The sequence below is a fragment of the Phytohabitans sp. LZ39 genome (assembly GCF_059359075.1).
The window spans coordinates 115,343-169,917 of sequence record NZ_JCADBM010000005.1; the positions used below are offsets into that span (position 1 = coordinate 115,343).

The 54,575-nt window shown below is 69.5% G+C and carries 56 protein-coding genes and 8 tRNA genes (2 of these 64 running past the window's edge); 24 read left to right on the plus strand and 40 right to left on the minus strand.

What is annotated here, in order from left to right; translation table 11 throughout:
- The 3 genes from AC5L36_RS11925 to AC5L36_RS11935 form a co-directional block, all read right to left on the minus strand.
- A protein-coding gene (locus AC5L36_RS11925; protein WP_441215520.1) for an RNA polymerase sigma factor crosses the window boundary here: on the minus strand, positions 1-222 show its 5' portion. The gene continues 93 nt to the left of window position 1, outside the view; 222 of the gene's 315 nt are visible here — the first part of the coding sequence; the start codon lies at positions 220-222; its stop codon lies off the left edge, out of view.
- A gap of 713 nt (positions 223-935) precedes the next feature.
- The gene (locus AC5L36_RS11930; protein WP_441215522.1) at positions 936-1,505 is read right to left on the minus strand and encodes a dihydrofolate reductase family protein; all 570 of its coding nucleotides are present in this window, start codon (positions 1,503-1,505) and stop codon (positions 936-938) included.
- A 17-nt stretch (positions 1,506-1,522) separates the two neighbouring features.
- A complete protein-coding gene (locus AC5L36_RS11935) occupies positions 1,523-2,587 on the minus strand; it encodes a serine/threonine-protein kinase (RefSeq protein ID WP_441215523.1) in 1,065 nt (354 codons plus the stop codon).
- 618 nt (positions 2,588-3,205) lie between these two features.
- Here AC5L36_RS11935 and AC5L36_RS11940 point away from each other — a divergent pair.
- Both AC5L36_RS11940 and AC5L36_RS11945 read left to right on the plus strand, forming a co-directional pair.
- A complete protein-coding gene (locus AC5L36_RS11940) occupies positions 3,206-3,328 on the plus strand; it encodes a hypothetical protein (protein ID WP_441215524.1) in 123 nt (40 codons plus the stop codon).
- A complete protein-coding gene (locus AC5L36_RS11945; protein ID WP_441215525.1) occupies positions 3,325-4,953 on the plus strand; it encodes an MFS transporter in 1,629 nt (542 codons plus the stop codon). The genes AC5L36_RS11940 and AC5L36_RS11945 overlap by 4 nt, the downstream gene beginning before the upstream one ends.
- An 87-nt stretch (positions 4,954-5,040) precedes the next feature.
- Here the strand turns inward: AC5L36_RS11945 and AC5L36_RS11950 are convergent, their stop codons facing one another.
- Positions 5,041-5,913 (minus strand): SigB/SigF/SigG family RNA polymerase sigma factor, encoded by an 873-nt coding sequence (locus AC5L36_RS11950; RefSeq protein WP_441215855.1) that lies wholly within the window; start codon positions 5,911-5,913, stop codon positions 5,041-5,043.
- Positions 5,914-6,357: 444 nt separating this feature from the next.
- Here AC5L36_RS11950 and AC5L36_RS11955 point away from each other — a divergent pair, with 444 nt between their 5' ends.
- Both AC5L36_RS11955 and AC5L36_RS11960 read left to right on the plus strand, forming a co-directional pair.
- Entirely contained in the window at positions 6,358-7,080 is a 723-nt protein-coding gene (locus AC5L36_RS11955; RefSeq protein ID WP_441215526.1) for an ANTAR domain-containing protein, read from the plus strand.
- 92 nt (positions 7,081-7,172) lie between these two features.
- Positions 7,173-7,901, plus strand: coding sequence for a GAF and ANTAR domain-containing protein (locus tag AC5L36_RS11960; RefSeq protein ID WP_441215856.1), 729 nt, complete (start codon positions 7,173-7,175; stop codon positions 7,899-7,901).
- 129 nt (positions 7,902-8,030) lie between these two features.
- Here the strand turns inward: AC5L36_RS11960 and AC5L36_RS11965 are convergent, their stop codons facing one another.
- Genes AC5L36_RS11965 through AC5L36_RS11975 form a run of 3 tightly spaced genes read right to left on the minus strand, consistent with a single transcriptional unit; the run spans position 8,031 to position 11,360 of the window.
- The gene (locus AC5L36_RS11965; RefSeq protein WP_441215527.1) at positions 8,031-8,873 is read right to left on the minus strand and encodes a transglutaminase family protein; all 843 of its coding nucleotides are present in this window, start codon (positions 8,871-8,873) and stop codon (positions 8,031-8,033) included.
- A complete protein-coding gene (locus tag AC5L36_RS11970) occupies positions 8,870-9,814 on the minus strand; it encodes an alpha-E domain-containing protein (protein ID WP_441215528.1) in 945 nt (314 codons plus the stop codon). Before AC5L36_RS11970 ends, AC5L36_RS11965 begins: the two co-directional genes overlap by 4 nt.
- Positions 9,815-9,824: 10 nt before the next feature.
- On the minus strand, positions 9,825-11,360 hold the full coding sequence (locus AC5L36_RS11975; RefSeq protein WP_441215529.1) for a circularly permuted type 2 ATP-grasp protein: 1,536 nt from the start codon (positions 11,358-11,360) through the stop codon (positions 9,825-9,827).
- A gap of 77 nt (positions 11,361-11,437) precedes the next feature.
- Here AC5L36_RS11975 and AC5L36_RS11980 point away from each other — a divergent pair, with 77 nt between their 5' ends.
- Positions 11,438-12,256, plus strand: a complete 819-nt coding sequence (locus tag AC5L36_RS11980; RefSeq protein ID WP_441215530.1) for a transglutaminase-like domain-containing protein — start codon at positions 11,438-11,440, stop codon at positions 12,254-12,256.
- The gene (locus AC5L36_RS11985) at positions 12,253-13,134 is read left to right on the plus strand and encodes a transglutaminase family protein (RefSeq protein WP_441215531.1); all 882 of its coding nucleotides are present in this window, start codon (positions 12,253-12,255) and stop codon (positions 13,132-13,134) included. The genes AC5L36_RS11980 and AC5L36_RS11985 overlap by 4 nt, the downstream gene beginning before the upstream one ends.
- A gap of 114 nt (positions 13,135-13,248) precedes the next feature.
- Here AC5L36_RS11985 and AC5L36_RS11990 read toward each other — a convergent pair whose 3' ends face one another.
- Positions 13,249-13,992, minus strand: a complete 744-nt coding sequence (locus tag AC5L36_RS11990; RefSeq protein WP_441215532.1) for an SDR family NAD(P)-dependent oxidoreductase — start codon at positions 13,990-13,992, stop codon at positions 13,249-13,251.
- A 275-nt stretch (positions 13,993-14,267) separates the two neighbouring features.
- Between AC5L36_RS11990 and AC5L36_RS11995 the strand changes: the two genes are divergently transcribed.
- Together AC5L36_RS11995 and AC5L36_RS12000 are read left to right on the plus strand one after the other, a co-directional pair.
- Positions 14,268-15,140 carry a mechanosensitive ion channel family protein gene (locus AC5L36_RS11995; RefSeq protein ID WP_441215533.1) on the plus strand — a complete coding sequence of 291 codons (873 nt, stop codon included), beginning with the start codon at positions 14,268-14,270 and terminating at the stop codon, positions 15,138-15,140.
- Positions 15,140-15,442: an Rv3103c transmembrane domain-containing protein gene (locus tag AC5L36_RS12000; RefSeq protein WP_494908014.1), complete on the plus strand. Its 303-nt coding sequence runs from the start codon at positions 15,140-15,142 to the stop codon at positions 15,440-15,442. The genes AC5L36_RS11995 and AC5L36_RS12000 overlap by 1 nt, the downstream gene beginning before the upstream one ends.
- Positions 15,443-15,452: 10 nt before the next feature.
- Here the strand turns inward: AC5L36_RS12000 and AC5L36_RS12005 are convergent, their stop codons facing one another.
- Positions 15,453-15,746, minus strand: a complete 294-nt coding sequence (locus AC5L36_RS12005) for a hypothetical protein (protein ID WP_441215534.1) — start codon at positions 15,744-15,746, stop codon at positions 15,453-15,455.
- Between the two features lie 126 nt (positions 15,747-15,872).
- Here AC5L36_RS12005 and AC5L36_RS12010 point away from each other — a divergent pair, with 126 nt between their 5' ends.
- A complete protein-coding gene (locus AC5L36_RS12010) occupies positions 15,873-16,520 on the plus strand; it encodes a hypothetical protein (protein WP_441215535.1) in 648 nt (215 codons plus the stop codon).
- Positions 16,517-17,233, plus strand: coding sequence for a hypothetical protein (locus AC5L36_RS12015; RefSeq protein ID WP_441215536.1), 717 nt, complete (start codon positions 16,517-16,519; stop codon positions 17,231-17,233). The genes AC5L36_RS12010 and AC5L36_RS12015 overlap by 4 nt, the downstream gene beginning before the upstream one ends.
- Before the next feature lie 172 nt (positions 17,234-17,405).
- Here AC5L36_RS12015 and AC5L36_RS12020 read toward each other — a convergent pair whose 3' ends face one another.
- From AC5L36_RS12020 to AC5L36_RS12085, 14 genes are all read right to left on the minus strand, one after another.
- Positions 17,406-17,642, minus strand: a complete 237-nt coding sequence (locus tag AC5L36_RS12020; protein ID WP_441215537.1) for a hypothetical protein — start codon at positions 17,640-17,642, stop codon at positions 17,406-17,408.
- An 856-nt stretch (positions 17,643-18,498) separates the two neighbouring features.
- Positions 18,499-19,167, minus strand: coding sequence for a BON domain-containing protein (locus AC5L36_RS12025; protein WP_441215538.1), 669 nt, complete (start codon positions 19,165-19,167; stop codon positions 18,499-18,501).
- Between the two features lie 166 nt (positions 19,168-19,333).
- A tRNA-Thr gene (locus tag AC5L36_RS12030) sits at positions 19,334-19,406 on the minus strand.
- Between the two features lies 1 nt (position 19,407).
- Positions 19,408-19,482 (minus strand) — tRNA-Thr (locus AC5L36_RS12035).
- Positions 19,483-19,490: 8 nt separating this feature from the next.
- Positions 19,491-19,561 (minus strand) — tRNA-Gln (locus AC5L36_RS12040).
- A gap of 158 nt (positions 19,562-19,719) precedes the next feature.
- A tRNA-Gly gene (locus AC5L36_RS12045) sits at positions 19,720-19,795 on the minus strand.
- A gap of 26 nt (positions 19,796-19,821) precedes the next feature.
- Positions 19,822-19,904 (minus strand) — tRNA-Leu (locus AC5L36_RS12050).
- Between the two features lie 6 nt (positions 19,905-19,910).
- Positions 19,911-19,981, minus strand: a tRNA-Glu gene (locus tag AC5L36_RS12055).
- 5 nt (positions 19,982-19,986) lie between these two features.
- A tRNA-Gly gene (locus AC5L36_RS12060) sits at positions 19,987-20,058 on the minus strand.
- A 1-nt stretch (position 20,059) separates the two neighbouring features.
- Positions 20,060-20,131: transfer RNA gene (locus AC5L36_RS12065), tRNA-Glu, on the minus strand.
- Between the two features lie 398 nt (positions 20,132-20,529).
- Positions 20,530-21,657 (minus strand): epoxide hydrolase family protein, encoded by a 1,128-nt coding sequence (locus AC5L36_RS12070; RefSeq protein WP_441215539.1) that lies wholly within the window; start codon positions 21,655-21,657, stop codon positions 20,530-20,532.
- Positions 21,658-22,264: 607 nt separating this feature from the next.
- A complete protein-coding gene (locus tag AC5L36_RS12075; RefSeq protein WP_441215540.1) occupies positions 22,265-22,819 on the minus strand; it encodes a GNAT family N-acetyltransferase in 555 nt (184 codons plus the stop codon).
- Between the two features lie 196 nt (positions 22,820-23,015).
- Positions 23,016-23,774 (minus strand): hypothetical protein, encoded by a 759-nt coding sequence (locus AC5L36_RS12080; RefSeq protein ID WP_441215541.1) that lies wholly within the window; start codon positions 23,772-23,774, stop codon positions 23,016-23,018.
- Complete coding sequence (locus tag AC5L36_RS12085; RefSeq protein WP_441215857.1) at positions 23,771-24,118, minus strand: PadR family transcriptional regulator; 348 nt, start codon at positions 24,116-24,118, stop codon at positions 23,771-23,773. The genes AC5L36_RS12080 and AC5L36_RS12085 overlap by 4 nt, the downstream gene beginning before the upstream one ends.
- Positions 24,119-24,179: 61 nt before the next feature.
- Here AC5L36_RS12085 and AC5L36_RS12090 point away from each other — a divergent pair, with 61 nt between their 5' ends.
- The 3 genes from AC5L36_RS12090 to AC5L36_RS12100 are packed head-to-tail and all read left to right on the plus strand — an operon-like array spanning position 24,180 to position 26,615.
- Complete coding sequence (locus AC5L36_RS12090) at positions 24,180-25,010, plus strand: ABC transporter ATP-binding protein (RefSeq protein ID WP_441215542.1); 831 nt, start codon at positions 24,180-24,182, stop codon at positions 25,008-25,010.
- A 9-nt stretch (positions 25,011-25,019) separates the two neighbouring features.
- Complete coding sequence (locus AC5L36_RS12095) at positions 25,020-25,781, plus strand: ABC transporter permease (RefSeq protein WP_441215543.1); 762 nt, start codon at positions 25,020-25,022, stop codon at positions 25,779-25,781.
- A gap of 45 nt (positions 25,782-25,826) precedes the next feature.
- On the plus strand, positions 25,827-26,615 hold the full coding sequence (locus AC5L36_RS12100) for a helix-turn-helix domain-containing protein (RefSeq protein ID WP_441215544.1): 789 nt from the start codon (positions 25,827-25,829) through the stop codon (positions 26,613-26,615).
- Positions 26,616-26,630: 15 nt separating this feature from the next.
- Here AC5L36_RS12100 and AC5L36_RS12105 read toward each other — a convergent pair whose 3' ends face one another.
- From AC5L36_RS12105 to AC5L36_RS12120, 4 genes are all read right to left on the minus strand, one after another.
- Entirely contained in the window at positions 26,631-26,951 is a 321-nt protein-coding gene (locus AC5L36_RS12105; protein WP_441215545.1) for an integrase core domain-containing protein, read from the minus strand.
- On the minus strand, positions 26,948-27,535 hold the full coding sequence (locus AC5L36_RS12110; RefSeq protein WP_441215546.1) for a DUF305 domain-containing protein: 588 nt from the start codon (positions 27,533-27,535) through the stop codon (positions 26,948-26,950). The genes AC5L36_RS12105 and AC5L36_RS12110 overlap by 4 nt, the downstream gene beginning before the upstream one ends.
- Before the next feature lie 65 nt (positions 27,536-27,600).
- On the minus strand, positions 27,601-28,851 hold the full coding sequence (locus AC5L36_RS12115) for a copper amine oxidase (RefSeq protein ID WP_441215547.1): 1,251 nt from the start codon (positions 28,849-28,851) through the stop codon (positions 27,601-27,603).
- A 7-nt stretch (positions 28,852-28,858) separates the two neighbouring features.
- Entirely contained in the window at positions 28,859-29,644 is a 786-nt protein-coding gene (locus AC5L36_RS12120) for a hypothetical protein (RefSeq protein WP_441215548.1), read from the minus strand.
- A 186-nt stretch (positions 29,645-29,830) separates the two neighbouring features.
- Here AC5L36_RS12120 and AC5L36_RS12125 point away from each other — a divergent pair, with 186 nt between their 5' ends.
- The 3 genes from AC5L36_RS12125 to AC5L36_RS12135 all read left to right on the plus strand — a co-directional run bounded on the left by AC5L36_RS12125 (position 29,831) and on the right by AC5L36_RS12135 (position 32,920).
- Positions 29,831-31,282: an APC family permease gene (locus AC5L36_RS12125; RefSeq protein WP_441215549.1), complete on the plus strand. Its 1,452-nt coding sequence runs from the start codon at positions 29,831-29,833 to the stop codon at positions 31,280-31,282.
- 7 nt (positions 31,283-31,289) lie between these two features.
- Entirely contained in the window at positions 31,290-32,045 is a 756-nt protein-coding gene (locus AC5L36_RS12130; RefSeq protein WP_441215550.1) for an IclR family transcriptional regulator, read from the plus strand.
- A 497-nt stretch (positions 32,046-32,542) separates the two neighbouring features.
- Positions 32,543-32,920, plus strand: a complete 378-nt coding sequence (locus tag AC5L36_RS12135) for a hypothetical protein (protein ID WP_441215551.1) — start codon at positions 32,543-32,545, stop codon at positions 32,918-32,920.
- 187 nt (positions 32,921-33,107) lie between these two features.
- Here the strand turns inward: AC5L36_RS12135 and AC5L36_RS12140 are convergent, their stop codons facing one another.
- The 5 genes from AC5L36_RS12140 to AC5L36_RS12160 form a co-directional block, all read right to left on the minus strand.
- A complete protein-coding gene (locus AC5L36_RS12140) occupies positions 33,108-36,152 on the minus strand; it encodes an AfsR/SARP family transcriptional regulator (RefSeq protein ID WP_441215552.1) in 3,045 nt (1,014 codons plus the stop codon).
- 1,036 nt (positions 36,153-37,188) lie between these two features.
- Entirely contained in the window at positions 37,189-37,653 is a 465-nt protein-coding gene (locus AC5L36_RS12145; protein WP_441215553.1) for a hypothetical protein, read from the minus strand.
- 120 nt (positions 37,654-37,773) lie between these two features.
- The gene (locus AC5L36_RS12150; protein ID WP_441215554.1) at positions 37,774-38,343 is read right to left on the minus strand and encodes a hypothetical protein; all 570 of its coding nucleotides are present in this window, start codon (positions 38,341-38,343) and stop codon (positions 37,774-37,776) included.
- A gap of 12 nt (positions 38,344-38,355) precedes the next feature.
- Positions 38,356-38,946 (minus strand): hypothetical protein, encoded by a 591-nt coding sequence (locus AC5L36_RS12155; RefSeq protein WP_441215555.1) that lies wholly within the window; start codon positions 38,944-38,946, stop codon positions 38,356-38,358.
- A 16-nt stretch (positions 38,947-38,962) separates the two neighbouring features.
- Positions 38,963-39,553, minus strand: coding sequence for a hypothetical protein (locus tag AC5L36_RS12160; protein ID WP_441215556.1), 591 nt, complete (start codon positions 39,551-39,553; stop codon positions 38,963-38,965).
- Positions 39,554-39,802: 249 nt separating this feature from the next.
- Here AC5L36_RS12160 and AC5L36_RS12165 point away from each other — a divergent pair, with 249 nt between their 5' ends.
- The 4 genes from AC5L36_RS12165 to AC5L36_RS12180 all read left to right on the plus strand — a co-directional run bounded on the left by AC5L36_RS12165 (position 39,803) and on the right by AC5L36_RS12180 (position 43,011).
- Positions 39,803-40,261: a hypothetical protein gene (locus tag AC5L36_RS12165; RefSeq protein WP_441215557.1), complete on the plus strand. Its 459-nt coding sequence runs from the start codon at positions 39,803-39,805 to the stop codon at positions 40,259-40,261.
- Positions 40,262-40,706: 445 nt separating this feature from the next.
- Positions 40,707-41,153 carry a cellulose binding domain-containing protein gene (locus AC5L36_RS12170; protein WP_441215558.1) on the plus strand — a complete coding sequence of 149 codons (447 nt, stop codon included), beginning with the start codon at positions 40,707-40,709 and terminating at the stop codon, positions 41,151-41,153.
- Between the two features lie 800 nt (positions 41,154-41,953).
- Positions 41,954-42,679 carry an alpha/beta fold hydrolase gene (locus tag AC5L36_RS12175; protein WP_441215559.1) on the plus strand — a complete coding sequence of 242 codons (726 nt, stop codon included), beginning with the start codon at positions 41,954-41,956 and terminating at the stop codon, positions 42,677-42,679.
- A gap of 44 nt (positions 42,680-42,723) precedes the next feature.
- Positions 42,724-43,011 carry a DUF3592 domain-containing protein gene (locus AC5L36_RS12180; RefSeq protein WP_441215560.1) on the plus strand — a complete coding sequence of 96 codons (288 nt, stop codon included), beginning with the start codon at positions 42,724-42,726 and terminating at the stop codon, positions 43,009-43,011.
- Between the two features lie 159 nt (positions 43,012-43,170).
- Here AC5L36_RS12180 and AC5L36_RS12185 read toward each other — a convergent pair whose 3' ends face one another.
- From AC5L36_RS12185 to AC5L36_RS12200, 4 genes are all read right to left on the minus strand, one after another.
- Complete coding sequence (locus AC5L36_RS12185; RefSeq protein ID WP_441215561.1) at positions 43,171-43,908, minus strand: SDR family oxidoreductase; 738 nt, start codon at positions 43,906-43,908, stop codon at positions 43,171-43,173.
- Between the two features lie 121 nt (positions 43,909-44,029).
- Positions 44,030-44,896: a helix-turn-helix domain-containing protein gene (locus AC5L36_RS12190; RefSeq protein ID WP_441215562.1), complete on the minus strand. Its 867-nt coding sequence runs from the start codon at positions 44,894-44,896 to the stop codon at positions 44,030-44,032.
- A gap of 43 nt (positions 44,897-44,939) precedes the next feature.
- On the minus strand, positions 44,940-45,704 hold the full coding sequence (locus AC5L36_RS12195; protein ID WP_441215563.1) for a TetR/AcrR family transcriptional regulator: 765 nt from the start codon (positions 45,702-45,704) through the stop codon (positions 44,940-44,942).
- 19 nt (positions 45,705-45,723) lie between these two features.
- Complete coding sequence (locus AC5L36_RS12200) at positions 45,724-46,821, minus strand: PQQ-dependent sugar dehydrogenase (RefSeq protein ID WP_441215564.1); 1,098 nt, start codon at positions 46,819-46,821, stop codon at positions 45,724-45,726.
- Positions 46,822-47,380: 559 nt separating this feature from the next.
- Here AC5L36_RS12200 and AC5L36_RS12205 point away from each other — a divergent pair.
- Genes AC5L36_RS12205 through AC5L36_RS12215 form a run of 3 tightly spaced genes read left to right on the plus strand, consistent with a single transcriptional unit; the run spans position 47,381 to position 51,014 of the window.
- The gene (locus tag AC5L36_RS12205; RefSeq protein ID WP_441215858.1) at positions 47,381-47,863 is read left to right on the plus strand and encodes a (2Fe-2S)-binding protein; all 483 of its coding nucleotides are present in this window, start codon (positions 47,381-47,383) and stop codon (positions 47,861-47,863) included.
- Positions 47,860-48,840, plus strand: a complete 981-nt coding sequence (locus AC5L36_RS12210; protein WP_441215565.1) for an FAD binding domain-containing protein — start codon at positions 47,860-47,862, stop codon at positions 48,838-48,840. Before AC5L36_RS12205 ends, AC5L36_RS12210 begins: the two co-directional genes overlap by 4 nt.
- The gene (locus AC5L36_RS12215) at positions 48,837-51,014 is read left to right on the plus strand and encodes a xanthine dehydrogenase family protein molybdopterin-binding subunit (RefSeq protein ID WP_441215566.1); all 2,178 of its coding nucleotides are present in this window, start codon (positions 48,837-48,839) and stop codon (positions 51,012-51,014) included. Before AC5L36_RS12210 ends, AC5L36_RS12215 begins: the two co-directional genes overlap by 4 nt.
- 84 nt (positions 51,015-51,098) lie before the next feature.
- Here the strand turns inward: AC5L36_RS12215 and AC5L36_RS12220 are convergent, their stop codons facing one another.
- The 4 genes from AC5L36_RS12220 to AC5L36_RS12235 form a co-directional block, all read right to left on the minus strand.
- Positions 51,099-51,326: an FAD binding domain-containing protein gene (locus AC5L36_RS12220; RefSeq protein ID WP_441215567.1), complete on the minus strand. Its 228-nt coding sequence runs from the start codon at positions 51,324-51,326 to the stop codon at positions 51,099-51,101.
- A 602-nt stretch (positions 51,327-51,928) separates the two neighbouring features.
- A complete protein-coding gene (locus tag AC5L36_RS12225) occupies positions 51,929-52,354 on the minus strand; it encodes an Atu4866 domain-containing protein (protein WP_441215568.1) in 426 nt (141 codons plus the stop codon).
- Between the two features lie 225 nt (positions 52,355-52,579).
- Positions 52,580-53,593, minus strand: coding sequence for a CU044_5270 family protein (locus AC5L36_RS12230; RefSeq protein WP_441215569.1), 1,014 nt, complete (start codon positions 53,591-53,593; stop codon positions 52,580-52,582).
- Between the two features lie 16 nt (positions 53,594-53,609).
- On the minus strand, positions 53,610-54,200 hold the full coding sequence (locus AC5L36_RS12235) for an RNA polymerase sigma factor (RefSeq protein WP_441215570.1): 591 nt from the start codon (positions 54,198-54,200) through the stop codon (positions 53,610-53,612).
- A gap of 280 nt (positions 54,201-54,480) precedes the next feature.
- Here AC5L36_RS12235 and AC5L36_RS12240 point away from each other — a divergent pair, with 280 nt between their 5' ends.
- Positions 54,481-54,575 carry the 5' end (the start) of a PadR family transcriptional regulator gene (locus tag AC5L36_RS12240; protein ID WP_441215571.1) on the plus strand. It continues 229 nt past the right edge of the window, so only the first 95 of its 324 coding nucleotides appear in the window; its start codon is at positions 54,481-54,483; the stop codon falls past the right edge of the window.

Sequence of the window (54,575 nt, forward strand, 5' to 3'; positions counted from 1 at the left end):
GTCGGTGCCGCGAAGCCGATCGGTCGCACGTCGGGCGGTGATCGTCGCGATCCAGGCGCGGCTATCGATGCCTGCCTCGTCGACATGGTGTCTGGCCATGTGCCACACCTCGACGAACGTCGACCGCGTCACGGCTCGGGCGTCGCGCGGACGCGGCAACGCCCGGATGGCGTCGCGCCAGACCCGCCGAGCGAGAAGGGCGTAGAGGCGTCGAAACGCCACCTGGTCCCCGGAAGCGATCCGATCGACAAGCCCGTGTAGACGGTCGCCGGCCTCCGGTGTGGTGATGGCATGTGTCGGTGTTACAGCCTTGAGCATGTCCGCTCCCCGGGTGCGTCTGGATGGGTGTAGACGCGCCGCCGGGGACCGGGGCGGCAACCAACCGGCGGACAATTGACCAGCAAGGGTGCCTACCGACGTATCGTCCGCAGTTCACGAATGACGGTACGCGGACGCGGGCAGGCGTTAGGCCTTTCGGCGATAAGTACCTCTGTCGTGAGCAACAGCGCGGCTGCTCGACGCCCCGACCCCCTCAGCAGGCGTAGAGTTCGGATTGTCGCTCGTGTCCCCGGTGGCGTGACAGTCCGCCATTAGCGGACGCATCGAGCGGGCTGAGATTCTGGTGACCGGGCCACCAGCAGGAAGTGGTCTGCTATGCCTGATGTGAAGCCCATCCCCGACAATTACTCCCAGGTCGTGCCTTACCTATGCGTCGACGGCGCCAGCGCGGCGATCGATTTCTACCGCACCGTGTTTGGAGCGACCGAGCGCAGTCATCGATCAGTTCTACGGTGATCGCACCGGCCAGTTCGAGGATCCGTTCGGGCACCGGTGGAGTGTCGCGACCCGCATCGAGGATCTTTCTCCGCAGGAAATGGCCGAACGCGCCAGCGCCGCGACAAGCGCCTAAACGCCGCCTGGGCTCGACCGATGCGCTAATTCAGAATCCGGTACCGCAGGTGAGTGGCGTGGCGGGACTCGATCACCTCGGCCCGCTCCAGTTGGATCGGGCCGCCGAGGTGCTCGAACAGCTGGGTACCACTGCTAAGGATCACCGGGGCGACGTGCAGGAACAGCTCGTCGACCAGCCCGGCCGCGAGCGCCTGCTGGATGATGCTGGCGCCGCCCATGATGTGCACCACCTTGTCCCCAGCGGCCACCCTCGCCTGCTCGATGGCGTGCCTGATGCCCTCGGTGACAAACGTGAACGTCGTCTCGCCCTTCACGACCACGTCGTGCGGGCGGTGGGTGACCACGAACACCGGCATCCGGTAGAACCCGTCCTCCGCGGCCCAGCCTCCGGTCTCGTCGTACACCTTCCGGCTGGTAATGATCGACCCGGCGATCTGGCGCTCCTCGCCGAAGGCGAAGTCCATAGCCCGGCTCTCCTCAACCCAGGCCTGTATGACCTCGCCGCCCTCGCCCAGCCCGGGATACCGGTCGAGGTTCGGGCCGGTGACGTAGCCGTCCAGCGACATCGAAATGTTCGCCTCCACTGTGGCCATGCCAGCTCTCCTTCAGGTCAACGGTCGATGGCCCCTTGCAGGCCGAGCTCGCCGTGGCCGTTGACGGTGTAGACGAAGGCCGTCGATCGCACCTGTGTGGGCCAACCGGACCGTCGTCGCGGGCGTCGCGACGTTCGGGGACGCGGGTTGTGGTGTAGGGGCTTGTGCGCGCCGTGGTCGGGCACCGGCTGTGGTTGTCCGTCAGCGTGTGTTCCGCAGATGGTGGCCAGTTCAGCCGCGCTGGGCCGGTGGCGGGGGTCGCGCGTCAGCGTCCGCCGGACCAGGTCGTTCAGGTGCGGGGGTAGGCCGTGCAGGTCTGGTTGCGCGGACTGGAGGCGCAGGATCCATTCCTGTTCGCTGCGGCTGGCGAATGGGTGGACGCCGGCGGCGAGGTGCGCGAGGAGGCATCCCCAGGCGAAGACGTCGACCGCCGGTGTGGCTGGTGCGGTGCGTAGCTGTTCGGGTGCGGCCCAGCCGCGGCTGCATTGCACGATCCCGTCATCGCCGCACCGCTGGCCGATGTGCCGGGCGATACCGAAGTCGATGATACGGACGTCGTGGTCGCGGACGAGCAGGTTGGATGGCTTCACATCGCAGTGCACGACGCCGCGGGCATGGACCGCGGCGAGCGTTCGGGCCAGCGCCGCGCCGAGGCTCCATAGCAGGCTGGCCGGTGTTGGCTTGCCCACCAATGTGGAGCCGCACCGGTAGCCCGGTAGGTGGGCGGTCACCAGGTACGCGCCGGCCGTCGACGTACCGTGGCCGAACACGGGTGCGGTGCAGTGCGGGTCCACAGTGGACGCTAGCCGGTATTCGCGCTGGCATGCCTCCGCGGCCCCGCTGGCGGGGCGTAGGAGTTTGACCACGACAGGCTCGCCGGCCGGTGCCCAGGCGTAGAACACGTCCGCCATCCCGCCGGACCCCAGACGTGCGATCAACCGGTGGCCGTCGACACTGACCGGGTCGGTGACGCGAAGCGGCCAGCTGCCGGCGGGAGGGCGCTGCCGGGGCAGATCGGTGGTCGGTTCGGCGGGATGGGGTTCGGTCATCGTGATCGAGGGTGGCTCGACGAGAACGGTCATGCTGATCGACGCTCGTTACGGGGACACGCCGCGGGTGAGCCGGCCGGGACGGCGCCTCTGCTGAAAGCGCCGGGAGTCGCTGATCAAATGACCGCGGGGTCCGGGCGGTGGACAGATGCCAGCGCGAACGCCGGCTGGAGCGTCGGCGTGTGAAGCCGACCGTGCGATCAACACTACGCCGCTATGGGCGGGGCGGCACGACTCAGCGTCCGCCGACGCCCCGGTGTCGGCGCGGTCGCGCCTTCGTTCGGTGCCGGATTGGTTTGGTAGCCGGGTGGGTGGACGGATGTTCCCTACGGCCGTCTCGCCTCGGCGCGCGCTTGTCGGCCGCCGGTGTTAGCGTCAACGCGAGCGCGGCCAATTCTTTGCTGGCCCGCCGTCTGGACACACGGACGGGCGAAACGGCAACGGTCGACCCCAAGACCCCGGGCGACGCATCACCGACACGAGCCCACCGCGCAGGATTACGGCACGCGCTGCTGCTGCTCGTCGCCGCCGGGCTGGCCTGCTTCGGCGTCTACTGCCTGTCGGCCGTCCTGGCCGCGCATGGTCCGGCACGCTGTCGATGTTTCATGACCTCGGCTAGGCGCCCGACAACAGGCTCGGAAAGGCCCAGGCGTGACGACGCGATGGAAGATTCTCGTTACCGGCGCCACCGGCAAGGTCGGCTGCCAGCTCGTACAGGGCCGAGCGGACCCGGCAAGCATGCAGGTGCTCGACCACGCCGAAGCGTTCCGATGAGCCGGCCTGACCTGACCAGTCCAGCCGCGGCGTCCACGCACCGGGCCGGGCGTCGCGAGTGGGTCGGACTGGGGCTGCTGGCCCTGCCCGCCGTGCTGGTCTCCATGGACATGACGGTGCTGCATCTGGCCGTACCGAGCCTCAGCGCCGATCTACGGCCAACCAGCACCGAGCTGCTGTGGATCGTGGACATCTACGGCTTCATGATCGCCGGATTCCTGATCACGATGGGCACGCTGGGCGATCGGATCGGGCGCCGCAAGCTGCTGCTGGTCGGCGCGGCCGCGTTCGGCGTCGCTTCCGTGCTCGCGGCGTTCTCCACCACGGCCGGGATGCTGATCGCAGCGCGGATGCTGCTCGGGGTCGCCGGGGCGACGCTCGCACCGTCCACTCTGGCGTTGATCCGCAACATGTTCCTGGATCCGCAGCAGCGTACGGCGGCGATCTCGATGTGGTTCATGAGCTTCCTGGCCGGTGCCGCGGTTGGCCCGCTGGTCGGCGGCGCACTGCTCGAATACTTCTGGTGGGGTTCGGCGTTCCTTATCGGGGTCCCGGTGATGGCGCTGCTGCTCGCGGCCGGACCTTTCCTGCTGCCCGAGTACCGCGACCCGACGGCTGGCCGGCTGGACCTGGCCAGTGCGGCCATGTCGCTGGCCGCGGTCCTTGCCGTGATCTACGGGCTCAAGCAGGTCGCCGCGGACGGCCTCGCGCTGCCGCCCATCCTGGTGATCGCCGCCGGTGTCGCCACCGCAGTGGTCTTCGTACGACGGCAGCGCGCGCTGTCCGACCCACTGCTCGACCTGACGCTCTTCGGCGAGCGCACATTCAGTGTCTCGCTGGGTGTCCTCACCCTCGCCGCGGCCGTAATGGGAGGAGTGGGTTACCTCACCGCCCAGTATCTCCAGCTGGTGCTCGGGCTGTCACCACTGCAAGCGGGTCTGTGGATGCTGCCTCCGTTCGGAGCGGGGATCGTCCTCATGATGGTGGCTCCGCTGCTCGTGCGCCGGGTTCGTCCAGGGCTCGTCATCGGCGCCGGCCTGGCCCTGGCCGCGGCCGGCTTCGTGGTCGTGAGCCAGGTCGGTGACAACGCCGGCCTCCCGTTCGTCGTCACCGGGACGGCGATGGTCTTCGCCGGTTTGATGCCAGTGGCCGCGTTGGGTATGGACGTCGTCATCAACGCCGTCGCGCCGCGGCGGACCGGAGCCGCCTCGGCCATCTCCGAAACCACCCAGGAACTCGGCTTCGCACTCGGCATCGCGCTACTGGGAAGCCTCGGCACAGCCGTCTACCGCCGCCGGATGACCGACGCGCTCCCACCGGACAGCCCCGCTCAGGCAGCCGACGCCGCCCGGGACACCCTCGGCGGTGCCACCGGCGTAGCCGACCAGCTTCCGGCAGGACTGCTCGTCACCGCCGGGCAGGCGTACACCGACGGACTCCAGGCAGCCGCCGCGGCCAGCGCGGTCGCGTTGGCGGCTGCCGCCGTCGTAGCCGCGACCCTTCTCCGGCGGACACCAACGAGATCCCGTCAGGAGCCGCTGACCGCGACTCCTGACGGCGACGCAAGCCACGGCCCCACCTCCACGGGCGCAGATCCGCACGGCTCGCGCAGTGGACCGGCGTAATTGCGCCGTGAGCGGGCGGGGAGTGGGCCCAGGCCGGGGAGGCAGCTAACCCACGACGCCCGGTGACCGCCTGTCACCCGGCCTACCTCAGGCAGGCATTGCGGTCCGCAGCTGGGCGAGGGTTCGTTTCAGTAGGCGCGAGACGTGCATTTGGGAGAGGCCGATCTCGTCGGCGATCTGGGTTTGGGTCATGTGGTCGTAGAACCGCATGACCAGGATGCGCTGTTGCCGGGCCGGTAGCGCCGCGACGAGCGGTCGCAGTGTGAGGTAGTCGTCCACGTGGGCGTAGCCGGGGTCGGTGCCGCCGATCAGGTCGATGCGGTCGGCGTCGATTCCCTTCGCGGGTGGCGCGTTCAGGGACGTCAGGCGGTAGACGTGCCAGGCGCCGACAGCGGCCCGCAGCTGATCGACGCTCACGTCCAGGTGGTCGGCGAGTTCGGTGGGGGTTGGCGTGCGGCGGTGCTCGTGACTGAGTCGGCCGGTGGCGGCGGGCACGTCTTGCGCCAGTTCCTGGATGGGACGTGGCACCCGGATGGCCCAGGCGGTGTCGCGGAAGTGGCGTTTGAGGGCGCCGAGGATGGTGGGGACGGCGTAGGCGGCGAACGGGACGTCCCGGCCGGGGTCGTAGCTGTCCACGGATTTGATCAGGGCGAGGGCGGCGACCTGGGCCAGGTCGTCGACGAGTTCACCGCGTCCGGCATAGCGGCGGGCCAGCCGGTTGGCCAGCGGCAGATTCTGCTCGATGGCTCGGGCGCGGAGTCTGCCACGTCCGGGATGCCCGGCCGGCAGACAGTCACGCTGGTGCAGCAACCGTTCGGTGCTCACCTGCGCATCGTCCGGTTCGCCGCGGCGACCGGAGGCGGTGGTGGTGCGCTGGCCGGGATGGCGGGTGGCCGGCGTCGCTGGTTCGAGGATGGCGGCAGCCGGGATGGTCAGGGCTGGTTCGGCAAGGGTGGTCATGGTGGTCAACGCCCTATGGGTCACGCCGCGGGTGTGCCGGCAGGGCCGGCGTCTCTGCTGAAGCGCCGGTAGTCGCTGGTCGTTGACCGCGGGGTCCAGGCGGTGAGAAGACTGCCAGCACGAAGGCTGACTGCGCGTCGACGGATGAAACGCCGATCCTGCGGTTCAGCGTACGCCGTTGTGGCGGTGACACCAGCGCCTGGCGGGCCGGACATTCGCCAGCGTCAAAGGCAGGGGTCGCGACCGACACGCGGCACCCGAGCGGACGGCGGGTGCCGGGCGTAGGCTGGCGGTGACAAGCCGCCCAAGGGGAGCCAGTCGCGTTCGACCCGGTCCTTGTCCTACGTCACCTGCTCGTCGCGGCCCCTCACGAACCGTTCTGGTATCGGAGGCGCCCTCATGGAACCACCTTCGGTTGGCGCGGTGTCCGGTTCGGGTGGCGCGATGAACACCGATCGCAGGCTGCGGCTGTGGACCCAAGTCGTCGGACACGCCCAGGATGCGCCGGTCGGGGTCGAGCACGTGTGCGCCGCGGTGACGTTGGCTACCGGCGTGGACGGCGCCGCGGTCACCGCGGTACTCGGCTCGGGTCTACGCGAAACGGTGTACGCCAGCGATCAGGTCGCCTCGGAGCTCGAGGAGCTGACCGTGACCCTTGGTGAGGGTCCGGGTGTGGACGCGTCCGCCGACGGTCCGGCGCTCGCCGCCGACCTGACGAGCTTCGAATGCCTGGCGCGCTGGCCGGCGTTCGCACCGGCCGCGGGGAACGCCGGAGCAGCCGCGATGTTCGCGTTCCCGTTGCGGGTCGGTGCGATCCGGATCGGTGTCATGGACCTCTACCGCGCCCAGCCCGGCGGCCTGGACGGCGAACGGCTCGCCGACGCGCTGCTACTGGCCGACACCGCCTGCGCGCTGCTACTCGACGCGGCGCAGCCGGACCGCCCCCACCTCAACGGGCGCCGGCCCGAGCCGGCCGGCCTTGCCCATCCCGAGGTCCATCAGGCCACCGGCATGATCATCGTGCAGCTGGGGGTGACCGCGGCAGTGGCCCTGATCCGGCTGCGTGCCTACGCGTACGCTCACGATCGGCGGCTGCGCGATGTCGCCGGTGATGTCGTGGCCCGACGCCTACGATTCGATCCGGACGGGGACTTCGGTGCCTGTTGAGGTCCCGGGTCAGACCGGCCAGATCGCATTCCGCGGGTCACGGCTTCCGCCCAATCGGACGTCAGGTCTACCGTATGACGAGGGTGAGTGAGATGGCCGAGATCCAGCTAGCCGACGTGTTCGTGGAGATGGCCGACACTCTCGTCGACGATTTCGACGTGATCGACTTCCTGCACGGGTTGACCGAGCGGTGCGTCCAACTCCTGGGCGTGGCGGCGGCCGGGCTGCTGCTGACCGACCAGCGGGACACGTTGCAGGTGGTAGCCGCCTCCTCCGAACGCACCCGGCTGCTCGAGCTGTTTCAGCTGCAAACCGACCAGGGCCCGTGTGTGGACTGCTTCCGCACCGGCCAACCCGTGTCGGTCGCTGACCTGCCCGCGGCCGGCCGGTGGCCGGCCTTCACCGCAGCCGCCGCAGAGGTCGGCTTCGCCGCGGTCCACGCGGTGCCGATGCGCCTACGTGCCGAGGTGATCGGCGCGCTGAACCTGTTCGACACCGCCCCGGGTCCATTGGATGAAGGCAAGCTGCGCATCGGCCAAGCCTTGGCCGACGTGGCCACCATCGGACTACTGCAACAGCGCGCTATCCACCGCCGCGACATCCTGACCGAACAGCTGGAGACCGCGCTGCGCAGCCGGGTCCTGATCGAGCAGGCCAAAGGCGTGCTGGCCGAACGCCTTCACCTGGACATGGCCGAAGCCTTCGTTCTGCTGCGCGGCAACGCCCGCAGCCGCAACCGGCGCCTGTCCGATCTCGCCCAGGCCGTCGTCGACGGCACCGAACACATCCCACCCGCGACAGCCGCCAGTCCGCCTCGCTGACCCTGACGGCCAGGCCGGCGTCGCCAGGCCCACCCACGTCCGCGCGGAGACCACCGCCGTGCCTCCCAGCGGCCCGCAGTCGTTCTGACCGGCGAAGGCCACGAGGCTGCCGCCGCCGCGCCCGGCGGGTCAGCCGAGCCGGGTGATCTCGACGGTGACGCCGAAGAGCTCCGCTTTCTGCCCGGAGTAGACGCCGGACAGTGGCCGCACGTCGGCGTAGTCGCGGCCACGGGCCAGCAGCACGTGTCGGCTGGCCACCTCGGCGAGGCTGGTCGGGTCGACCGGGATCCAGCCGCCGGCCCAGAACTCCACCCACGCGTGGCTCTGGCCGGCGGTCGCCTCCCCGACTTCGGCCTCCACGGTCGGGTGCAGGTAGCCGGAGACGTAACGCGCGGGCAGGCCGACCGCGCGGAGCAGGGCCAGCGTGATGTGGGCGAAGTCCTGGCAAACGCCCTTGCCGGCGGCCCGGGCCTCGGCCGATGAGGTGTGCACGTGTGTCGCGCCCGGCTCGTACCGCAGCGTCTCGTGAGTCCACGCGGCGGCGCGTAGCCCGGCCTGCATCGGCGTCGAGCCGGTGCGCAGGGACTGCCCGAGCTCGGCGATCTCCGGCTCCGCCTGAACATAGCGCGACGGGGCGAGCAGCTCGCCAAAGCGTTCCCGGATCGCGCGGGAGGCCAGGTCGGTCCAGTCGACGCCGACCGGCGCGGGGCGCGGCCGGGCGGTCTCGACCGTCGAGGTCGCCAGCACGACGAGCTCGGTGTGTGGGATGTGGATGTCGAACGCGTCCACCGTGGTGCCCCAGTAGTCGACGTAGCGCAGCGGCCTCGCGGTAGGCGTGATCTCCAGGGCGGCGTGCAGGGTGCGCTGTCCATCGACGCTCGGCGGGGTGAGCCTCGCCTCGTTGTACGAGGCCCGCACCGGTCCGCCGTACCGGTAGCCGGTGCGGTGTCGGATCGCGATCCGCCAGGTCATGTGGCGGGCTCCTCGATGCGCCAGTGCAGCGGTGCGGACCCGGTGAACAGCCGCCGGGTGACGTCTTCGCTGACCGTGGATACGGTTCGCTGTAGTTCGTGCAGCCGCTCCACGAGGTCGTCGAGCAGTGTGGCGGCGGACAGAAACTCCAGGTCGGTGCGGGCTCGGCCGATGGCTCGGCGGGCAGGCTCGTCCAGCGCGGACCGCCCGGACGCCGGGTCGAGTCGGGTCAGCGCTTCCTCTCCGGCGCACAGCGCGTGGAAGACCGACCGGGGGAAGAGCCGGTCCACCAGGAGGAACTCGAGCACCCGGCGGGCGTCGACACCCTGGTGGTACGTGCGCAGGTAGGCGTCGTGGGCCGAGCACGCCCGCAGGGTGGATGTCCAGCCTTCGTCGCCGACGCCGGCGCCGATCCGGGACGCGAGCAGCCGCGCGGTCATGTCGACGCGCTCCAGGCTGCGGCCGAGCACGAGCACGTCGTAGCCGGCGTCCCGGCTCATGCTGGCCTCGACGTGGCCGGCGAAGGTCGCGGCGCACTCGCGGACGTAGGAGAAGAAGGGCGCGGGGCCGAAGTCCCGGGCGGCGGCCACCCGGGCCGGGAGCGCGTTGTGGGTCGAGTTCAGGCATTGCCAGATCTCGGCCGAGAGCGCCTCCCGCGCGCCGCGGGCGTTTTGCCGGGCGGCGACCAGCGCGCCGGCGATCGAGTTGGGGGCGTCGTCGTAGCCCAGCAGCTCCAGTACGGCTTGGCTGTCCTGGTGCCGCCCGGCGACCTCGTCCGGCACACCCATGACGGTCAACAGGACGGCGCAGGCGGCCGCCTCGTCCACCGTCGGGTCCTCGAGGACCTCGTGGAAATGCACGTCGAGAAGCCGGGCCGTGTCCTCGGCCCGTTCGATGTACCGGCCGATCCAGAACAGCGATTCGGCTACGCGGCTCAGCACCCGGGTCCCCTCATTGTTGTGGCTGGTCGTCGTGCGGGCCGCGGTCGGGTGTCGTGCCCCGCACCGCCTGCGCGGGGAAAGCGGGCGGACTGGTGGCTTCGGACGCTGGCTGCGGCGACGAGGTGAGCACCCAGGTGTCCTTGGAGCCGCCGCCCTGGCTGGAGTTGACGATCAGGCTCCCCTCCCGCAGCGCCACCCGGGTCAGCCCCCCGGGCAGGACGTGGACCTGCTCGCCGTCGTTGACCGCGAACGGCCGCAGGTCGATGTGCCGGGGCAACAGCCGGTCGTCGAGGTGTGACGGCGAGGTCGACAGCAGCACCAGCTCCTGCGCGATCCACCCGCGTGGCTCCGCGAGCACCCGCGCGCGCACGGCCGCCAGCTCGGCGTCCGAGGCGGACGGCCCGATGACGATGCCGGAGCCGCCGGAACCGTCGACCGGCTTCACCACGAGCTGATCGAGTCGCTCCAGGCATTCCTCCCGAACGTCCGGGTCGTCGAGCCGGTAGGTCGTGACGTTGGGCAGCAATGGCTTCTCACCCAGGTAGTACTCGATGAGCGCCGGAACGTACGTGTAGGTCAGCTTGTCGTCGGCGACGCCGTTGCCGACCGCGTTGGCGATCGTGACGTTGCCGGCGCGGGCGGCGTTGAGAAGGCCCGGGCACCCCACGACCGAGTCGGGCCGGAAATGCACCGGGTCGAGGAAGTCGTCGTTGACCCGCCGGTAGACGACGTCCACCCGCTGCCTGCCACCGAGGCTGCGCATGTAGAGGACGTGCTCGTCGCAGAACAGGTCGCGGCCCTCGACGAGCTCGATGCCCATCTTGCGGGCCATGAAGGCATGCTCGAAATAGGCCGGGTTGTACACGCCAGGGCTGAGCAGCACCACGACCGGCTCCTTTACGCCGTCCGGCGCCGACCGGCGCAACGCATCCAGCAGCCGCCCCGGGTAGGAAGCGACCGGCCGCACCTGCTGCTCCAGAAAAAGCCCGGGAAAGACCCGCGCCATAGTCCGTCGGTTCTCCACAACATAGGACATTCCGGACGGCACCCGTAGATTGTCCTCGAGCACCCGCAGCACACCCGCCTCATCGCGGACCAGGTCGATCCCGGCGAGGTGGATCCGGACGTCGTTGCGCGGCCGGATGCCGTGTGCCGGCCGGCAGAACGTGGCCGACGTGGTCAGCAGAGTGCGCGGCACCACCCCGTCCCGCACGACCTCGGCCGGGCCGTAGACGTCGGCGAGGAAGGCCTCCAAGGCCCGTACCCGCTGCACGACGCCCGCTTCGACGACCTCCCACTCGGCGGCCGGGATCAGCCGGGGGATCAGGTCGAGCGGAAAGAGCCACTCCTCGCCGGCGTGGGAAAAGGTGACGCCCTGGTCGCGGAAGCTGCGATCCCGCGCCGCCGCACGCTGCGCCAGGTCTTCGCCGGTGAGCATCTGTAGGGCGTCGTAGAGCGCGCGCATGTGGGGATGCGGCAGCCCGTCCGCCCCGAACATCTCGTCGTAGGCTGGGCCGCGCGGATATCCGTCGAGGAGCCCTCCCATGCGAGGATTCGTACCACCGATTCGTTGCCGCGACCAGCAGTTACGGTGAGGAAACAATGACGGACCAGACTGAGGGCATGACAGCCGTCTCGCGGCAGGTCCGGGTCGGGTGTGAGTTCCGGTACACCGCGGAGGTGCAAACGCCCGCGATCTTCCAGGTCGAGCCGTCCGGGGTCGGGCCCGCGGCGGTGCTCCAGCAGGGCTGGGATATCCAGCCCGCCACCACCCGCCACGGCTACACCGACCTGTACGGCAACGACTGCCAACGACTCACCCTGCCCGCGGGCGACTCGACGCTGCGCTACAACGCCCTCGTCGCCGTCCCGGACGCGACCGAGGACGTGGACCTCGACGCGGCCGAGCTACCCGTCCCGCAACTGCCCGACGACGTGTTGATCTACACCATGCCCAGCCGCTACTGCCTGCCCGACGTCCTCGGCGACCAGGCATGGCGCCTGTTCGGCGGCCAGAAGCCCGGATATCGGCGGGTGCAGGCGATCTGCGACCACGTCAACAGCCACCTGCGGTTTGAGTACGGCACCAGCAGCCCCACCACCACCGCCGCCGAGGCCTATGCGGCCGGCAGCGGCGTCTGTCGCGACTTCGCCCACGTCGCGATCAGCTTCTGCCGGGCGCTGTCGATCCCGGCCCGCTACGTCTTCGGCTACCTGCCCGACATGGACGTGCCGCCGGACCCGGCGCCGATGGACTTCGCCGCCTGGATGGAGGTCTACCTCGACCACCGCTGGTGGACCTTCGACCCCCGCAACAACGCCGCCCGCAAAGGCCGTACGCTGATCGGCCGCGGCCGCGACGCGGTCGACGTCGCCATGGTCACCACCTATGGTGGACCACTGCTGCGGAGCATGCAGGTCTGGGCAGAGGAGGCGACGTGACATCGGACGGCGGGGCACCGCCCGACGCACCACCCCGGCTGCCCTCCCCCGCGGAGTTGGAGGAGGCCAGCCGGCTCACGTACGTGCTGCACCAGCGCTTCCGGTACAGCTATGACGGCCCGGTGCGAGACCTCGACCACCGGCTGGTGGTGGTCCCTCCCCGCCAGCATGGTGATCAGCGCCGGCGGCGGCATTCGATAGCTGTCTCCGCGGCCGGCGCCCGTACCACCCATCGCCGTGACGCCGCTGGCAACATCGTCACCCGATCGCGTGTGCCGCTGGTGCCGGACGGGATCGAGTTCGTGATCGAGGCGGTCGTAGAGCGGGCCGGGCCGGGCACCGACGTCGGCCTGCCGGCCGCGGCGCTGCACGATCCCCGGCTGCTCCGGCCGACTCGGCTGACCGCCACCGACCCCACGATCGACCGGGTCGCGGCGAGGCTGGCTGACCGCGATCCGCTGGCCACCGCCGAGCGGTTCTGCGCGTACGTGCACGACGCGATCACCTACGAGTACGGGGTGACCACTGTCGACACCACCGCTGCCCAGGCGCTCGCCCTCGGCCGTGGCGTGTGTCAGGACAGCGCCCATGTGATGATCGCGCTTTGCCGCGCCACCGGTCTGCCGGCCCGCTATGTCTCCGGACACCTTCTCAGCGAGGGCGGCACGCACGCCTGGGTCGAGGTCGTCGTCGCCGATCCGGAGGGCGCCCGCGCGGTGGCGTTCGACCCGTGCAACGGTCGCCGCGCCGGACGCGCTTACCTGACCGTCGCCACCGGACGCGACTACACCGATGTCGCCCCGACCTCCGGCACCTACCGCGGTGCCGCGCGCGGCGCGCTGACAGCGACCAAACGGGTCGACGTCGCACTGGCCTGACGGGCTCCGACCCGCCAGGCGCGGCTCGGCCGTCGCCCCTACTCCGAACCCCGACGGCAGGTCACCGCATTGGCGGTTGATGCGGGATCCTCACCGCGTAGGTCGATGAACAGGTCAGATGGTGAAGCCGCCGTCGATGTTGATCGTCGCGCCGGTCAGGTATCGGCCGTCCGGGCCGGCGAGGTAGGCGACGGCTCCCGCGATCTCGTCCGGTGTGCCGTAACGCCCGAGGGCGGTGAAGCCCTTGATCATGTCAGCGTCCGGGCCGTCGGCTGGGCTCAGGTCGGTGTCGGTCGGTCCCGGGTTGATCAGGTTCACGGTGATGCCGCGCGGCCCCAACTCCCGGCCCAGACCCTTGGTCAGGCCGATGAGAGCACTCTTGCTCATCGCGTACAGGGTGAAACCGGGGAACACCATCCGCTGGGCGGCGTTGCTGCCGATGCTGATGATCCGTCCGCCGTGCCGCATGTGGACGGCGGCCGCTTTCGCCGCGACGAACGGCGCGCGCACGTTGACGGCGACGGTACGTTCGAATTCGTCCAGCCCGAGCTCTTCCACCGGTCCGATGAGAAACACGCCAGCGTTGTTGACCAGGATGTCGAGCCGTCCGAACTCGGCGGCCACCTGGTCCACCGCGTCCTTCACGGCGGCGGAGTCGGCGCTGTCCGCCCGCACCGCCATCGCCCGGCGCCCGACGGCCTTGACCCTCTCGACTACGTCGCTGGCCCGGTCGACGTTTTGCAGGTAGGTAAACGCCACGTCGGCGCCGTCTTCGGCCAGGCGTGAGACCACTGCCGCGCCGATGCCCCGGCTACCGCCGGTTACCAATGCCACTTTGCCGTCCAGATTTTTGGTCATGCCTGAGTGTGCTCGTGTCGACCACACCTGTCCGGCGGGAATCGGACGTTTGTGTAGTCCGGACGGGGGGTTTGGTAAATCCGCGGCGAGGGAAGCCATCGTTGTGGGCCGCCCACTGCGGGCATCGGCCCGCTAGCAATGGAGAGCATCATGGGCGTTATCGCCTGGATCGTGCTCGGCGCCGTCGCCGGTCTCATCGCCGAAAACCTCACCGGGAGGGAGACCGGCCAGCCGCCGGCGTGACTGCCACCGGTCCGGTGATGACAAGTCTGGCAGTGGCTCCGATAACTGACATCACCACCTGGGCTCGCGGCAGCGGCTTGGAAATCGTGCTGTTCATCAGCGGTGCGATCGTGCTTTCGCGGATCACCAGGTGGGTGGGCTCCGCGGTCACGGGTCGGATCGAGGCGAGGTCTGCCCGCGATGCCGGCCTGGTTCGCACGGAGTCCGCGAAACATGGCCACGTCTTGGCGCAGGTGGTCATGTGGGCGGTGATCGTGCTGCTCTACAGCGTGGCGGCGGTCCTCACCCTCCGGCGCCTCGGTGTGCCGTTCACCGGCCTTGTCGCGCCAGCGGCGGTGGTGGGAGTGGCGCTCGGGTTCGGCGCCCAACGCCTCGTACAGGACGTCCTGGCCGGGCTGTTCATTATCGTCGAGCGCCAGTACGGCTTCGGTGACGTGGTACGCATCGCGGCGTTGGGCTCCGAGGTCGGCGTGAGCGGCACCGTCGAGGAGGTCACGCTACGCGTCACGCGGCTGCGCACCGTCAACGGCGAGGTCGTCATCGTGCCCAACGGGCAGATCGTGCAGGTGACCAACCAGTCCCGCGACTGGGCCCGCGCGGTCGTCGACGTGCCGGTACCCAGCAATGTGGACGTGAGCCGAGTCCGCGAGATCCTCGGCCGAGTCGGCCTGGACGCCCGCGACGATGCGACGCTGAGCGCGTTGCTGCTGGACCCGCCGTCCGTCCTGGGTGTGGAAAGCCTGGAGCTCGACACCCTCCACGTGCGCATGGTGGCCCGCACACTACCCGGCAAACAGTTCACCGTCGGCCGGGAACTACGGGCCCGAGTCGCGCTGGCCCTGCAAGCGGAGGGCATCAACGTGTCGACCAGCCTCGACACCGTCGAGCCCGCCGGAGCGCGCTGATGCCCAAACACCTGCTGCGCGGACATGTCCGCTTGTCGACGGTGCTGATCGCGCTGGTGTTCGTCGTCACGCTGGCGACCTACCTGCTCGTGCGGCCGGTACCGGCATCCGTCGTCGTCCCGTCGAGGATCCCGACACCCACAGGCCAATCCTCGACGGAGCCGAGCCCCACGTCGAAACCCAGCCGTACCCCACCGGCTTCTCCATCGCCGTCACGGGCGCCCACATCAACGCCAACCCTGACGCCGACACCAACGCCAGCCCCAGCGTCGGGGTCGACGTCAGCGTCCCCGGACGGATAAGCGCGGAAGGTTACTCTGACGGCTGCGGCACGGTGCAGTCGACCTTTGGGTTGACGCCCACGTAGTTCAGCGGTCCCGCGATGATCGTGATCACGGTGTTTCCGGCTTTGGCGCAGCTGCTGGAAGACCCGCCGAGGTATCCGCGCTGTCCGGCAGCCACCAGGCCAATGATCAACCAGATCACGACGATTACTGCTCCGATGCGCACGGCTTGCCTCCTGATGCGAATCCGAACGGTGGTTCCGCGGTGACCTCGTGCCGCCGCGACCGATACCACAGCGATACCCAGACCGGCGATGTCCATAACGGACACCGATGAGCGGCGTTTCGGTGAGGGAACCCGGCTTCGGCGACGACGCGGCAATTGGCACGCGGGACGGTTTGGAACTCATCGGGCTCAGGGCATACGCCCTACCGAGGGAGGATCCCAATGTCCACTGCTGTAATCGTCATCCTGATCATCGTTGTGGTGGTCGCGCTCGCCGTCACCGGCTGGCTCACCGCCCGGCGGCGAAACCTACGGGCAAAGTTCGGCCCGGAATACCACCGGGTGATCGCCGAGCAGCCCAGCCGCGCCGCGGCCGAGCGGGAATTGCACCAGCGCGAACGCAAGCACGCCGAACTGAATTTGAAGCCGCTGGCGCCGGAAGCCCGAGCACGGTACGCGGCCGAGTGGGCGACGGTGCAGGCCCGCTTCCTCGACTCGCCCAGTGACGCGGTGCGCGACGGTGACGAGTTGGTCACCAGACTGGTCGGCGACATCGGGTACCCGACCGACAGCGACGACGAACAGCTCGCGCTGCTATCCGTCGAACACAGCGCCACTCTCGGCCACTACCGGGAGGCGCACGAGATCTCCCTACGCAACACCCGTGGCGAGGCCAGCACCGAACAGCTGCGCCAGGCGCTGGTGCACTATCGGGCGCTGTTCGCCGAACTGCTCGGCGAACAGCCCATCCCCCAGGGCGGTAAGCCGCTCGGCGTGGAACCGCCCGCCACCGAGCCGGCCGGAGACCGCGCCGTCAACAACACCGTCCCGATGTCCATACCCGGAAACGAGCCGTGGAGGATTTCATGACCGACCAGAGCACCCGTGAGCAGTGGACACGGCCGACCCAAACGCTGGAACGGGCCGGTCCAGAACGAACCGAACCAGAGCCGTCCACTCAGGACAGTGCCGCCGACGATCCAGCGGCGCATACCGCCGCCGAGCATGCGGTCGGCGGTTCCGTCTGGGCCGACGACGCTGCCCTTGAGCAGGCCGACCCCGAGCAAGCCGTCGGTGTGGCGCCGATGCCGGACGCCGGGCCGGGCCCCGACCCCCAGCCAGCCGAGCAGCACCACGGCGTCGCCGTAGCGGCCGACACCGGCGGACCGGTGGGCGACGTCAACGAGGAAAGCGACGTCACCGGGGGCCAGGCGCCGACCGTGCCGGCATCCGTGGACGACACGGCCGCACCCGACGTTGCCGGCTCAGGCGAGCTGCTACCCGGCGATGTGCCGGCTGAGCCGGCAGCGCTGTTCGACGGCGCCGCGATGCAGGGGTTCCGGGATCGGTGGCAGCAGTTGCAGCTGCGTTTCATCGACGACCCGCACACCGTGGCCGCGCAGGCCGGCGCGCTGGCCGACGAGATGGTCACCGCCCTGCGCGACGCCGTGGACCAGCACCGCACGACGCTGGAGGCCTGGCAGTCCGACGACGGCGTCGACGCGCACTTCGGGGATACCGAACGGCTGCGGGTCGCGGTCCGCCGCTACCGCGACTTCGTAGACCGCCTCCTCGCCATGTAAGCGCACGCAGCTCGCCGAGCCGCCAGTGCGAACAACCGGCGGCCTCGGCGGGCGACCCTGGACACCTGACCCTGGACACCTGCCCGCCGGCAGGTGGACGGTACGCCGGGCGCGCACGCTCGGCACTCCTACAGGTTGCCAGCGGTGTCCACCTCGGCCGGTTATGCTGGCATTACAGCCGTGGGAGGTTGTCATGCTCATACTCTTCGTTGTGCTGATGGCGCTGTGGCTCATTCTGGCAATCGTTGGGATCGCCATCGATGGCTTGTTGTGGCTCGGCATCATCGGGATCATTCTTTTCCTCGGGACCGCTGTGATCGGCGGACTCCGGCGTAGAGCGCTGAAGCACTAGCCAGCGCAACGGATCGCCGGCGGCCACGGCAACGGCCGTGTTGCCGGGCAGCCGCATGCCCGGTCGAGAATGACCTGGGATTACCCCCAACGGCCCGGAGGGGCTGGCTGCGGGAACGGACGACGGCCTACGCCACCAGGGCGACACCCCGAAAGCGAGGCCGACGAACCCGGCCGCCACGGCTCCGCCGGCATCCGCGCCACGCTGGCGAGCCAACACCTAGGCTCGGCGTACGTGGGCGCGCTGGCCTCGTCCAGCTCGACGTACGGGTCGCGGTCGGGGTACGAGTGCACCCACGACCAGCCCACGCTCGCCCGTCATCGAGGAAGATCCAGCGCACCAAGCGGATCGGACCTTTGGTAGGTGTTCAGCGGCCGGTTGGCGGGATGTTCGAGGTCTTGTCCGCGCGCCTGATCTTCTTCATCCTCTTCTCGGCCCGCTTCTCCTTCAATGTTCTGCCCTGCTTTTTCGTGTTGGACTTTTGCGGAGACTTGTCTGACATGGCAACCCCTTCGTCAAGCGAACATCGAGACAGCGCAGCCCCGGTCGAGTGCCGTGAGGCAGTGGTCGATGCCAGGAGACGCGCGACGACGTCGCCGGCCCGGTCCTGACCCATCTCGCCGCGGCGTCTGACTCGGCCCCGCCGAGGCGGACTGTCACGCCACCGGGGTCCCGAGCAACACCCTCACTCTACGCCTGTCGGGGCTCCGCGGCCCTGCCGGTCATCCGGCACGTCTCGCACCGATCGGGTACATGAAGGTTGCGGGGCCTAGCGGATTCGCTGGGCCCCGTTTCAGGTCAGTTCCTTGTGAACGGGCGACAGGGCCGGTCAATGCAGCGCATTGACCGGCCCTGTCCGGGGGGTGGTGGAACGGTCCTGACAACCTGCCGCGGGAGCGGCGGGTGGATGGGATCAGGAGGTGACGGCGAGGTGGTTGTTCACACCCGTCACGCCGGAGGCTGCCCACGCTACGTACCCGGCCTGATGGCGTTCGGCCCACGACCGGACGGATCCGTTCAGCGTGACGTCTGCGCCGTTGACGTCAACGGCGATCTCGCGGGAGTCGAGCTGCGCGTTGCGCAGGATCGCGGCCTCGATCGCGGCCTTCGCTCCAGACTGTGGCGCGGACGCGGCTAGCGAGATGGTGTTGGCGACCGCGGTCACGCCCTTGAGGTACATGACCGCGCGGGCTGCGGCCTCGCGCTGGTACTGCCAGTTGACGGTGCCCGACAGGGTGATCGTGTGATCGCGGACGCTGGCCTTGACCGAGTCCGACGGCACGTCGACCGCCCAGCTGAGCATCTGCCTGGCCGTCTCGGCGACATCGGTGTCGTTCGCGCCGGAGGTGCCCGGGTCGCGTACTACCATGTCATCGGCGACCGCTTTGACGCCCCGTACTCGTAGGGCTGATCGTTTCGCCGCGTGACGCTCGGGCAGGCTGTTCACCTCGCCGGAGAGTGTCACCACGCCGCTTTTCGCCGATACGCCGAGCTGCGCGGCGTCGACACTGGGGTTGTAGAGCAGCTCGTCGGTGACGTTGGTCTGAAGTTCGTTATCACTCCTACGGATCGTGTCTGTCATATGCCAACCATGGCCCTCCGGCCGGATACACGCCACCCTATTTGCAATTTATCTGAATAAATCTTCGAATTCGCTCGGAAGTGCATGTGTTTAAGGGGTTATCGTCGGCTATTCGGCACGACATTGTTCGTCACCCCTACACCCGGGCGACGCCCCGACGCGTGAGAGCCAGCGGGGCGACTCGAACGCCCTACCTCCGGGTTACGAATCCGGTGCACCACCTGTCGTGCTGCGCTGGCATGGAGCCGACGCCCAGGCTCGAACTGGGTCCTCCGGCTTACAAGACCGGGGCACAACCTGTTGTGCTTCGTCGGCGAGTGTCGCTGGGAGCCCAGGATTCGAACCTAGACGAGCTGCTTCAGAGGCAACCATGCTTCCGTTACATCAGCTCCCAAGGGCAGCCCGTCGCAGTAGCCGCAGCGGCGGCCGTCGCGGGCAAGGATGCCGGTCCGGACCGGTCACCCGGCCATCGGATCCTCCTTCCTCGTCGCGCCAACGAAACCGGGGATTCCGTTGGGATGAGCCGGTGTCCTCCCAACGGGTGTTGGGAGCTGGAGCGGACGGCGGGCCTCGAACCCGCGACCTTCACCTTGGCAAGGTGACGCGCTACCTGCTGCGCTACGTCCGCGCTCTACCTGCTGAGCTACGACGGCGTGTGCTCGGAGGGAGTCGAACCCTCACGCCTCGCGGCACCGGGGTTTGAGCCCGGCATGTCTACCTGCTTCCATCACGAGCACCTACAGCTGGGGGCAGAGGGGGTCGAACCTCGTAGCCGCATCGAAAATGCGTCGGCCTGCCCTTAGCCGAGCCCCCATCGAGAGCGATCGGCGGGAGTCGAACCCGCTACCTCTGGGTGGAAGCCAGGAGTGTCACCACCAACACCTCGATCGCGTCGCCGATGCGGGACTCGAACCCGCTGCTCCAGGGTGAGAACCTGACGACCTAACCCATGGTCGAATCGGCGCTTGTGGCTGGCAGCCGGCGGACGCCCAACACCGCCGGCCGAAGTCGGGGGATCGCAGGGGCGACACGCCCCTATGGAGTTGGTTGCCCTGCAACGAAAACGCCGCCCGGTCCCTGGTCTGGGAGGGCGGCGTAGACGCTGCTGGTGTGCGCTACGGTCGCCGCCTCCGGCCCAGGTTTGGCTTTTCGCTGGCGGTCTGCTCGACGGGTCGCCCGAATATGGGCATGCCCGCGGAACCGCACAGCGCGAGGCGCTGCGGTGCGGATGAGGCGTGCCACAACATGACGGTCGCTCCCGGGGTTCGATGTGGGCGTTGAGATCAACGGTAGAGGTAGCCGTCCGCAGGGGCAACAGCTTTTCTGGGTTCCAAAGGCCAAAGTGGACGGATCCGTCGCCCGCTAGTTACTCAACCCGTCGAAGAACGCGCGCACGTCGGTGGCGTACGCGTCAGGCTGTTCGAGGGAGAGGAAGTTGCCGCCGCGCTCGATCTCCGTCCAACGCACGACGACGCTGTCCCGCTCGGCGAAGCGTCGGATCGTGATGTCGGTGTTCGCGGCCAGCAGCACCGCCGTGGGCACGGGGCTGCGGTCCTTCGGCGCCCAGCCGGCCGGGTCGTGGGCCATCTCGTAGTACAGGTTCGCCGACGAGCCGGCCGTTCCCGAGAACCAGTACACGCTGATGTTCGTCAGCAACGTGTCGCGGCCGACGGCGTCCTCCGGCAGCTCGGCCGCGGGGTCGGTCCATTCCTTGAACTTCTCGACGATCCAGGCGAGTTGGCCTGCCGGCGAGTCGTGCAGCGCGTGCGCGAGTGTGTGCGGACGGGTCGACTGGATGGCGTTGAAGCCCATCATGTCGTCGCGGAAGTTCTGGAGCCGTTGCAGGCGAATCTGTTCGGCTTCGGTGAGTCCGTCGAAGTCGGCCGGGTCGCCCGAAGGGAACGTGACGTGCCCGTTCAGGTGCACTCCGAGCACTCGGTCGGGCGCCTGCCGGCCCATCTCGACGGCGATCCAGCCGCCACCGCCGGAGCCCTGCACGCCGTAGCGCTCGTACCCGAGCCGCGCCATGACCTCGTTGAACGCACCGGCGATCCGGCCGGTGTTCCAGCCTGGCCCGACCAGCGGGCCGCCGAAGCCGACGCCTGGAAGGTTGGTCAGCACGAGGTGGAAACGGTCGGTCAGCTTCTCCACGACCGTGGTGAACGCGACGAATGACGCCGGCCAGTCGTGCGTCATCAGCAACGGCGTCGCGTTTGGGTTGGCTGAGCGAATGTGTGCGAAGTGGATCGGCTGCCCCTCGACCTCGGTGACGAACTGTGGCAGCTCGTTCAGCGCGGCCTCTGCGGCGCGCCAGTCGTAGCTGTCGGCCCAGTAGGAGGCCAGGCTCCTGAGGTAGTCGACCGGGACGCCGCGGCTCCAGCCTTGGCCCGGCAGGTCAGTACCCCACCGGGTGCGGTGCAGGCGCTCGCGCAGATCGTCGAGGTCGGCCTGCGGGACGTCGATGCGGTACGGGCGGATCTCGGTGCTCATGGCGAACCCCTTCGATTCCGACTTGCGGAACGGAACGCTTCATTCTGACCCACTCAGCGTAGCAGAGCGGAATGGTCCGTTCCACAAAGACGAGATGTGATCCACGTCAAAGCCGCTTCCGAGCAGCGGGCCTAGCCCAGGCCCGTCACCGTCACCTAGCGCTGTGCCGGGGCTGGGGACCTCTGGGCCAGGGCGGCGCGTACCCGTTCGACCTCCTCGTGCTCCTGACTACCGGCCGCGCCGAGCGCGCGCCGCCAGGCCGCCCGCGCGGCGTCGGTGTCACCGGCCGCGGCGTTGCAGTCGCCGATATCCCCGGCCTGGCTGACCGTGTCGCCCAGATCGGCAAACAGTGCGGCAGCCCGGATCAGGACCCCGCGCGCACCGCCGCGATCAACACCGGAAGCTCCACTGTGTACCACGCCGCCGCGAGTTCCGGATCGGCTACGTCGGTCACTACCGCGCCGGACCTCGAATCCAGCCGATCGAGGTGGGATCCGAACTGGCGAACAACGCGCAGGTCACGCCCCACGTACTGGACTTCCGCGACAGCAGCTTGGTCGCTTCCGAACGACGACCCGACCTGAGCGCCGAACCAATCGCCAGGCACTCAGAGCCGATAAAGAGCGAATGGGGCGTCCGGGTGTATGCCGGTCCGGCCCTCGACAAGTCCCTCACGCCGGATGATGCCCGCTGGTCCCATCCCGAGCCGCTCCATGACCGCCCGCGAGGCACGGTTGTGCACCTCGGTAAACGCCACGATCGGCAGTTCCGCGTGGTGGGTTACTGCCCAGTCGAGCGCTGCCCGGCCAAGCTCCGTCGCATAGCCACGGCCCGTGCGGGCATCGCGTACCGCCCAGCCAAGCTCGAGCACCATCTCACCGGCGAGGTCAAAACGGGTGAAGCCACCGCGCCCCACGAGCGACCCGTCCGATCGGGCGCGCGCCATCCACTTACCGACTCCGTCCGCCGTCCACCCGGCCGCCATGTTCGCGGCCCACGCCTCCACGCCAGCGCGGGTCCAAGGTCCGGTCCAATACGCGACCACGGGATCGCTATACAAGAGGACCAGGTCATCGACATCGCCTCGACCGACCGGTGTCAGGACGAGCCGCCGCGTCAGAACCGGATCGGTCGGCGCCTGGACCGACCGCTTCGCATGCATCGACTCAGTAAACAACGTCGCATCGCCGGGGCAACAGCGAATGCCAGCCGACGCCGGTCGGTCAGAATGAGCGAAACAGCAGGTCAACGGCATACATTCAGATCATGTCATCGGCTTAGGAAACCGTTGCTATATATCCCCTGAGCTCAGAGCTGCTCGCCGGCATCCGGGCCGCCGCCGGGGACGTCCGTGATCTTCAGGGACCGGCACCGGCGATAGCCCCATGCAGTACGTAGGGATAGTCTGCCGAGCGTGTCGCCAACCATCCGCCAGCCCAGGCAACGGCTGTGATGGCGACCGCCCCGCCGGCGATGCCCTGCCTGGTCCGGGACGTCGGACGGGCCGGGGTGGCCAGCGCCACCAGCCCGAGCACGATCAGGACGGTGTCGAAGTTCAGCGTAGGCGCCTCCCAGTACAGCAGGTTGGTCAACAGCAGGAAGTTGCCGGGGGGCTGTGGCAGCTGGAACAGATCGGCCAGGTACGGCATCGCGGCGACCAGCGCGACGGACAGCAGGATCAGCGGCCGGCCGTACCGCCCGAGCAGGCACACGACGGCCGCCGTGGCCACCCAGGCCGCGTACATGATGGGTGCGCTGGTCTCGAACGGCCCGAGCTGTGAGACGCCGTACTGCGTCCAGTTCGGCTCGCCGGCCAACTCGTACCCAGTGAGCCAGAACAGCGACAGCCTCGCGGCCAGCGCGAGCGCCACCGGCCCGGCAGCCGACAGCCGACCGAACACCGCATCGAGCCTAAGCCCGCCGATCCTGCGGCGCAGCCCGCCGAACACCAGGTCGGCAGCCTCGACCAGTGTCGGCCACCGCTGGCCGGGACGAGCGGCGTCGAGCAACAGGCCGATGATCTCCTCGCCGCGCCGGTCACGGTAGTCGGTCGGACAGGCCCTGATCAGCCATCCGTATCGGCGGGCCAGAAGCTCCTCCGCGCGCTCCGGGGTCACCGCGCACCCGCCGTCCATGAGAGCGGGAGACGCGCGGCACCTTCCGGCCGGAGCCGCCGGCTGGACGGGTTTGCGGACAGGCGTGTGACGGCCAGCTCGGCGTTGTGCCGCAGCCGTTCCGCCTCCGCCGCCAGAACCGCTCGACCCTCACCGGTGAGCCGGTAGAACCGGCGCAGCCGCCGCCCCACCGTCTCTTCGCCACTGACCTCGATCAGCCCTTCGTCGGCTAACCGGTCAAGCGCGTCGTAGAGGGTGCTGGCCGCAGCCGCACCCGGCCACCGGACAGGGTCTCGACCTCCTGCCTTACCCCGTAGCCGTGCCGCGGCTGTCTGATGGGTGCGGATCCACGGATCGGGCCCGGCGGGCTTGACCCTGACGCCGCGTCAACCCCGCATGCTGGCTGTCATGAGCATCCCGCCAACGACCGATCAGGCCCGGGGGCCTGCGATCCACGTGCACGGCCTGGAGAAGGCGTACAAGGAACTGCGTGTGCTGCGCGGTGTGGACTTCGACGTGGCGCGGGGCAGCATCTTCGCCCTGCTCGGCTCAAACGGGGCGGGCAAGACCACGGTCGTGAAGATCCTGTCCACGCTGCTCAAGGCCGACACGGGGACGGCCCGGGTCAACGGCTTCGACGTCGCGTCGCAGGCGGCCGACGTACGCGGGTCCATCAGTCTCACCGGGCAGTTCGCGGCGGTCGACGAGATCCTCAGCGGGCGGGAGAACCTCGTCCTGGTCGCCCGGCTGAGGCGCATCAAGGACCCGGGCGCGATCGCGGACAACCTCCTGATGCGCTTCTCGCTGACCGAGGCGGGCACCCGCAGGGTAGCGACGTACTCCGGTGGCATGCGCCGCCGCCTGGACATCGCGATGAGTCTCATCGGGAATCCGCCGGTCATCTTCCTCGACGAGCCGACGGCCGGGCTGGACCCGCAGGCGCGCATCGAGGTCTGGCAGGCCGTCCAGAAGCTCGCCGAGGGCGGCACGACCGTGCTGCTCACCACGCAGTACCTGGACGAGGCCGAACAGCTCGCCGACCGGATCGCGATCCTCCACCATGGTCGGATCATCGTCAACGGCACCCTGGCCGAGCTCAAACAGCTGCTGCCGCCCGCCAAGGTCGTATACGTCGAGAAGCAGCCCTCCCTCGAAGACGTCTTCTTCGCGGTCGTCGGCGACGCCGGTGAAGACGACAAGGACGGCCAAGACCGCACGACCGCGTCGAACAAGAAGTAGGGAACGCCAATGGCCACGCACTTTTGGGGCGACACCGCCGTCCTCACCGGACGGACCATGCGCCACGTCACACGCAGCCTGGACACCATCATCACGACCGCGATCACACCGGTCGCCATGATGCTGCTGTTCGTCTACGTGTTCGGCGGCGCAATCGATACCGGGACGGTCTCGTATGTGAACTACATGCTTCCGGGGATCCTGCTCATCACCATCGCGTCGGGCATCTCCTACACCGCGTTCCGGCTCTTCGCGGACATGCAGGGCGGGATCTTCGAGCGATTCCAGTCCATGCCGATCGCCCGATCGGGCGTGCTGTGGGCGCACGTGCTGACCTCGCTGGTCGCCAATGTGATCTCGCTCGTGGTCGTCGTCGGCGTCGCCCTCCTCATGGGCTTCCGCTCGGGCGCTGGAGTGCTGGCCTGGCTCGCGGTCGCCGGCATCCTCATCCTGGTCACCCTGTCGTTGACGTGGATGGCCGTGGTACCCGGCCTCACCGCGAAGACCGTGGACGGCGCGAGCGCGTTCTCCTACCCGCTCATCTTCCTGCCGTTCATCAGCTCGGCCTTCGTGCCCACCGACACCATGCCCGGCCCGGTGCGCGCCTTCGCCGAACACCAGCCGGTGACCTCCATCGTCAACACGATCCGCGCCCTGTTCACCCAGCAACCCGTCGGCACCGACATCTGGATCGCCCTGGCCTGGTGCGTCGGCATCCTCATCGTTGCCTACATCTTCGCCACCGTCTCCTACCGCCGCAGGATCTCCTGAGCCGACGTCGCCCAGGTCCGGGCGAGTTGAGGGCAGGATCAGAGCATGCTGACGATCGGTCAACTTGCGGCGTATGCCGGCGTCACGGTGCGGGCGGTGCGGCACTATCACCAGATCGGACTTCTGCCCGAGCCGCAGCGGGATGCTTCGGGTTACCGGCGGTATGGCGCAATGGCAGTCGTGTCCCTCATCAAGATCCGCACCCTCGCCAACGCCGGCGTGCCGCTGTCTCAGATCCGTCAAATGCTCGAAGCCGACACAGCGACCTTTGCCGAAGCGGTCCACAGGATCGACAGCCACCTGCACGACGAGATCGAACGGCTTGAGACCAGCCGCAAGCAGATCGCGCAACTCGTCGCCGGGGACAGTCTGGCACTCCCGCCGGAGGTGATCTCCTATCTCGATCGGCTTCGGGAGATCGGGGTGTCAGAACGGATGGTGGAGGCTGAACGGGACGGGTGGATCCTGGTTGCGGCACGCTGGCCCGATCACATACGCGAGATCATGCCCGCGAAACACGCGCAGCTCGAGGACCCGCAGCTCGTTCGGCTCTATCGGCTGGGGTCGGAGATCCTTGAAAGCGACACAGGCGACGACGACCCGCGTCTGGAGGAACTCGCCGACATCATGGCCGGCCTGGCCGAGCAGGCATACGCCTCCGGCGAGACCAAACCCGACGACGGGGCGCACGACGACCTACCGTTCGACCTTCTGGACGCACTTGCCGTCGAGTCCGACCCGCGGGCGCAGCGGCTAATGCACCTGATGCGCGAGCGCGGCTGGGCCAGTTGGATCCGGACCCGGCCGGAGCGGCTGACGCAACCGCCCGACTAACCTCCGGGCGTCGTTTCAACCTCGGTCTACCCCGGAAGTTCTGGACGCCCCCCGTGTACCGACTTCGGGACCCCCAGAAATCGTGGAGGACTCCGTTATGCGGCTTCGGGCCTCCCGGCCTCTGCCATCAATCGCTCGTAATCGATAGGTGGTAGGCCGTCGCAGGCACTGTGCCGAACGGCGGGTGTTGTAGAAGTCCACGATCCAGGTGGCGATCTTGAGTCGGGCTGGAGCGCGAGTGCGGAACTGGTGCCGGTGGATGTACTCGACCTTGATGATCGAATTGAACGCCTCAGCGGCGGCGTTGTCCAGCGCCGATCCGACCTGAGGCGTCACATGGCGAGGAGCTTGGCCATTACGTCGTTCTCCGCGCCTTGCTCGTTAAGGATGTGCTTGGCGAGGTTGTGGATGTACGCGTTGCGCCCGACCTTCAGCACTGCCTTGGCCATCAGGATCGCGCCGTTGTGGTGCGCGATCATCTGCTCGAGGTAGAGGCGGGTCGCGGCGGGCCCGTCGGTGGCGTTGAGCGCGGCCAGCTGCTGCTCGGTCATCATGCCGTGGCCGGCGCCGTGCCGTGCGGCGGCCGGGTCGTCCGGTGACACCGCGGGCGAGTCCCAGGCGACCCGCCACGCGTTCATCTCGGTGATCTCGCGGCTCTGGTCGGCGCGGATGTAGTCGGCGACCGCGACCACCCGCTGCGGTACGCCGGCCTTGCCGAGCAGGGTCTGGCTCATCCGCACGGCCTGCCCGTGGTGGGCGATCATCATGGCCGCGAAAAGCAGGTCCTGGCCGTTCGGCGGGACCGACGAGGCTTCAGGTGTGGGTGCCACAGTGGACGGTGGCGGGGGCGGAGTCGCCACCGCGTCCGCGCCGCAGCCGGCGAGCAGGAGACAGGCGGACAGCAACAGCGTCGCGCGCATGGCAACCTCCAATCGGGATCCGCCCCGCGCACGTCGGCGCGCACGCGGGGCGGAGTCGGGTTGGGTCAGGCCACGCCGTCACCGTTGACACCGAGCCGGTCGGCCGGAGCGAGCGGGTTCTGCGCGGTGAAGTCCCGCGGCACGAGCTCAAAACCCTGCCAGTGCACGGGCATCGGGCTTTGGTCCTCGTCGCGCGGCACGTGGTGGAAGCCGACCCGGACCCACATCACCGGGTCGCTGAGCCGCTCACCGTTCGTGTACTCCAGGATGGACGTGCCGGCGCATTCCGGGTCCTGGTTGAACGTGGCGAACTTCTCGCACGGCTTGTACTGCGTGAACGTCACGTCCGGCTGGGTCTCCGGGTGTGCCTCGTACGCGTCGTTCGCGGCCAGCTCCAACTCGTACGAGCGGTTGTGGCCGTCCGCGTTCTTGCTCGTCGGGCTGACCAGCCGCCACCACCGGCGCAGATCGGTGTTGAGCGTCGACTCAGTGCCCAGGTCGGTCTTCGTGGTCTTGTAGATGGCACCCCGCCGGCCACGCTCGCCGGTCGGTGCGGTGTCGTACTGCTCGACCTTCTCCGTGCCGTACCCGCCGATGTTGAAGTCGACCCGCCAGAAGGCGCTGTGGTAGTGGTTGACCGAGTAGTCGCTCTGGCCCGGCCCGATCGGCCAGCCCTGATCGGCGGTGGTGTAGTCGCGCGGCGCCAGGTCGCCGGTAGCGCCGAGGCGCACCGAGATCTGGCCGTCGTCGGCAAACCGGTACTCGGTGATGTACTCGTACCAGCCCACCTTCGAGATGGTCCGCAGGACCAGGTCGTGGCCCATCTTGGCGTACGGCTTCTCCGGCGTCTCACCCTCCAGCCGGTACGCGAGGCCGGTCTCCTCCTGGCTTATGCACAGCACCTTCTTGGTGTCCTGGCCGGCGCCGGTCCAGACGCCGCGGCGCTGCCCCTTGCAGTCGGACGCGGCGAGCGGCTGCATGAAGTCGCCGCCGAAGCCGTACGAAGTGATGTCGTTCCACTCGTTGTACCCGGAGTCGTACGGCACGTTCAGCTGCGCGATCGTGGACGAGTCGAGGACCATGACGGGGAGCTTGTCGCGCTTGCCTTTGAAGGCGACCTTCTCCAGCACCAGGCCGGTCTTCTCGTCGACGCGCCAGCACATCTGCCACAGCGTGCCGTTCTTCAGCTCCTGTTTGACGAGGGCGTTGTTGCCGCAGTACTCCCATCGGTCGTTGGCCGCGGCCGGTGCCGGCACCGCGATGCCGGCGATGACGAGCAGCGGCGCCGCGGCGCCGCCCCAAAGCTTCCTGCGCATCCGGCTCCTAACGTAGGCGCGCCACCGTGCGACCGGACAGGTCGACCACGATGTCGGTGATGTCGATGAACGGTCCACTGGGGACCTGGGTGATGAACTGCACGCACCGGTGCTCGCCGCACTGGTCGGCGCCGGTGTCGGCCGGGCGGGCGACGTACGTCGTGCCGGTGATCTCGAGCTGGTCCGGTGAGGTGAACGCCTTTCCGGTGGCCTTCTGGTACCGGGACTTGAAGTCGGCGCTCAGCCCGTCGGCGAGGAAGAGTTCGAGCGCTTTCGCGACCTCCCGGTCGGAGGGCGGCGGCTGCCGCTTCGCGGCCGTGAACGTGCCCTCGACCGCACCGGTCTTCAGGTTGACGACCCGTTTGATGAGCTTGTTGGCCGTGTAGTCGTAGAAGTACACGGCCGCCCGCCGGGGCGCGTCTGCGGACTTGGTCTCGACAAGTTCGAACGAGAGGTACTCCGGCCCGGTCGCGCCGTTCACGTCGGTAGTCCCGGCGCGCAGGGACGCGTCGAGCGCGGCGGTCCGTGCCCGGTCCAGTTCGGACGGTGTGAGCGGGTCGCGACCCGTGCCGGCCGCGGGCGCTGGCCCGGTGGTGGGGTCGGCGGCGGGTGCCTGGGCCGGCTCGGCCTCGGCACTGGCCGGGGCCGCCGCCTCGCCGCCCGGCACCCGCTCGGGTGTCGACGCCGTGGCACCGCCGATCCAGGCGACGGCGAGCGCGACGACGGCGGTACAGGAGGCGACACCTAACCCCCATCGCAGGCGCTGCGCCCGGGACTTCCAGGGATGTTCCATAGACCCTCCAGCGGGGGTGAGTGGACGGACCTCACCCTCGGTGGCGTCGATGTCGCGATCATCAACGCGTTGGAAGATCGCGACTCCGGTAAACGAGAGCGGCGACGGTGCCGTTTCTCAGATGCCGCAACACCGCCGAAACGTTGATCACTTAGCTTCCGGGCCAGCGCCGGAAGGGGGTGGATCATGAGCGCGCTGGCCGACGCCATCGCCGACGCACTCGCCCGCTCCGACGAGCGGCCCCCGGCACCGCGCGCGGGGCTGGACCGGCGGCGGCTCTCCACGCTGCCGGTCGCGGCCCAGGCGGTCTCGGTCGTGGCGCCGTCGCCGGGCATGATGTCGGCGACGGCGATGGTCACCGCGATGGGCGCGGCGGCGGTGCCGGTCATCGGGCTCGCCACGCTGGCGATGATGCTGGTGGGGCTCGCGGTCGCCCAGTTCGCCCGCCGGATGGCGGCGGCCGGCTCGCTGTACACCTACGTGTCGAAAGGGCTCGGCCCTGCGGCTGGCTTCCTGACCGGGTGCGCGCTGATCGTCGCGTACGGGTCGCTTGTCGTGATGTGCCTGCTCGGCTCCGGCCGGCGGGTGGTCGGCTTCCTCACCGAGGCCGGCGCCGTGCCCGCCCCGGTCGGCGACACTCCTGCGCTCCTTGTGACCGCTCTGCTCGGCGCCGCGATGACCGCCGTCGTGGTACGCGGCATCCGGGTCTCCGCCGCGCTCACGCTGCTGCTGGAAGCGGGCTCGGTGGTGGCGGTGCTGACCGCGCTCACCGTAGCCGCGTACCGTGGCTCGGACGCCGGACCGCCACCATCCACTCTAGACATCGGGGTCTTCGCGGCCGCGTTGATGACGGGCCTCAAGGCGCTCGTCGGCTTCGAGAGTGGCTGCGCGTTGAGCGTCGAGGCGCGTAAGCCGTTCGCGGTGGTACCCCGTGTGGTGCTCTGGACGCCCGCCGCGTGCGGTGCCCTCTTCGCGGTGGCCGCGGTCCTGCACCTCGTCGGGAACGCCCGCGGCGGCGGAGGAGCGGCCGGGCCGGCCCTGCCGTTCCTGCCCGCGTTGGTCCAGCTCGGCCTCGCGTCGTCGCTGTTCGCCTGTGCGATGGCGTCGACGAACGCGGTCGTGCGGGTGCTCTTCTCCATGGGCCGCGAGCGGGTCACGCCAGCCGCGCTGGGCCGCACCCACACCCGCTACCGCACGCCGTACGTGGCCGCGTACGCGATGATGCCGCTCGCCGTCGGCGTGCCGATCGCACTGTGGGCGCTCGGCACCCCCACCCGCCAGGTGTTCGGCTGGCTGGAGCTACTCGCCGTGCTCGCGTTCCTTATCGCGTACCTGCTGGTCTGCCTCGCCGTGCGGCCGTTCCTGCACCGGATCGGCGAGGCCACCGCGGGCGCCACCGGCCTCGCGGCCCTCGCCGTCGCGGTGATCGCCGGCTCGCTCGTGCTGGTCGTTCGCGCCGGCCGGGGCGACGGGCTGGGCTGGCTCGTCGTCGCGCTGCTCGGATTTCTCGGGCTCGGCCTGCTGTGGCTGCTACGGGTGCGGCGCCGCACACCGCACCGGGTGAGCGCGATGGGCTTCTATGACGCGGCCACACCGGACGACATCCTGCCCAGCGCCCAGCCACCACGGCCCAGGTAGGCCCGCCATGGCCACCACCGACCATCCGCCAGCCGGACGCCAGCCCGCAGCCATCCGCAGTGCGCTCACCGTGCTGGAACAGGTCGCGCGCGCCGGCCCCGGCGTCACCGCGCGGGAGCTCTCGACCGCGCTCGGCCTTTCACCCGCCACCACGTACCGCCTGGTCAACCTGCTCGTCGCGGAGGAGTACCTGGTCCGCCTCCCCGACCTGCGCGGCTTCGCGCTGGGACGCAAGGTCGTGGAACTGGCCGGAGCGGTTGCCGACTCCGCCGTGCCGGCCGGTGCGGCCGACGCCGTGGCCGAGCTGCGCTCCCGGGTACGACTCGCGGTGCACCTTGCCTCCCTACGCCACGGCCGGCTGCGCATGCTCGACCCCGACCCGGACCATCCGCCTTCCCCGGACGCGGTACTCGCCAGACACCTGCACGCCTCCGCGCTGGGCAAGCTGCTCCTCGCCAACCAGGCCGACTGGCGCCCGGCAGATCTCCGACGGCTGACCCCACGCACGCTCAGGAAGCCGGAGGCGCTGGAGCGGGAGCTCGACCGCGTTCGCGGTGACCAGGTGGCCAGGCAGTTCGGAGAGCTGCGCACGGACCGCGGCTGCGTCGCGATGCCAGTACGCGACCAGGACGGCACACTCATCGCCGGACTCGCGGTCAGCGGTAGCCCGGACCGCATCGCCGCACTATCCCCGGCCGTACTCCAACTGGTCGAACACTGCGCCACCAACCTCGCCCACCTCCTCCACCGAACCGTCACCTGAGGCTGACAGAGGCATGACTCCGACCATTTCGGCGGCCGTAGGCTCGGGCCAGTGCGTGGTATGCCGCCTTCGGTTCCCAGTGCCAGCCGGAGTTCGGGTCGTCCGGGCGCTCCTTGATCGGCTTCACGATGCCGTAGCTGGCCATGTCGAGTTCGATCCGCTCCAGGGCGTTGCGCCGCCGCTCTGTGCGTGGCTTACCTGAAGCGGTCGCCGGCCGTGGGTGAGTACCCCGTCATGCCGGCGGGCTGCGACAGGCCACCGAACAGCCCAGTGCCCGGTTCTGGCTGGTGCTCGCTCATGCAGTGTGCCGCCGCCCGCGTAGGACGGCGGCGCCGAGGACACGAATGCGGGAGTGGGAGGCCGGTCGAACGCCAACGCCCGGCCGTTGTGCACTGGCGATGAAGGCGGCGATGCCGCTTTTGTGAACGCTCTCGGCCAGCATGGTCGGGCGCAGCCCCGCCTGGGCCGCGCGATCCAAGCAGATCGAGGAGGCCCAGATGAAGTTCTCCGCAGCGCTCGCGTCGAGGGTGGGAAGTCGGCTGGCGCTGGCTGTGCTCGCCGCCGCCGTCGCCACGACGGTCAGCACGCCCGGGGCTCTTGCCGCCCCCGCCGCACCGACCCCGCAAATCCTGGCGGACCCAGCCTGTGCCGGGACGTTCACGTCCTGGTGGTCCCCGGCGGTGATCACGATGCGCCGGTCGCCGGCGCCGGTCGGGCGGCTCGACTGGAACTTCCTGCTGACCCCGACGGCCAGGCTGGCCTTCGGCCCCTACCTCACGGTCTGGATCGATCGGGCCTACGTAAACGGCCGGGAGATCACCTCGCCGTACGGCCCGCATTTCGAGGTGAACACCTACGACTTCCACGCCAGCTGAACAACTACAACTGGAAGGGCTCCGCCGGTGGCGGGACCATCCAGACCGGTGACCAGATCGCCCTGTACTGGTCGCTCCAAAGCGACACCGCCGTCGGGCAGGCAGCTGTCGTCTGCACGGTCCCGCAGCCAGGGGTCGGCTAGGGGCTCCCAGAGGACCATGCTGGCACGCCAGGGAGCGCAACGGCCTAGGAGGAAGTGGCCAGCGTGAGGCGGTCGATGACGGCTTGGGCCCGCTGTCCGAGCAGCCTGTACTCGGCCTCGCGGGCGATCACCAGGGCGCGCCGCGCGTGAGCGTCGGCCTGGTCGCGGTGACCGAGGCACAGGTGTTCGGCGGCGAGTCCGATCAGCGCTTCCGTCTCGGGGTACCGGTCTCCGGTCGCGCGGGTGAGTGCCAGCGCCCGTTCGTGGTGTGCGATCGCGTCCCGATGCCGGCCGTCGTGGTGGGCGAGGGCGCCGAGGGTGTTCAGGACCTCGGCCTCGACCTTGCGTTCGCCGAGCTCGCGGGTCAACGCCAGGGCGGCTTGGCCGAGCTCCGCCGCCTCGGCGGTGGCGCCGCGGTCGCACCGCACGGCGGCCAGTACGCGCAAGATGATCGCCTGGTTTGTCCGGTCGCCGAGTTCCTGGTACAGGGTCTGCGCTTCGGTGAGGTGCTCCACCGCCTCGTCGAGGCGGCCCTGGGCGTGCAGGATCTCGCCCAGATCGGCGAGCACGGAGGCCTCACCCATCCGCGACCCGATCGCGCGGTTGATGGTCAACGCCGTGGCACAGCACTGGCTCGCCTCCAGCAGCTGTCCCAGCTGCAGGTAGGCGCGGCCGAGCGAGTGGAGGGTGATGGCCTCGCCGTGCTGCCACCCGTTCGTGCGGCACAGCTTCAGTCCTCGGTCGAGGTAGTCGACGGCGTGCCGCACCCGCCCCGAGTCCCGATAGATGACGCCCAGGTTGCCGATGGCAGCTATCTCGCACTGTGCCCATCCGGCCTGCTCCGCGAGGGGCAGCGCGGCTTCGTACCGCTCGATGGCCGGCTCGAGCCGGCCCTGCCGGTAGTGGGAGTCGGCGAGGCTGAGCTGTACGGCGGCCTGGGCGCGCAGGTTGCCGTCGGCCTGCGCGGCGGCCAGCGCGGCCTGGGCGGCGTGCTGCCAGTCAGCGATGTGCATGCCCAGCCAGAAGTACCCGCGCAGCGCGTCGGCCAGCAGCCACGCACCCGACCGGGGCCCGTGCTCGGCGGCGTGCCGGATCGCGGCGACGAGGTTGGCGCGTTCCGCGTCCAGCCAGGCGAGCGCGGCCGCCTCGTCGGCCATGGCGACCGGGGTCGGTACGTCGACGGCCGGCGCCGGCAACCGCATGATCTGTCCATACAGCAGGCGTGCCGCGCGGTCGGCGCTGTGCAGGTACCAGTCGTGCAGGCGGCGCAGCGCCACCTCACGGTCGGCCCCGGTGTCGTCGGCGCGGGCGCGGTCGGCCGCGTAGTGACGCAGCAGGTCGTGACCGGTGTACCGGCCCAGCACGGGCTGGTTCACCAGGTGCACGGTGACCAGCCGGTCGAGTTGGCGGCGGGCGTGCGCGGCGCTGGTGGCGGCCATCGCCGCGACCGCCTCGACCGTGACGTGCGGTCCGGGGACGAGGCCGAGCAGCCGGAAGACCCGCTGCGCGTCGGGGGGCAGCGTCCGGTACGACAGGTCGAAAGCGCGCCGTACCCCGCTCTGTTCGTCACCGTCGACGTCCAGTGCGGTCAGGCGGTCGCCGGCACGCAGCGCGGCAACGTAGGCGGCGATGCTCGTCCACGGGTGACTGGTGAGGTTGGCGGCCGCCACCCGCAACGCCAGCGGCAGGTGGGAGCAGATCCGGGCCAGCTCCGCCGTGGCGGCCGGCTCGGCGGCCACCCGGTCCGGTCCGAGGACCGCCTCCAGCAGGGTGTACGCCTCGACCGGGGTGAGCACGTCGAGGGTGAGGCTGCCGGCGCCGTCGCGGGCGAGCAGGCCGGTCAGCCGGTCGCGGCTGGTGACCAGCACCAGGCAGCCGGGACTGCCCGGCAACAGCGGGCGGACCTGATCGGCGCTGACGGCGTTGTCCAGCACCACCAGCACCCGCCGGTCGGCCAGCAGCGAACGGTACCGGCCGGCCGCGGTCTGCACGTCGGCCGGGATCCGTTCGGCCGGCTCGCCGAGCGAACGCAGCAGGTGTGCCAGCGCCTCCACCGCACGTACCGGCGCGTCGACCGAGAAGCCGCGCAGGTCGATGTAGAGCTGCCCGTCGGGGAAGTGGCTACGAACCCGGTGCCCCCAGTGCACGGCCAGGGCGGTCTTGCCGATCCCCGCCGTACCGGCGATGGCCGTGATGACCACCGCGTTGGCCGCCCGCCCGGTACGTCCCGGAAGCAGCTCGTCCAACCCGCGCAGATGGTCGTCCCGGCCGGTGAACCCGGACACCTGGGCGGGCAGCTGCGCGGGTGGCGCCGCTGCGGCACCGGAATCGCCGGCAACGGCGGGCGCCGCGGCCGGCGGGTCGACCGCGGGATCGTTGCGCAGGATCGCGACTTGCAGCTGCTGGAGCGGGCTGCCCGGCGCCAGGCCCATCTCGTCCGCGAGCCGGGTGCGCAGCCGGTCGTACGCGGCTAGGGCCTCCGACTGCCGGCCCGAACCGTGCAGGGCGAGCATGAGCTGGCCGACCAGGCGTTCCCGGAGCGGATACGCGGCGACCAGCTCGACGAGCTCACCCACCAGCTCGCGCTGCCTGCCGAGGCTCAGCTCCAGGTCGAAGCAGTCCTCGGCGGCGGCGAGCCGCTGCTCGTCCAGCCGCACCGCTGCCGCCTCGACGGCTCGGCCGGACAGGCCCAGCAGGGCAGGCCCGCGCCACAACCCGAGCGCGGACCGGAGCTCGGCGGCCGCCGCGGCGTGCTCGCCCCGACCGGCCAGCTCCAGAGCCTCGGCCACCTGGTCCGCGAACACCTGGGCATCCAGCTCCCCGGGACGCGGCACGATCCGGTAGCCGTAACCGTCGCTCACGATGCCGCCGGACAGCCCCCGGCGCAGGGCGGAGATGTCGTTTTGGATCTGGCGGCGGGCGGTCGCCGGCGGGCCGTCATCCCAGACCGCGTCCACCAGGTAGTCCAGCGGCACCACCTGGCCGGCGTTGGACAGCAACACCGCGAGCACCGTACGCCGGCGACCGGCCAGGGCGACTTCACGATCACCGTCGATCACCTTGAGCGGCCCCAGGACGAGAAACCTCACGCCGCCTCCCCTGGTCCCGGCCACGATACCTGCCGATGTCGATCATCGATGTGCAGGCCAAGGAGCCTTCCGCGTAACGGCCTGTGTCACCGTTGCCCCAAGTCGGCGCGGCAATGGGCGCACCGTCCGTCAGCCTCCCCACCGCATCCGAGGTGAGAAACAGTCGTCCCGTAACGGCTGGCGGGTCATTTCTGAAGATCCGACCGTTCTACGTGATCGGCTACACCCAGGCGGTGTCCGGGCGGCGCTTGGTCGGCGTATCCGGTGAACAGGTTGGAACGACGCCCGACTGAGCGAGCGGATGGGCTGTCACCGCCCGAACTTGTCCGCGGTATGACTGGTCGCGGGATGTGGCGGAGGAGAGCGCCGGCCGGACCTCTTAAGGAATGACCTCAGGTCGCGGTGTTCAGGGCGGTGGCGAGCCTGAAAGCGGTACCGGCGCCTTGTTCAGGTTGGCCAGCAGAAAATCGGGCTGGTCCCCTGGAAGAAGCGGAACAGGCCACCGTTGCGCCCAAACCGGTGGCGGCGTCGCCTGGGTTGGTGGATTCGGCGGCACCGTCACGGTCGAGGACGAGCAGCCGGCCATGCCAGGTGACCAGACGCCAGGCCACGTCGTGGTCGGGGCTGACGATGCGACCGGCCAGGCTGACGCCGTCGCGATGACGCGGTCCACATCGGAGTTCGGCAGCACCGTGCACGCCGGCCCGAGTGCCTCGACGTCGTGCGGCGCGGGGGCGTGGATGTCGTCACATCGCAGCGTATCGGTGACAGCAACGCACCATGTTCTGGATCGGCACCGGACATGCCGGCCAGGTCCGCGTTGCCGAAGGTGGGGTATCCCCCTCGTGAACCATCCGTCCCCGCGGCGTGGACGCGATCGCCCTCGCGCAGGAGTAGCCGCCGGATCAGAGATCGCGGTTGAGTGGTCCTGCGGCCAGGACTCCGATCCCGGGGTCCTGGCCACGCCGCACGCACCGGCGACGCAAAGGCCGCACCGTCCGGTGTGGACGGTGCGGCGCTTCATCCCAGGTCTGCCTCAGACGAACCTGAAGTTGAGGTCGTCGACGAGGACCGTGCCGCGGTAGGCGGAGATCTCGATGGTGAAGGTGCCGGCCGGCCGGAACAGGTTGAAGGTGCGAAGGAACCAGCTGTCGGCGTCCTCCAACGCTGTGTTGTTTACCGAGATGATCCGCCCGGTCGGCCCGCCCGCGCGGATCCGGAGAAAGACGATGACGGTGTCCTCCGTCTCGCCCGGGTGTGCCCACCGTCGCATCCAGAGCCGCCCCTGGATGGACGAGGTCACCGTGTCGGGAGTGATCGTGCGGAAGATCGTCGCGGTCGCGGGGGCGTCCGGATAGGCGTTCAGAAACGCGAGGTTGCTGCCGTTGAGGGCGTTAACTCTGTCCTCGCCCAGGAACACGTTGGTCAGGCCCGGTACCTCGGAGACGGTCCACCGGTCGTGCGGGTTGCCCTCGAAGCCGTCGTTGACCGGTAGCGGCACGGCGTGGGCCGGGCCAAACTGGCCGCCGTGAGGACGACGGCCGCGGTAGCGGCGGTGATCCAGCGGGCTCGCCCAAACCGTTGGCGCTGGAAGAGGTGTCGGAGCATGAAGGGACCCTTTCTAGCCGATCTGTCGGTTGCACCAGACAGTCACGTCGTCGAGGAAGATCTCGCCACGGGTCACCGAGATGTCCACGGTCAGGGTGGACGTCTGATAAGCGAACGAGGCGAACGCGGCGCGCCCCCAGTCGGTGTTCGTGAGGTCATAGGTGCTGCGGTCGATGTAGATCCCGTCCGAGGCTCCCGTGGACCGGATGCCCAGCCTGGCGCGGGGGGTGGTCTGCGTGCCGGGGACCTTGCGCACCCACGCCTCGGCGTAGCACCACACGGCGCCCCCGGTCGGCCGGTCCACGATCACCGGGCGGTGGATCCGCGCGGGCACCTCGAACGGCGCGTCGAACACCGCGGCGCCGGATCCCGTGCGGCGGTCTTTGTGATTGCCAAGCCAGACGAGGCTGTCGCCGGGTTGGTCCACGGTAGTCCAGAAGTCGTAGGGGTTGCCCTCGAAGCCGTCCGCGACGGAGGTCGCGGCCTGGGCCGGGCTGGCGACGGACACGCCGCCGCCCACCAGGGTCAGCACAGCCGCGGCGGCGACCCACCGGGTCCGGTTGGTTCGGTGACGTCGGAACATGCGGGCGTCCCTTCAGTGGAAGCCGATGCACTGGAAGAAGAGGTCGTCGAGCAGAGCCCTGCCGTGGTACGCGGTGATCTCGATGGTGAAGGTGCTCGACGGGTACCAGAACGTGCCGACGTTCCAGGCCTCCCAGCCGTCGGTGCGGTAGATGCTTGTCCCTCGCGACAAGGTGATCTGCCCGTTGGGACCGCCAGAGCGGAGCTTGAACTGCATCTCCACGGATTGCGGGTCCGGTCCCGGCACGTTCGGGACCCGGCGGGCCCACAGTTGCACCTGGCAGCTGGACGGTATGGGCTGGGTGATGTCGGGGGTCACCGTGCGGTAGATCCCCGCCGTTGAGGGCACCAACGGCCCGGCGTTCAGGCTTGCCACCTTCGTGGGGGTTCGGGCGCGTGCGTCGTTGCCCAGTCTCACCGAGGTCTGGCCCGGGACGACCACCGGGATCCACCGGTCGTTCGGGCTGCCTTCGAAGCCTTCCGAGAAGGGGAACGGCTCGGCGTATGCCGGGGTGGCAGCCACGACTAGACCCGCGCCGGCGACGGCCAGCGCGACGGCGACGGCGGCCCATCGGGGCGGCCCGGTCCGTCGGTGTCGGAGCATGTCAGTACGTTCCTTTCTAGTGGATTTGGCGGATGCACCAGACGGCTACGTCGTCGACCAGGACGGTGCCCGATCGTGCGGAGATGTCGATGGTCAGCGGGCCCGACTGGTAGGCGAAGCTCGCGAACGCCGCCCGCCCGTACGATTGCTCGTGATCCTTGGTGAGCTCGTAGGTGGAGCCGTGGATGCGCAAGCCGTCCGGACCACCCGCCCGAATCGCCAGGGTCACACGCACGTTTTCCGGCCGCGGCAGCCCGATGTTCGACCTCATCAGCCAGGCCTCGCCGTAGCACCACGCCGGGCCACCGCCCGGACGGTCCAGGCTCACCGTGCGGTGGATCCGCGCGGAGTGCTCGGAGGGTGGATATGCTTCCAGCCAGGCGATCTTGTGTCCGGTCCGGGCGCGCTGGTGGTTTGTCAGCTCGACGATGCTGTAGCCCTGGCGCTCATCCTCGATCCACCGGTCGTAGGGGTTGCCCTCGAAACTGTCCATGATGGACGTCGCGGCTTGCGCCGGGGTGGCGATCGACAGGCTGGCGCCCACCACAGTCAGGGCCGCCACGGCGGCAACACCCCATCGGGTCACGGTTCGTTGGCGTTTGAACATGCGACGTAGCCTCGCAGCGCCCGTTCACCGATCCTGCACGCAAACTGCACTGCCGCCCGCGGCCGCGCTGCCCGTCCATACCAGGAAGGCAAACCGACACCAGAGCCCGGCGGATCACGTTGGACGATGAACCGATCGATGCGGTTCGCGTGAACCGCCCCGGCCACGATGCATGGCGAACCCGCACGAGGAGTCCGCGACGTGGCGAGCACGGCTCCTCCCTCTGTTCTATCCCTCGAGGAGGACGAGATGACCATTCAGGCCCTTGACACCCGACCGCCGGGTTGGCGGCGATGGCTCCGTGGTGCCGCCGTCGTACCGGCGGTGGCAATCGGCCTGGTCGGGCCCGCCATAGGGTCGCCGGCCCTGGCCTCGGCTCAGGCGACGGCGCCCGATCCGTACGCGGTCTGCCTGCCGATGCCCTGCATGCCGGTCCCGAATGCTGCGGTAACCGGCACGGTCGTCTGGGATCAGAACGTCAACAACTTCCAGGCGACCAACAGCCGCCTGCCGTTGGTCACCGTCCTTTTCACCCAGCTCGACAATGGTGTCGTGATCGAGACGCGTCCTTTCCGCGTCCTGCGCGGAGAGACGTTGTCCGGTAGCACCAGGGTCGGCCCGACCACCGACACAATGCGCATCTCGCTGTGCCCCAGCGCGAGCGAAGCGCCGCAGCCCAACTGCGCGAGCGTCGTCGCCGCGCGCTGACACAACGCTCAATCCGGACGAGGAAGGCCAGCCGGGCCGCCGCCAGCCCGGCCGGGCCTTTCACCGTGCCCTGCGATGCGAGCAGCGTGCAGATTCGATGAAAACGCCCGCCTACGCACGAAATCGCCCACGAACTCGCGCGGTGGCCGCCTTGCCAACGGCTCTGGGTTGTCGCTTGCCTCCTATCCGTCGAGGGCTCCGAGAGAAAATCCCCTGCGTGCCTGCGCGAGCGCGGGCTCCTGCCCGGTTCCTGGTCCCGAGTGGAGGGTCGCGGGGCTTCTTCGCTTTGCTCTCGGTTGCGAGTTGAGCTGCGTGGGCAAGGTCGATCACGGTGGCCGGTTCCTTGGATGAGGTGCTGGCAAATGGGTCCGATGAACGCGGCGATGCAGGATCGATGAACGCCTCCCCCGACACTGAGCGCACCACAATGTCGAAGGGGGCATCCGTGTCTGATCAACCATTGCGACCCGGCCGAGTCCGCCGGCTCGTTCCCTGGCTCGCCGCCGTCCTGGTCGCTGTCGCCGGCACGCTCGCGGTCGCCACACCGAGCCACGCGGCGACCAGCTGCGCCGTCGCCTATCACCCCGTCTTCTTCAAGGACCGCAACGGCGTCGAGTTGCTGCCGTTCCAGGCCAGCGTCGACGTCACGAACACCGGCAACCAGCGCACCACGGGCTGGAAGGTACGGCTCGTATACAACCCCGACGAGTACACGGTCAACCAGGTCTGGAACACCACACAGCTCAAGGACGAGCCCCGCCTGACGTTCGGCAGCGTCGCATGGAACGCCGCCCTCAATCCAGGCGGCACGACCAACTTCGGGTTCATCGCCACCCGGACCTCGCTCGCGCTCAGCGGGATACCGACCTCCGCCATCTGCACGGCGTTCTGAGCCTCAGAGCACAACCACCCCGGCGCCGTCGACCCGCTCGGCCGGGGCGATACGCGATGAAGTCCAGGCGTGGCTCGATCGCTAGATCTCGCCGAGTTGGTCGACACTGGAGGCTGCTGGCTGACCGAGCAGAAGCTGACCGCCTGCAAGCGCGGCCCAAGCCGGGCCTGGTTCGCGCTGCGCCGTTCGCGGCGCCGTCGCGGTCGCTGCGGCCGAAGCGGGTGGGCCCGGACGGCCCGGCAGCGGCTTGCGCCGGCAGGGTTTTGTTTGACGCGGTGCTGACGTATCTGGTCGACGGGCGCGTGACGGACGGGATCGTCCGGCGCAGGCGGCTGCTCGGGGTGAGTACGGCCGTGGCCGCCGACGAGCTCGGCAGCGGCTCGCACGTGCTGGCTTTCGACACGGTGCCGTTCGCACTGTGGGTCGCCGCGACCAGGCAGGTCAGGGCTACACATCCAAGATCATGTCATCGTCTAAGGAAACCGTTGCTCTATCCCCTGAGCCACGAGGGCGCGGCACCCCCGGGGTGCCTTCCAGCGCTCACCATCCAGCACCAGGGAGCCCCGACGGTCCCCCACCAGCACGCCACCGACACCCGACCACACGGGCTCCGCCGCCGCGCACGAGTGCCAGCGTATTGCCATCTATCCCCGACGGTTACCGACGGTGCCCATCGCATCTGCTCGCACACGGGATATAGGTGAACTCCACCGACGCGAGCGCGGTGCCGCTGATGCGAAATTGGCGCCGCGGCGCAGGCCGTTTGAAACAAGCTGTAGTCCCATCTCAACGGAGCGGGTATGTCTCCCAGTTCTACGCCGATCCTTTTCCTGCCCGGCTCCTGGCATGGCGCCTGGTGCTGGAGCGAGGTCATCGCCGACCTCGCGCCGTACGGCCGTCCGGCTCTGGCGGTTGACCTGGCCGGGCACGGGTTGCGTGCCCGTCGGCCCGCGTGCCTGACCGTCCGTCCGTTCGACGCGGCGAAGCTGGCGACCGAGGTCTCGCCAGTAGCCACTGTGGACCTCGACCAAGCGGCCGATCTGCTGGCTTCCCAGGTGAAACAGCTCGGGCGTGGCGGCCCGGTCACGGTGGTGGCTCACAGCATGGGCGGCCACGTCCTGACCCGGGTGGCGCAGCAGGTTCCCGAGTTGGTGGCGCACGCCGTGTACATCGCCGCGGTCATGCCCGCCTCGGGCAGTCCGGCCGACCCGTACTTCGTTCGGCCGGAGAACGCCGGCGCGTTGGTCCTGTCCGCGCTTCGCGGCGATCCCGACGTGACCGGGGCGTTGCGGCTCGACCTCGCCTCGGGTGAATCAGACCGCCGTCGTCACGCTCGACGCCTCACACGCGCCGTTCCTCTCCATGCCGGGCGAAGTAGCGAAGATTGTAGGAAAACTGGGCTGAGGGATGCGGGGTATACGCTGGCGGTCGTCATTCGCGGCGCGAAAGGCGGTCTTGATTGCAATCGACATCGGCGCTCGGTTGCCTCGGGTTGGCGTGGATGGTGTGCGGTGCCTGGCTGCTGATCAGAACACGACGGCTCCGTGCCCGCTGGATACAGGTTCCCGGCGTGGTCACTGGTCTGGTGCGGAGTCGTGACCCGGACAGCCCTTCGGTCAGGCCGATCTTCCGCTTCACGACCCTCGAAGGCCATCCGGTCGAGGTCACGTCGAAGTATGGTGAGACCAACCCTCCTCAGCCCGGAGCTCGCGTCACCATCCTCTACGCCCCCGAAGATTCGGGACGTGCCGTCATCAACTCCAGCGGTCAGCGCGGTTCCACGATGGGATGGACCTTCACAGCGCTCGGTCTTTTCCTCGTGACCCTCGGCGCGCTCTCGGCCCTCAACGTCCTCTGACCCCGGCGCTTGGCAATTCTGCGAGCAGACGAGCCCGGTTCGCTCCCTGGTTCGCCGCCGGTCACGGCTGGCGGTGGCGAACGGCGAGACGGTCATCGCGGGGGCCAACAGACGTGGACCAACGCGATGACCGTGCTCGGATGTGTAGACCGCCCAGTGCTATCGCTGCCTCGTCGGCCGGATGACGAGCTCGTTGACGTCGACGCCGGCCGGCTGTCCGATCGCGTACGAGATGGCCTCGGCGATGGTGTCGGCCGGGATGGTGGCGGCCCGGTAGGTGCGCATCAGCTCTTTGGCGCCCGGCTCGGTGATGGTGTCGGCCAGCTCGGACTCAACGACTCCCGGCGAGATCGTGGTGACCCGGATGCTCGGGTCGACCTCGAGCCGCAGGCCCTCGGTGATCGCCCAAGCGGCGTACTTCGTGGCACAGTAGACGGCCGCGGTCGGGGAAACCTGGTGGGCGCCGACGGACGCGATGGTGACGAAGTGGCCGCTGCCCTGCCGCTGAAAGTGCGGAAGCGTGGCGGCGATGCCGTGCAGCAGGCCGCGGACGTTGACATCGATCATCCGGTTCCACTCGTCGACCAGCAACGAATCCAGCCGGGACAACGGCATGACGCCGGCGTTGTTGACAATCACATCGACCTGCCCGCGCTCACGGACGGCGACGTCGACGAACTCGGCGACGTCGTCGGCGTTGGTGACGTCCAGGGCGCGCGTGTCGACACTGCCACCGGCGTCGCGGATGACCGCCGTGAGCGAGTCGAGCCGGTCTTTGCGGCGTGCGCCAAGGACGACATGGTGTCCCTCACGAGCGAGCCGCACCGCGGTGGCGTATCCGATGCCGCTGCTCGCACCGGTCACCAGGACGACCTTCGAGGGATTGTGGTTGGTCATTGCGTTCCTTTCGGACTGGGCGGGTTGCTCTGCCTGCGGCAGGCGCGGTGAAGCCGTCGCAGGGGGAAAACGTGGCCTGCGGCTACGGGTTGTGCGGGTGACGCGGTCGGCGGGCTGTGCTTCAGCGGCGGTGCGGTCGCTCCGACCGGTGCGCGACCTGGGCAGCCTCGCCCGCGGTGAGGCTGCCCAGTAGGGACAGCGCCTGCTCCGAAGGGCTGCCCGGCTCGGCCTCGTAGACGACGAGCTGCTGACCCGGGGCACCGTTTACCGTCAGTGCCTCGTAGCTCAGGACCAGGTCACCGACCAGCGGATGGTGGAACCTCTTGGTTTCGTGGGTCTTCTGCCGGATGTCGTGGCGGGCCCACAGCTTGCGGAAGTGCTCGCTCTTGAGGGACAGCTCGCCCACGGTCTCGATCAGCCGCGGATCGTCGTGGTCGAGCCCCGCCGCCGCGCGAAGGCCGGCGACGGTATTTGCCGCCGCCCGCTCCCAGTCCGGGTAGAACTCCCGCGCGCCCGGATCGAGAAACACGAGCCGTACGAGGTCGCCGCTGTAGCGGTGGCCGTCGAACAGGGCCGCACCGAGTGGGTTGTGCGCCAGCACCGTCAGGTAGCGCCCCAGCACGAGGGCAGGCGTGTGCGGCCAGGCCTGCATCATGCGCACCAAGGTCGGGCTCACTTGCTCTCGGCGTGCGACCGGACGGCGCCGGCGCGGCGTCTGACGCGCCAGCTGATGCATGTACGCGGTCGCCGCCTCCTCCAGGTGGAGTGCACGGGCCAGCGCGTCGACGACCTGAGCCGACGGGTGCCGCTCCCGGCCCTGCTCCAGACGCACGTAGTAGTCGGTGCTCACACCCGCCAGCATCGCCACCTCGTCGCGGCGCAGGCCTGGCACCCGGCGCAACCCGACGGTCGGCAGATCCACATCCTCCGGCCGCACGAGCTCGCGGCGCGCCCGCAGAAACCGCCCGAGCTGGTCTTCCCGATCCATGCCTTCGACACTATGCCGGACCTGGCTGGGAAGGGTGGCCGCGCTACTCCCACCCTCTCCGGCCGCTGTCGACTGAGTCTTCACGACCGGCGCGCGCGCCGGTCGTGGGGTGCGTGGGTGAGACCGTGCCGATGCGGTGCAGCCACTCGTCGAGCAGGGCGCGCTCCCGGTCGGTGAGGATCGTGGCCTCGTCGAGGTGGGCTTGCAGCGAGACCGCCGCGTTGACAAGACCGTTGGATGCGACCGCGGCGGCGGTCTCGGTGGTGATGGTGGCGAGGATCGACTCGCGGGCCATTGTGGACAGTCTCAGGTCGCGTTTCTCCGGTGGCGTGGCGATGAGCGTGAGCGTCACGCCTTTGCCGGCGGAGTGGATGAGCTGAGCCGCCTGCTCCTCGGTGACGCGGAGCCGTCCGGCCTGTGCGATGCGGTGCACCCGATCGGCGAGGATGGCCGCGGCTTGTGCCGCCGCCGGAGGTTGGTGGCCGGGGCGCACGTCGCCGAAAATGAGCGTGTAGAAGGCCGGCTGGGCCAGGCCGAACTCGACGTGGAGGTCCCATCCGGCGCGCAGGTTGTCGACCGGATCGGCGCTGTCGTCCAACGCGGCTTTTTCGGACAGGTAGCTGGCGAGGCCGAAGCCACCGACGGCGTCGAGCAGGCCTTGCATGTCGCCGAAGAGCCGGTAGATGGCTGGTGCCTGCACCTGGGCCGCGGCACAGACGGTGCGGGTGGAGACGGCGTCACGTCCGCCTTCGGCGAGAAGCGTCGCCGTGGCCTCGATGATGCGCTCGCGTGGGGCCTTGGCGGACATGGCCGTAATCTACCTCCGTTCAGCGTGGTTGGACTTCGACGCGCAGGATGCGGTCGTCGCCGGGCCGGCCGTCGGTGCCGCCCCAGGTGGCGCGGTCGGTGTTGGAGGTAACCAGCCAGAGCGCTCCGTCGGGGGCGACCTCGACGGTTCGGATGCGTCCGTAGTCGCCCTCGAAATGCTCGACGGCGTTTCCGTTCGCGGCGTTGCCGGCGACCGGTAGCTGCCACAGGCGTTGACCGCCGAGTGCGCCGATCCAGAGTGAGCCGGCGGCGTAGGCGGCGCCTGAGGGTGAGGCGTCGTCGGGATGGACGGTGAAGATGGGTGGTTGTCCGGTGTCGCCTTGCACGCCCTCGGTTTCCGGCCAGCCGTAGTCTTGGCCCGCCTGGAGGACGTTGACCTCGTCCCAGGTGCGGTGGCCCAGTTCGGTGGCGTACGCCGTGCCGTCGGGTCCGAAGGCGATCCCCTGGACGTTGCGATGCCCGGAGGAGTAGATCGGGGAATTGGGCCTAGGGTTGTCCGGCGGGATGCTCCCGTCCGGCCGGATCCGCAGGATCTTGCCGTTGAGCGTGTCGTCGGCCGCGGCGTTCTGCGGTTCGAACGCGTCGCCGGTGCCGATCCACAGGTTGCCGTCCGGGCCGATCTTGATGCGTCCGCCGTGGTGGCGGTCGGCCGTCTGGATGCCGTCGAGCAGCACCCGTACGCGCCGCAGCGACCGGAAGTCCTCGGCGATGCGCAGGGCGACGATGGCGTTCTCCCGCGCCCCCGAGACCGAGGCGTAAACGGTGCGGTCGGTGGCGAAGTCCGGTGAGGCGACGATGCCGAGCAGGCCGCCCTCGGAGGTGGCCACGACACCGGGCACCACGCCGACGGTCTGCGGGGTGCCGCCGCCCGCGGGTATGCGGACGATGTCACCGGTGATCCGTTGGGACACCAGCGCCGATCGGTCGGGCAGGAAGGTCAGCCCCCAGGGAGCGGCGAGGCCGGTGGTGATTTCGGTGGGTTCGCCGAGCGTCGAGGCCGGGCCGCCACTGCCCGTGGCGGCCGGCTGCGCGCCGGCAGGGTTGGTGATCGGTTGTCGGTCGGTCGAGCATGCCGTCAGGACGAGCACGGCGATCATGCTCGCACCCGTCGCGGCGCGTCGAAACGGTCGATGTGACATGGCACTGCCTCCGGCGAGCCGCCGCGCGACGGCGCGGTCGATACCGCGGGATCCGCCGGTCACGACGCAACTCGCTGCTGGTTCGTGTTCACGGGTGTACTCCCTCTCCCCCAGGACATGGTAGCGCTGATACCGGGTGATGGCATAAAGATGATAGGTCAAGACGCTATCGGAATCTAGTTATCACTGATACGGTCAGGTCAGGTGGTCACGCATGCCATGCCGTCAACGTCGCCTCGGCGATCTAGGCGGTTCCCGCCGACGCGAATGCCGGGCCAACGATGCGACCTTGGCCGCATGACGACGCCGCGCGGGCGTTCCACGAGCGGGTCGACCATCCACAAAGGGCAGACCTTGAGGGAGGGAAAGCGTGTCTGAGCAGGAGGTTGTACCTGTGCGGCGCCGCACGGTGCTGAAGGCTGCCGCGGCGGCAGGGTCAGTCGCGGCGGCAGCGCCGACGGTAACGCCCGCGGCGGGGGCTGCCGCGGCCCCACCCGCGGCGGCGCCTCCGGTCGCCGTGGCGGCCGGTGGGTCGGTCGAGATCGCATTGTCGGTCAACGGAGTGCCGCGGCGGGTGGTCGTCGAGCCGCGGGTCACGTTGCTGGACGCGTTGCGGGACCGGATGGGGCTGACCGGCACCAAGAAGGGCTGCGACCGCGGCGAGTGCGGCGCCTGCACCGTGCTGGCCGACGGCCAGCGGATCAAGTCCTGCCTCACCCTGGCGGTCATGCGCCAAGGCACCGAGGTGACCACGGTCGAAGGGCTGGCCAGCGGGGACAAGCTGCATCCCGTTCAGGAAGCCTTCATCCGCCACGACGCGTTCCAGTGCGGCGGCTGCACCCCGGGTCAGATCATGTCCGCCGTGGCATGCATCCACGAGGGCCACACCCGCTCGGAGGACGAGGTGCGGGAATGGATGAGCGGCAACCTGTGCCGGTGCGCGGCGTACCAGGGCATCGTCGCCGCCGTCCTGGACGCGAGTGAGGAGATGCGCGGATGAGGGCCTTCGGCTACTCCACGGCGACCGACCCGGCGACGGCCGTCCGGCTCGCGTCCCGGCCGGACACGACGTACATCGCGGGCGGCACGGACCTGTTGAATCTGATGCGGGACGGTTCCGAGGACCATCACCACCTCGTCGACATCAACCGGTTGAGGCTCGCCGACGTGACCGTCGACGACGACGGTGTGCGCATCGGCGGGCTCGCCCGGATGCGGCAGGTGGCAGACGACGCCCGGGTACGTCGACGGTTCCCGGTGGTGTCGCAGGCTTTGCTCGCGTCGGCGTCACCCCAGGTGCGCAACATGGCCTCGATCGGCGGCAACCTGCTGCAACGCACGCGGTGCGGCTACTTCCGCGACGCCGGTTCGGCCTGCAACAAGCGCGTGCCCGGCAGCGGCTGCCCGGCGATCACGGGGGACAACCGCATCCACGCCTTCCTCGGCACGAGCGACCGCTGCATCGCCACGCACCCGTCCGACCTGGCGGTGGCCTTGACCGCGCTGGACGCGACGGTGAACGTGCTCGGTCCGGACGGCGCACGGCAGATCCCGATCACCGACTTCTACGTGCTGCCGGGCGACACGCCGCACCTGGAGAACGCCTTGCGGTACGGCGAGCTGATCACCGGCGTGGAGGTGCCCGGAGGCCCCTCAGCACCCATGTCGCGCTACCTCAAGCTGCGTGACCGGGCGACGTTCGAGTTTGCCGTCGTCTCCGTCGCCGCCGTGCTGCGCGTGCGGGCCGGGCGGGTACAGGAGATTCGACTGGCGTTCGGCGGCATCGGCACCAAGCCGTGGCGCTCGCCGGAGGCGGAGGCGGCGCTGCGGGGTCGACGGCTGACCGCGGAAAGCGTCGCCGAGGCGGGACGCGCGCTGGTGCGCCAGGCGGCACCGCGGGATGGCAACGAGTTCAAGGTGGAACTTGTGCAGCGTGCCCTGGCCGGCGTGCTGAGTGAGCTGGGAGGCCCGCGATGAGCAGGAAGCTTGTCGGGCGTGACGTCCCTCGGGTCGACGGCCGAGCCAAGGTCACCGGCGCCGCGCGGTACGCGGCGGACCAGCCCGTCGACGGCCTGTTGCACGGGTTTCTGGTGCTGAGCACCATCAGCCGCGGCGAGGTGACGCGCACCGACGCGGACGAAGCACGGCGAAGCGCCGGTGTCGTCGCGGTCTATACGCACGAGAACATGCCGCGGATCGCCCGCCCGCAGCCCTTCTACGTCAAGGGCTTCGTACCGCTCCAGGACAACCGCATCCACCACAATGGACAGCCGGTGGCCCTCGTCGTCGCGCAGACCTTCGAGCAGGCCCGCTTCGCCGCGAGCCTCGTGCACGTCGAGTACCGGGCGGAGAAGCCGGAGATCGCCATCGACGACGCCACCGCCGAGCCGCTCATTCCGGGTCCGTTCATGGGCGACCCGAACGAGGTGTCCCGCGGCGACGTCGACCAGGGATTGGGCGACGCGCCCGTCCGGCTCGACCTCGAATACCGGTCTCCCACCCACCACCACAACCCCATCGAACCGCACGCCACCACCTCGGTGTGGGACGGAAACCGGGTGACCGTGTACGAGTCCGCGCAGGGCGTCTCCGCCACCCGTGGCATGGTGGCGCTCGCCCTCGGCGTCGAGCCGGCCAACGTACGGGTGATCTCGCCCTACCTCGGCGGCGGGTTCGGCGCGAAGGGAGTTGTCTGGCCGCACACCCTGCTCAACGCCGCGGTCGCGCGCGAACTCGGCAGGCCGGTGCGGACCGTGCTCACCCGCGCGCACATGTACACGTCGAACGGTCACCGGTCCGAGTTCCACCAGCGGCTCCGGATCGGCGCCGCACGGGACGGACGCCTGATCGCTATCGCGCACGACAGCACCGCCCAGCTGACCCGCGACGACCAAGCCATCTTCAACACCAGCATCGCCACCCACACCCTCTACGCCTGCCCGAACGTCCACGTCCGGCATTTCGGTGTCCCGTTGGACATGCCGACCTCCATCTTCATGCGCTCGCCGGAGCTCGCGGCGCAGTTCGGGCTGGAGACGGCGATGGACGAGCTGAGCTACGAGCTCCGGATCGATCCCGTGGACCTGCGCCTGCGCAACGACGCCAAGGTCGACCACGAGGGGCGCCCCTTCACCGGTCGGCACCTCGCCGAGTGCCTCCGGATGGGCGCCGAGGCATTCGGCTGGCGGCGACGGGACGCCCGGCCCGGCGTCAACCGGGACGGCGACGAGTACGTCGGCTGGGGGATGGCCACCGAGACGCACACCTACGGCAACTTCGAATCCAACGCCGACGCGACGATCGACACCGACGGCCGGGTGCGAGTGGGCGTGGGCACCCAGGAGATCGGCACCGGCACGTACACGGTGCTCTCGCAGGTGGCCGCCGACGCGGCCGGGGTGCCGCTGGCGCATGTCACCACGACTCTCGGTGACACCGCCCTGCCAGCCGCGGGACTGTCGGTCGCCTCGTCGACGATACCGAGCGTGGTCCCTTCGGTGAACCAGGCCGTCCTGGACGTGCGCACCGCCGTCATCCGGCTGGCCGTCGCCGACCGCCGGTCGCGGTTGTACGGCGTCCCGGCGGACCGGGTCGCCGTCGAGCAGGGCCGGTTGTTCGACTCGCAGAACCGGTCGCGCTTCGACACCTACCGCGACGTGGTCCGCCGCCACGGCCAGGAGGTCACGGCTCGCGCCAACGTGCGGAACGCGCCGGGGCACACGTACGGCGCGGTCTTCGTCGAGGTGCGGGTGCATCCGCGGTACGGCCGAGTCCGGGTCACCCGCGTCGTCGGCGCGTACGACGTCGGCCGCGTGATGAACCGGCGGACGCTGCGCGGTCAGGTCCTCGGCGGGGTGACCTGGGGTATCGGATTCGCGCTGATGGAACACACGGTGATCGACCGGACGACGGGCCGGGTGGTCAACCCGAACCTGTCCACCTACCTCGTCCCGGTCAACGCCGACGCGCCGCCGAGCGTGGAGGCCCTCTTCGTCGACGCGCCCGACCCGGGCAGCCAGGCGCTCGAGGCCAAGGGCTTCGGCGAGACCCCGATGACCGGTGTGCCCACCGCCATCGGCAACGCCATCTTCCACGCCACCGGGCGGCGGCTCCGCGAGGTCCCGTTCACCCAGGACAAGCTTCTGCTGTAACGGGGCTGAAAACGCGGAGGGTTCCTTCCCCATGGGCCTCGGGGAAGGAACCCTCCGTGCGTGTGGGCCAGATGGGCTGACCGGTCACTGGCCACCTCCGACGACTCGCAGCTGGCGTTCGACGGTGCGTTGAAGCAGGTTCACCTTGAAGGCGTTGTGCCGCAACGGCTGCGCTCCTTCGGCGGCGTGTTCGGCCGCGCTCGCCCACAGCCCCGGCGCGGGCCGCTGCCCGACGAGGTGACGTTCGACCGCCCGCAGTCGCCACGGCACGGTGCCCACTCCCCCGGCCGCCACCTTCGCCTCGCGGATCACGCCGCCCGCGGATATGCAGGGCGACCGCGGCCGAGGTCAGTGCGAACTCGTACGACTGGCGGTAACGAACCTTCAGGTATCCGGAGGCCAGTGGTCGGGCGTGCGGCGGGATCTCGACGGCGGTGATCAGCTCGCCCGGCTGCTCGCGCAGCAGGTCCAGCAGCGACGTGCGGTTGTCCACAGTGACGCGCTGCCGCCGGCCGTTGACGAGCAGTTCGACGGTGCTCGACGGTACGTCCGCGGCGGCGGGCGCGGCCTGTGCCGGCGCGCCGGTCAGCACGCCGCCGCCCGCGGCCGCCCCGCCGGCAGCGGCCGTCGTGGCGATGAACGTTCGCCGCGACACCGGGGTCGCCGGCACGTGCCTGGACATGTCCTCTCCTTGCCTGGGAGATTGGCCGTCCATCGCCGTTACCTGCCGTACGCGCGGGCTGTGCGGTCCGCCCCGGTAGCCAACTCGCGGCCGAAGCCGGGCGACGCTCCCGTGATCAGCCGCGTCTTCTCTTCGGTCATGCGACTGTCTCCAATCCCGTTGCGGTCAAGGTCGCATCGGAGGCGCCGCACCGCGTCGGCGGAAATCACCTAATGACCGCGGCACACGCGCGTCACGAGACCCCCTCGCCTTCCGGCCCTCGGGCCGCCGTAGCCTCGCGGTGTGAGTCGCTGCCCTCGCGGTAGAAGAGGTAGCCACCGTGATGCAGGACGTCACCGTCGAACCGGCCGTCGGCGGTGAAGCCGCTGTCGTCCCAGTAGTCGATGTGGTCGCCGGTCACTTCGTACCGGCCGGTGTAGGCACTGGCCCGGGTGCCACGGGCTTCGTCGTAGCGGCCGTCGACCCGCAGCTCCTGCCGGATGTAGTTGTCCGCGGTGACCCACATACCGACGTACGGGTGGGCGCCGGCGACCGGCGGCTGCCGGGACGGTGACTCCCCCGGCGACGCCGTGCGGCACGCGGCCAGCACCCCGGCCGCGAAGAGGACAAGCACGAGGCCGGCCGAACGGCGCCCCGATCCGATGAGATGAGCGCGCATCTGTTTGTCTCCCAGCGATTGCGGTTATCTCACTCGACCGTAGGTTCGGCGGCAACGGCCTTCCAGGCCGTGTCGCACCCACCCAAGCGTGGGGCGCTCAGATGCACGGAAGTCTCCTCGCCGCTAGGCGGTGGCACGGTAACCGGTGCCTTCGTCATGGTGGGCGTCTCCGCCGCGGTGCCCGCTGTGGAGCCAGCCCCCGCGCCACCACCGCATAAACCGATCTCACGGAAGCTGCTTGATCTTTTCCACGTAGGTGAATCGTTTGATGGCGTAGCTGGTGATGATGTCGCCTGCCTTCATGTGCCGGGTTGGGTCGTCGACGGTTGTGACCTTGTTGTAGCCGAGGAAGCGGTAGTCCTTCGGGTCGAAGATCAGCTCCGTCCGGACGTTGTTGTCGGTGCGGATCAGCCCGACGCCCGGCCGGCCGGCCGCGTCCTTCGCCTGCTGCTGCACTTGCACGCCCCCGATTCGCCGTGCCGCCTGTAGCACGGCGGCCTGGACCTGCGGCCGGGCCACGTTTTGCGGCAGCCACATGATGACGATCCGGTCGAACGCGCGCCGGTCCGCTTCTTCCCGCGAGATCTCACCGGAGTCGCGGTAGAGGTAGGCCGCGATGCCGTCGGTTTCGGTGGGCAGGTCGACCTGCTCACCGAAGAATCCGAGCGTGCCGTCCTTCACCGTTCCCGACGCGACGCGGATGCCGGGGTGCGATCCGAGGATCGCCGCCCGGCCGTTGTAGGGAGCCAGGAGCTTGAAGTACCCGTCCCGCGTCTGGTCGAGCGGATGCCAGACCTGCGTTACCTGCGGTCCTTCGAGGGTCCCGACCGGTGGCAGGTCGGGGGGTACGATCCTGGTGCCGTACCGCTTCGCGGGCTCGAGGACCCGGTTGAATCCCACCGTCTCGTAAAACGCGAACCGGTCTTTGGGACCGGCCGCGGGCAGCGCCGCCGCGCCCTGTGCCGCCAACTCCCAGACGCGAGCCGCGTCGAGGGTCGTGCCGGCCGGCGGATCAGCGCCCGGACCGGAGTTCGTCGCTACGAGTACGGCGACGGCGACGGCACCGGCGCCCACCGTACCGAGGCGCAACGCGAGCCTCCGGCCGTACACGCCCGCGGATCGGCTCGGCTCGCGGACGCTGGTCAGCACCCGCCGGCGCAGGTCGAGTGGCGGTTCGGCCTGGCTCCCGCCGAGCGCGGGCGGTGCAAGAGCGTCGCCGAGATCGTGTAGCGCTGTCATCGGGTTCCTCCGGTTCTCACTGGTCGTCGAGGAGAGTGAGCGCGGTGGGGTCGGCTCCGCTGAGCGCCGCCCGGACCCGCTTCTTCGCCCGGTGTAGCCGGCTTCGAACCGTGCCGACCGGGATGTCCAGCGCGGCGGCAGCCTCCTCATAGGACAGATCCGCCCACGCGATAAGCAACAGCACGTCCCGGTTACGCCGGGGTAGTCCAGCCAGGGCCGCCGCCAGTTCGGCCGCGACGGCGCCGGCGGCGACCCGGGCCGCCACCCGATCCGCGAAATCCGGCGTAGCCTCCGGCGCCGCCCGGGCATGTGCTCCCAACCGCGCCTTCTCGGAGCGATGGTGGCGGGCCATCTTGCGGGTGAGGATTCCGAACAACCACGGCCGGGCCTCGACCCGGTCCTGGTCGTAAGAATGCCGCGCCTGAAAGGCCGCCACGAAGGTGTCGGCGACCACGTCCTCCGCATGCTGAGGCCCGACACGCTGGTAGGCGTACCGGTACAGCTGGGCCGCGTAGCGGTCGTACAACTGGGCGAACCGGTCCGGGTCGGCCAGGGACGCCCCGATCACCTCCGCGTCCTGGATCACCCGCGTAACCTCCGCCGTCACTGAACTCCCCTTCGGTCTGCACCGTCACAGCTGTATTGCCACTACCGGCCAAACCGGTTCCCGGCGCCCATCGCACCCGCCTGGGCAGGCGAGCAGTCGCTTGAGTACCGGTGCTGACCGGTCGTCCCGCGAGACTGTCGCATCGTGCACATTGGTTGCGGCGGTGTGCAGCCTCGAGTCGGCGCACCGGGCTGGGGTGGTGAGGGCGAGCGTGGCGAAAGCGAGGACGGCTGCGAGGTCAGATCTTGACCCCTATGTAGTAAACGGATAGTGTCCTGCTGTGCGAGTGACGATCGCGGTGGCCAAGGTGCTGTCGGCACTGATGGACGACCCTGACGAGCTGCGGTACGGACTGGATCTGATGACCGCGACCGG

What these genes read in the sequence shown, in the direction of transcription:
- AC5L36_RS11930 (WP_441215522.1), bottom strand. Translation starts at nt 1,505, where the DNA reads ATGGCCACAGTGGAGGCGAACATTTCGATGTCGCTGGACGGCTACGTC.
- AC5L36_RS11935 (WP_441215523.1), bottom strand. Translation starts at nt 2,587, where the DNA reads ATGACCGTTCTCGTCGAGCCACCCTCGATCACGATGACCGAACCCCAT.
- AC5L36_RS11945 (WP_441215525.1), top strand. Translation starts at nt 3,325, where the DNA reads ATGAGCCGGCCTGACCTGACCAGTCCAGCCGCGGCGTCCACGCACCGG.
- AC5L36_RS11950 (WP_441215855.1), bottom strand. Translation starts at nt 5,913, where the DNA reads ATGACCACCCTTGCCGAACCAGCCCTGACCATCCCGGCTGCCGCCATC.
- AC5L36_RS11955 (WP_441215526.1), top strand. Translation starts at nt 6,358, where the DNA reads ATGAACACCGATCGCAGGCTGCGGCTGTGGACCCAAGTCGTCGGACAC.
- AC5L36_RS11960 (WP_441215856.1), top strand. Translation starts at nt 7,173, where the DNA reads ATGGCCGAGATCCAGCTAGCCGACGTGTTCGTGGAGATGGCCGACACT.
- AC5L36_RS11965 (WP_441215527.1), bottom strand. Translation starts at nt 8,873, where the DNA reads ATGACCTGGCGGATCGCGATCCGACACCGCACCGGCTACCGGTACGGC.
- AC5L36_RS11975 (WP_441215529.1), bottom strand. Translation starts at nt 11,360, where the DNA reads ATGGGAGGGCTCCTCGACGGATATCCGCGCGGCCCAGCCTACGACGAG.
- AC5L36_RS11980 (WP_441215530.1), top strand. Translation starts at nt 11,438, where the DNA reads ATGACAGCCGTCTCGCGGCAGGTCCGGGTCGGGTGTGAGTTCCGGTAC.
- AC5L36_RS11990 (WP_441215532.1), bottom strand. Translation starts at nt 13,992, where the DNA reads ATGACCAAAAATCTGGACGGCAAAGTGGCATTGGTAACCGGCGGTAGC.
- AC5L36_RS12000 (WP_494908014.1), top strand. Translation starts at nt 15,140, where the DNA reads ATGCCCAAACACCTGCTGCGCGGACATGTCCGCTTGTCGACGGTGCTG.
- AC5L36_RS12005 (WP_441215534.1), bottom strand. Translation starts at nt 15,746, where the DNA reads ATGGACATCGCCGGTCTGGGTATCGCTGTGGTATCGGTCGCGGCGGCA.
- AC5L36_RS12010 (WP_441215535.1), top strand. Translation starts at nt 15,873, where the DNA reads ATGTCCACTGCTGTAATCGTCATCCTGATCATCGTTGTGGTGGTCGCG.
- AC5L36_RS12015 (WP_441215536.1), top strand. Translation starts at nt 16,517, where the DNA reads ATGACCGACCAGAGCACCCGTGAGCAGTGGACACGGCCGACCCAAACG.
- AC5L36_RS12020 (WP_441215537.1), bottom strand. Translation starts at nt 17,642, where the DNA reads ATGCGGCTGCCCGGCAACACGGCCGTTGCCGTGGCCGCCGGCGATCCG.
- AC5L36_RS12025 (WP_441215538.1), bottom strand. Translation starts at nt 19,167, where the DNA reads ATGACAGACACGATCCGTAGGAGTGATAACGAACTTCAGACCAACGTC.
- AC5L36_RS12070 (WP_441215539.1), bottom strand. Translation starts at nt 21,657, where the DNA reads ATGAGCACCGAGATCCGCCCGTACCGCATCGACGTCCCGCAGGCCGAC.
- AC5L36_RS12075 (WP_441215540.1), bottom strand. Translation starts at nt 22,819, where the DNA reads ATGCATGCGAAGCGGTCGGTCCAGGCGCCGACCGATCCGGTTCTGACG.
- AC5L36_RS12090 (WP_441215542.1), top strand. Translation starts at nt 24,180, where the DNA reads ATGAGCATCCCGCCAACGACCGATCAGGCCCGGGGGCCTGCGATCCAC.
- AC5L36_RS12095 (WP_441215543.1), top strand. Translation starts at nt 25,020, where the DNA reads ATGGCCACGCACTTTTGGGGCGACACCGCCGTCCTCACCGGACGGACC.
- AC5L36_RS12100 (WP_441215544.1), top strand. Translation starts at nt 25,827, where the DNA reads ATGCTGACGATCGGTCAACTTGCGGCGTATGCCGGCGTCACGGTGCGG.
- AC5L36_RS12110 (WP_441215546.1), bottom strand. Translation starts at nt 27,535, where the DNA reads ATGCGCGCGACGCTGTTGCTGTCCGCCTGTCTCCTGCTCGCCGGCTGC.
- AC5L36_RS12115 (WP_441215547.1), bottom strand. Translation starts at nt 28,851, where the DNA reads ATGCGCAGGAAGCTTTGGGGCGGCGCCGCGGCGCCGCTGCTCGTCATC.
- AC5L36_RS12120 (WP_441215548.1), bottom strand. Translation starts at nt 29,644, where the DNA reads ATGGAACATCCCTGGAAGTCCCGGGCGCAGCGCCTGCGATGGGGGTTA.
- AC5L36_RS12125 (WP_441215549.1), top strand. Translation starts at nt 29,831, where the DNA reads ATGAGCGCGCTGGCCGACGCCATCGCCGACGCACTCGCCCGCTCCGAC.
- AC5L36_RS12130 (WP_441215550.1), top strand. Translation starts at nt 31,290, where the DNA reads ATGGCCACCACCGACCATCCGCCAGCCGGACGCCAGCCCGCAGCCATC.
- AC5L36_RS12135 (WP_441215551.1), top strand. Translation starts at nt 32,543, where the DNA reads ATGAAGTTCTCCGCAGCGCTCGCGTCGAGGGTGGGAAGTCGGCTGGCG.
- AC5L36_RS12150 (WP_441215554.1), bottom strand. Translation starts at nt 38,343, where the DNA reads ATGTTCCGACGTCACCGAACCAACCGGACCCGGTGGGTCGCCGCCGCG.
- AC5L36_RS12155 (WP_441215555.1), bottom strand. Translation starts at nt 38,946, where the DNA reads ATGCTCCGACACCGACGGACCGGGCCGCCCCGATGGGCCGCCGTCGCC.
- AC5L36_RS12160 (WP_441215556.1), bottom strand. Translation starts at nt 39,553, where the DNA reads ATGTTCAAACGCCAACGAACCGTGACCCGATGGGGTGTTGCCGCCGTG.
- AC5L36_RS12165 (WP_441215557.1), top strand. Translation starts at nt 39,803, where the DNA reads ATGACCATTCAGGCCCTTGACACCCGACCGCCGGGTTGGCGGCGATGG.
- AC5L36_RS12175 (WP_441215559.1), top strand. Translation starts at nt 41,954, where the DNA reads ATGTCTCCCAGTTCTACGCCGATCCTTTTCCTGCCCGGCTCCTGGCAT.
- AC5L36_RS12185 (WP_441215561.1), bottom strand. Translation starts at nt 43,908, where the DNA reads ATGACCAACCACAATCCCTCGAAGGTCGTCCTGGTGACCGGTGCGAGC.
- AC5L36_RS12190 (WP_441215562.1), bottom strand. Translation starts at nt 44,896, where the DNA reads ATGGATCGGGAAGACCAGCTCGGGCGGTTTCTGCGGGCGCGCCGCGAG.
- AC5L36_RS12195 (WP_441215563.1), bottom strand. Translation starts at nt 45,704, where the DNA reads ATGTCCGCCAAGGCCCCACGCGAGCGCATCATCGAGGCCACGGCGACG.
- AC5L36_RS12200 (WP_441215564.1), bottom strand. Translation starts at nt 46,821, where the DNA reads ATGATCGCCGTGCTCGTCCTGACGGCATGCTCGACCGACCGACAACCG.
- AC5L36_RS12210 (WP_441215565.1), top strand. Translation starts at nt 47,860, where the DNA reads ATGAGGGCCTTCGGCTACTCCACGGCGACCGACCCGGCGACGGCCGTC.
- AC5L36_RS12215 (WP_441215566.1), top strand. Translation starts at nt 48,837, where the DNA reads ATGAGCAGGAAGCTTGTCGGGCGTGACGTCCCTCGGGTCGACGGCCGA.
- AC5L36_RS12225 (WP_441215568.1), bottom strand. Translation starts at nt 52,354, where the DNA reads ATGCGCGCTCATCTCATCGGATCGGGGCGCCGTTCGGCCGGCCTCGTG.
- AC5L36_RS12230 (WP_441215569.1), bottom strand. Translation starts at nt 53,593, where the DNA reads ATGACAGCGCTACACGATCTCGGCGACGCTCTTGCACCGCCCGCGCTC.